Source organism: Pseudomonas sp. B21-035, assembly GCF_024748945.1.
GTDB lineage: Bacteria > Pseudomonadota > Gammaproteobacteria > Pseudomonadales > Pseudomonadaceae > Aquipseudomonas.
The window spans coordinates 1,422,134-1,477,697 of record NZ_CP087179.1; the positions used below are offsets into that span (position 1 = coordinate 1,422,134).

General features: G+C 62.9%; 54 protein-coding genes (2 of these 54 cut by a window edge). 28 read left to right on the forward strand and 26 right to left on the reverse strand.

Annotated features, from left to right (window positions below):
* Both LOY22_RS06535 and LOY22_RS06540 read left to right on the forward strand, forming a co-directional pair.
* On the forward strand, nt 1–2,624 hold the 3' portion of the coding sequence (locus LOY22_RS06535; RefSeq protein WP_258596897.1) for a hypothetical protein. 706 nt of this gene lie to the left of the window's left edge; the window shows 2,624 of its 3,330 coding nt (coding positions 707–3,330); its start codon lies off the left edge, out of view; it ends in the stop codon at nt 2,622–2,624.
* Nucleotides 2,625–2,720: 96 nt separating this feature from the next.
* Nucleotides 2,721–3,017 carry a hypothetical protein gene (locus LOY22_RS06540; protein ID WP_258596899.1) on the forward strand — a complete coding sequence of 99 codons (297 nt, stop codon included), beginning with the start codon at nt 2,721–2,723 and terminating at the stop codon, nt 3,015–3,017.
* A 274-nt stretch (nt 3,018–3,291) separates the two neighbouring features.
* Here the strand turns inward: LOY22_RS06540 and LOY22_RS06545 are convergent, their stop codons facing one another.
* The 7 genes from LOY22_RS06545 to LOY22_RS06575 form a co-directional block, all read right to left on the reverse strand.
* Nucleotides 3,292–5,856 carry a fimbria/pilus outer membrane usher protein gene (locus LOY22_RS06545; protein WP_408980940.1) on the reverse strand — a complete coding sequence of 855 codons (2,565 nt, stop codon included), beginning with the start codon at nt 5,854–5,856 and terminating at the stop codon, nt 3,292–3,294.
* A gap of 84 nt (nt 5,857–5,940) precedes the next feature.
* A complete protein-coding gene (locus LOY22_RS06550) occupies nt 5,941–6,684 on the reverse strand; it encodes a molecular chaperone (protein ID WP_195885873.1) in 744 nt (247 codons plus the stop codon).
* A gap of 87 nt (nt 6,685–6,771) precedes the next feature.
* Complete coding sequence (locus tag LOY22_RS06555) at nt 6,772–7,368, reverse strand: fimbrial protein (RefSeq protein ID WP_093387664.1); 597 nt, start codon at nt 7,366–7,368, stop codon at nt 6,772–6,774.
* Between the two features lie 170 nt (nt 7,369–7,538).
* The gene (locus LOY22_RS06560; RefSeq protein WP_123565844.1) at nt 7,539–8,186 is read right to left on the reverse strand and encodes a response regulator; all 648 of its coding nucleotides are present in this window, start codon (nt 8,184–8,186) and stop codon (nt 7,539–7,541) included.
* Between the two features lie 71 nt (nt 8,187–8,257).
* The gene (locus tag LOY22_RS06565; RefSeq protein ID WP_258596904.1) at nt 8,258–11,488 is read right to left on the reverse strand and encodes a hybrid sensor histidine kinase/response regulator; all 3,231 of its coding nucleotides are present in this window, start codon (nt 11,486–11,488) and stop codon (nt 8,258–8,260) included.
* A gap of 80 nt (nt 11,489–11,568) precedes the next feature.
* Nucleotides 11,569–12,762, reverse strand: coding sequence for an EAL domain-containing protein (locus LOY22_RS06570; RefSeq protein WP_045193498.1), 1,194 nt, complete (start codon nt 12,760–12,762; stop codon nt 11,569–11,571).
* On the reverse strand, nt 12,749–15,577 hold the full coding sequence (locus tag LOY22_RS06575) for an ATP-binding protein (protein ID WP_213602151.1): 2,829 nt from the start codon (nt 15,575–15,577) through the stop codon (nt 12,749–12,751). The genes LOY22_RS06570 and LOY22_RS06575 overlap by 14 nt, the downstream gene beginning before the upstream one ends.
* A gap of 210 nt (nt 15,578–15,787) precedes the next feature.
* Between LOY22_RS06575 and LOY22_RS06580 the strand changes: the two genes are divergently transcribed.
* The 6 genes from LOY22_RS06580 (at nt 15,788) to LOY22_RS06605 (ending at nt 22,020) form a co-directional block, all read left to right on the forward strand.
* Nucleotides 15,788–16,165 (forward strand): hypothetical protein, encoded by a 378-nt coding sequence (locus LOY22_RS06580; RefSeq protein WP_093386285.1) that lies wholly within the window; start codon nt 15,788–15,790, stop codon nt 16,163–16,165.
* A 198-nt stretch (nt 16,166–16,363) separates the two neighbouring features.
* The gene (locus tag LOY22_RS06585; protein ID WP_230090928.1) at nt 16,364–16,687 is read left to right on the forward strand and encodes a chemotaxis protein CheY; all 324 of its coding nucleotides are present in this window, start codon (nt 16,364–16,366) and stop codon (nt 16,685–16,687) included.
* A gap of 198 nt (nt 16,688–16,885) precedes the next feature.
* Complete coding sequence (locus LOY22_RS06590; protein WP_258596906.1) at nt 16,886–19,213, forward strand: hypothetical protein; 2,328 nt, start codon at nt 16,886–16,888, stop codon at nt 19,211–19,213.
* Nucleotides 19,204–20,418, forward strand: a complete 1,215-nt coding sequence (locus LOY22_RS06595) for a hypothetical protein (RefSeq protein WP_093386275.1) — start codon at nt 19,204–19,206, stop codon at nt 20,416–20,418. Before LOY22_RS06590 ends, LOY22_RS06595 begins: the two co-directional genes overlap by 10 nt.
* 10 nt (nt 20,419–20,428) lie before the next feature.
* Entirely contained in the window at nt 20,429–21,082 is a 654-nt protein-coding gene (locus LOY22_RS06600) for a DUF1266 domain-containing protein (RefSeq protein WP_258596908.1), read from the forward strand.
* 41 nt (nt 21,083–21,123) lie between these two features.
* Nucleotides 21,124–22,020, forward strand: coding sequence for a LysR substrate-binding domain-containing protein (locus tag LOY22_RS06605; protein ID WP_093386266.1), 897 nt, complete (start codon nt 21,124–21,126; stop codon nt 22,018–22,020).
* Here the strand turns inward: LOY22_RS06605 and LOY22_RS06610 are convergent, their stop codons facing one another.
* Nucleotides 22,021–23,418: an amino acid permease gene (locus tag LOY22_RS06610; RefSeq protein WP_213602143.1), complete on the reverse strand. Its 1,398-nt coding sequence runs from the start codon at nt 23,416–23,418 to the stop codon at nt 22,021–22,023.
* A gap of 203 nt (nt 23,419–23,621) precedes the next feature.
* Between LOY22_RS06610 and LOY22_RS06615 the strand changes: the two genes are divergently transcribed.
* Nucleotides 23,622–24,425, forward strand: a complete 804-nt coding sequence (locus LOY22_RS06615; protein ID WP_093386256.1) for a phytanoyl-CoA dioxygenase family protein — start codon at nt 23,622–23,624, stop codon at nt 24,423–24,425.
* Between the two features lie 92 nt (nt 24,426–24,517).
* Here the strand turns inward: LOY22_RS06615 and LOY22_RS06620 are convergent, their stop codons facing one another.
* Nucleotides 24,518–24,742, reverse strand: a complete 225-nt coding sequence (locus LOY22_RS06620; protein ID WP_093386251.1) for a YdcH family protein — start codon at nt 24,740–24,742, stop codon at nt 24,518–24,520.
* Nucleotides 24,743–24,862: 120 nt separating this feature from the next.
* Between LOY22_RS06620 and LOY22_RS06625 the strand changes: the two genes are divergently transcribed.
* From LOY22_RS06625 to LOY22_RS06645, 5 genes are all read left to right on the forward strand, one after another.
* Nucleotides 24,863–25,228, forward strand: coding sequence for a 5-carboxymethyl-2-hydroxymuconate Delta-isomerase (locus LOY22_RS06625; RefSeq protein ID WP_093386246.1), 366 nt, complete (start codon nt 24,863–24,865; stop codon nt 25,226–25,228).
* A 169-nt stretch (nt 25,229–25,397) separates the two neighbouring features.
* Nucleotides 25,398–27,032: a phosphoethanolamine transferase gene (locus LOY22_RS06630; RefSeq protein ID WP_258596913.1), complete on the forward strand. Its 1,635-nt coding sequence runs from the start codon at nt 25,398–25,400 to the stop codon at nt 27,030–27,032.
* Between the two features lie 99 nt (nt 27,033–27,131).
* A complete protein-coding gene (gene rnd, locus LOY22_RS06635; protein WP_258596915.1) occupies nt 27,132–28,265 on the forward strand; it encodes a ribonuclease D in 1,134 nt (377 codons plus the stop codon).
* On the forward strand, nt 28,262–28,555 hold the full coding sequence (locus LOY22_RS06640) for a YcgL domain-containing protein (RefSeq protein ID WP_045193483.1): 294 nt from the start codon (nt 28,262–28,264) through the stop codon (nt 28,553–28,555). The genes rnd and LOY22_RS06640 overlap by 4 nt, the downstream gene beginning before the upstream one ends.
* 64 nt (nt 28,556–28,619) lie before the next feature.
* Entirely contained in the window at nt 28,620–29,552 is a 933-nt protein-coding gene (locus LOY22_RS06645) for a D-2-hydroxyacid dehydrogenase (RefSeq protein ID WP_045193705.1), read from the forward strand.
* Between the two features lie 27 nt (nt 29,553–29,579).
* Here the strand turns inward: LOY22_RS06645 and LOY22_RS06650 are convergent, their stop codons facing one another.
* Nucleotides 29,580–30,173: a nitroreductase family protein gene (locus LOY22_RS06650; protein ID WP_258596918.1), complete on the reverse strand. Its 594-nt coding sequence runs from the start codon at nt 30,171–30,173 to the stop codon at nt 29,580–29,582.
* A gap of 147 nt (nt 30,174–30,320) precedes the next feature.
* Between LOY22_RS06650 and LOY22_RS06655 the strand changes: the two genes are divergently transcribed.
* Both LOY22_RS06655 and LOY22_RS06660 read left to right on the forward strand, forming a co-directional pair.
* Nucleotides 30,321–30,770, forward strand: coding sequence for a YcgN family cysteine cluster protein (locus LOY22_RS06655; RefSeq protein ID WP_045193480.1), 450 nt, complete (start codon nt 30,321–30,323; stop codon nt 30,768–30,770).
* A gap of 58 nt (nt 30,771–30,828) precedes the next feature.
* Entirely contained in the window at nt 30,829–32,043 is a 1,215-nt protein-coding gene (locus LOY22_RS06660) for a hypothetical protein (RefSeq protein ID WP_258597790.1), read from the forward strand.
* Here LOY22_RS06660 and LOY22_RS06665 read toward each other — a convergent pair.
* The 3 genes from LOY22_RS06665 to LOY22_RS06675 form a co-directional block, all read right to left on the reverse strand.
* Nucleotides 32,040–32,405, reverse strand: coding sequence for a DUF2892 domain-containing protein (locus LOY22_RS06665; protein ID WP_258596920.1), 366 nt, complete (start codon nt 32,403–32,405; stop codon nt 32,040–32,042). The genes LOY22_RS06660 and LOY22_RS06665 overlap by 4 nt on opposite strands.
* A 66-nt stretch (nt 32,406–32,471) precedes the next feature.
* Nucleotides 32,472–32,942 carry an RNA methyltransferase gene (locus LOY22_RS06670; RefSeq protein ID WP_093386219.1) on the reverse strand — a complete coding sequence of 157 codons (471 nt, stop codon included), beginning with the start codon at nt 32,940–32,942 and terminating at the stop codon, nt 32,472–32,474.
* 61 nt (nt 32,943–33,003) lie between these two features.
* The gene (locus LOY22_RS06675) at nt 33,004–33,375 is read right to left on the reverse strand and encodes a YajD family HNH nuclease (RefSeq protein WP_038996595.1); all 372 of its coding nucleotides are present in this window, start codon (nt 33,373–33,375) and stop codon (nt 33,004–33,006) included.
* Between the two features lie 126 nt (nt 33,376–33,501).
* On the opposite strand from LOY22_RS06675, the gene LOY22_RS06680 reads away from it, so the two are divergent.
* Entirely contained in the window at nt 33,502–33,774 is a 273-nt protein-coding gene (locus tag LOY22_RS06680; RefSeq protein WP_258596922.1) for a hypothetical protein, read from the forward strand.
* Here LOY22_RS06680 and LOY22_RS06685 read toward each other — a convergent pair.
* Together LOY22_RS06685 and LOY22_RS06690 are read right to left on the reverse strand one after the other, a co-directional pair.
* Nucleotides 33,771–34,244, reverse strand: a complete 474-nt coding sequence (locus tag LOY22_RS06685) for a cyclic nucleotide-binding domain-containing protein (RefSeq protein WP_045193477.1) — start codon at nt 34,242–34,244, stop codon at nt 33,771–33,773. The two genes, LOY22_RS06680 and LOY22_RS06685, sit on opposite strands and share 4 nt — an antisense overlap.
* A 95-nt stretch (nt 34,245–34,339) precedes the next feature.
* On the reverse strand, nt 34,340–36,391 hold the full coding sequence (locus LOY22_RS06690) for a S9 family peptidase (protein WP_093386205.1): 2,052 nt from the start codon (nt 36,389–36,391) through the stop codon (nt 34,340–34,342).
* An 84-nt stretch (nt 36,392–36,475) separates the two neighbouring features.
* On the opposite strand from LOY22_RS06690, the gene LOY22_RS06695 reads away from it, so the two are divergent.
* From LOY22_RS06695 to LOY22_RS06705, 3 genes are read left to right on the forward strand one after another with little or no spacing between them, the layout of a single operon-like run.
* On the forward strand, nt 36,476–36,967 hold the full coding sequence (locus LOY22_RS06695; protein ID WP_213602134.1) for an MFS transporter: 492 nt from the start codon (nt 36,476–36,478) through the stop codon (nt 36,965–36,967).
* Between the two features lie 22 nt (nt 36,968–36,989).
* The gene (locus LOY22_RS06700) at nt 36,990–37,766 is read left to right on the forward strand and encodes a class II glutamine amidotransferase (protein ID WP_045193474.1); all 777 of its coding nucleotides are present in this window, start codon (nt 36,990–36,992) and stop codon (nt 37,764–37,766) included.
* 11 nt (nt 37,767–37,777) lie between these two features.
* Nucleotides 37,778–38,299, forward strand: a complete 522-nt coding sequence (locus tag LOY22_RS06705; RefSeq protein ID WP_258596924.1) for a DUF2937 family protein — start codon at nt 37,778–37,780, stop codon at nt 38,297–38,299.
* Here LOY22_RS06705 and LOY22_RS06710 read toward each other — a convergent pair.
* Nucleotides 38,296–39,207: a LysR family transcriptional regulator gene (locus LOY22_RS06710; RefSeq protein WP_045193472.1), complete on the reverse strand. Its 912-nt coding sequence runs from the start codon at nt 39,205–39,207 to the stop codon at nt 38,296–38,298. The two genes, LOY22_RS06705 and LOY22_RS06710, sit on opposite strands and share 4 nt — an antisense overlap.
* 142 nt (nt 39,208–39,349) lie before the next feature.
* On the opposite strand from LOY22_RS06710, the gene LOY22_RS06715 reads away from it, so the two are divergent.
* The 4 genes from LOY22_RS06715 to LOY22_RS06730 are packed head-to-tail and all read left to right on the forward strand — an operon-like array spanning nt 39,350 to nt 43,032.
* Nucleotides 39,350–40,636: an MFS transporter gene (locus LOY22_RS06715; RefSeq protein ID WP_045193471.1), complete on the forward strand. Its 1,287-nt coding sequence runs from the start codon at nt 39,350–39,352 to the stop codon at nt 40,634–40,636.
* A 25-nt stretch (nt 40,637–40,661) separates the two neighbouring features.
* Nucleotides 40,662–41,414 (forward strand): 5-oxoprolinase subunit PxpA, encoded by a 753-nt coding sequence (locus LOY22_RS06720; RefSeq protein ID WP_082075365.1) that lies wholly within the window; start codon nt 40,662–40,664, stop codon nt 41,412–41,414.
* Nucleotides 41,411–42,115, forward strand: a complete 705-nt coding sequence (gene pxpB / locus LOY22_RS06725) for a 5-oxoprolinase subunit PxpB (RefSeq protein ID WP_258596927.1) — start codon at nt 41,411–41,413, stop codon at nt 42,113–42,115. Before LOY22_RS06720 ends, pxpB begins: the two co-directional genes overlap by 4 nt.
* The gene (locus LOY22_RS06730) at nt 42,112–43,032 is read left to right on the forward strand and encodes a biotin-dependent carboxyltransferase family protein (RefSeq protein WP_258596929.1); all 921 of its coding nucleotides are present in this window, start codon (nt 42,112–42,114) and stop codon (nt 43,030–43,032) included. Before pxpB ends, LOY22_RS06730 begins: the two co-directional genes overlap by 4 nt.
* Before the next feature lie 65 nt (nt 43,033–43,097).
* On the opposite strand, the gene LOY22_RS06735 is transcribed toward LOY22_RS06730, so the two are convergent.
* The 3 genes from LOY22_RS06735 to LOY22_RS06745 form a co-directional block, all read right to left on the reverse strand.
* Entirely contained in the window at nt 43,098–44,276 is a 1,179-nt protein-coding gene (locus tag LOY22_RS06735) for a VWA domain-containing protein (RefSeq protein WP_045193466.1), read from the reverse strand.
* 16 nt (nt 44,277–44,292) lie between these two features.
* Nucleotides 44,293–45,138: a MoxR family ATPase gene (locus LOY22_RS06740; RefSeq protein WP_038996581.1), complete on the reverse strand. Its 846-nt coding sequence runs from the start codon at nt 45,136–45,138 to the stop codon at nt 44,293–44,295.
* A gap of 138 nt (nt 45,139–45,276) precedes the next feature.
* Complete coding sequence (locus tag LOY22_RS06745; RefSeq protein WP_213602132.1) at nt 45,277–46,350, reverse strand: DUF748 domain-containing protein; 1,074 nt, start codon at nt 46,348–46,350, stop codon at nt 45,277–45,279.
* A gap of 131 nt (nt 46,351–46,481) precedes the next feature.
* Between LOY22_RS06745 and cysK the strand changes: the two genes are divergently transcribed.
* The 4 genes from cysK (at nt 46,482) to LOY22_RS06765 (ending at nt 49,849) form a co-directional block, all read left to right on the forward strand.
* Nucleotides 46,482–47,456: a cysteine synthase A gene (cysK, locus tag LOY22_RS06750; RefSeq protein WP_045193464.1), complete on the forward strand. Its 975-nt coding sequence runs from the start codon at nt 46,482–46,484 to the stop codon at nt 47,454–47,456.
* Nucleotides 47,457–47,617: 161 nt separating this feature from the next.
* Entirely contained in the window at nt 47,618–48,553 is a 936-nt protein-coding gene (locus tag LOY22_RS06755) for an aspartyl/asparaginyl beta-hydroxylase domain-containing protein (protein WP_045193463.1), read from the forward strand.
* A 136-nt stretch (nt 48,554–48,689) separates the two neighbouring features.
* Nucleotides 48,690–48,851, forward strand: coding sequence for a hypothetical protein (locus LOY22_RS06760; RefSeq protein WP_176794290.1), 162 nt, complete (start codon nt 48,690–48,692; stop codon nt 48,849–48,851).
* A 107-nt stretch (nt 48,852–48,958) separates the two neighbouring features.
* Nucleotides 48,959–49,849 (forward strand): DMT family transporter, encoded by an 891-nt coding sequence (locus LOY22_RS06765; protein ID WP_258596934.1) that lies wholly within the window; start codon nt 48,959–48,961, stop codon nt 49,847–49,849.
* A 39-nt stretch (nt 49,850–49,888) separates the two neighbouring features.
* Here the strand turns inward: LOY22_RS06765 and LOY22_RS06770 are convergent, their stop codons facing one another.
* The 7 genes from LOY22_RS06770 to LOY22_RS06800 all read right to left on the reverse strand — a co-directional run.
* Nucleotides 49,889–51,118 (reverse strand): hypothetical protein, encoded by a 1,230-nt coding sequence (locus tag LOY22_RS06770; RefSeq protein ID WP_213602130.1) that lies wholly within the window; start codon nt 51,116–51,118, stop codon nt 49,889–49,891.
* 445 nt (nt 51,119–51,563) lie between these two features.
* Nucleotides 51,564–52,523 (reverse strand): PDR/VanB family oxidoreductase, encoded by a 960-nt coding sequence (locus LOY22_RS06775; RefSeq protein WP_258596936.1) that lies wholly within the window; start codon nt 52,521–52,523, stop codon nt 51,564–51,566.
* A 3-nt stretch (nt 52,524–52,526) separates the two neighbouring features.
* Nucleotides 52,527–52,964 carry a Rid family hydrolase gene (locus LOY22_RS06780; RefSeq protein ID WP_045193459.1) on the reverse strand — a complete coding sequence of 146 codons (438 nt, stop codon included), beginning with the start codon at nt 52,962–52,964 and terminating at the stop codon, nt 52,527–52,529.
* Nucleotides 52,964–53,995 (reverse strand): aromatic ring-hydroxylating dioxygenase subunit alpha, encoded by a 1,032-nt coding sequence (locus tag LOY22_RS06785; RefSeq protein WP_093386150.1) that lies wholly within the window; start codon nt 53,993–53,995, stop codon nt 52,964–52,966. Before LOY22_RS06785 ends, LOY22_RS06780 begins: the two co-directional genes overlap by 1 nt.
* 20 nt (nt 53,996–54,015) lie before the next feature.
* Nucleotides 54,016–54,243 (reverse strand): recombinase-like helix-turn-helix domain-containing protein, encoded by a 228-nt coding sequence (locus LOY22_RS06790; protein ID WP_045193456.1) that lies wholly within the window; start codon nt 54,241–54,243, stop codon nt 54,016–54,018.
* 1 nt (nt 54,244) lies between these two features.
* A complete protein-coding gene (locus tag LOY22_RS06795) occupies nt 54,245–54,562 on the reverse strand; it encodes a hypothetical protein (RefSeq protein WP_045193455.1) in 318 nt (105 codons plus the stop codon).
* A 9-nt stretch (nt 54,563–54,571) separates the two neighbouring features.
* Nucleotides 54,572–55,564 carry the 3' portion of an FAD-dependent monooxygenase gene (locus tag LOY22_RS06800; protein WP_258596938.1) on the reverse strand. 150 nt of this gene lie beyond the right edge of the window, so only the last 993 of its 1,143 coding nucleotides appear in the window; the start codon falls outside the window, past its right edge; it ends in the stop codon at nt 54,572–54,574.

The window sequence follows — 55,564 nt, forward strand, 5'->3', positions numbered from 1 at the left end:
ATGGCGTCAGTGCCGATGCTGCCCGTGGTTACAAGCGGCAAGCTAGGCAGATGATTCGCGTGTTACTTGATCACGAAGTCGATCGAGGTCAGATTGCGACGATCTTCGAGTACGACATGCATTTCTTCAACTCACAGAAGCTCGACACCAATCTGACAGCTTTGAGAGCGGCCGGGGTGGTAGAGCTGAGTTCAGTGTTCGAGTCAGTAGGACAGTTGTTGTGGCGTGCGTCAACAGAGAGTTGGGCCTATGTTCTGCGTACTTTGGGAGCGAGTAGTTCGGCGGATATCGCGCGATTCAGCAGGGTGCTGGATTCCCATCAGAAACTTCCGGTCGATTTCGCATTGGCATTGAAGTCATTAGGGGCCGACCTGCTGGGACTGGCCCAGTGCCAATCATTGATCCTCTGCGTAGGTGAGGGCGATGAGGAAAAGCGGTCCATCAATGAACTCAAACTCCTTGCGTCGCCTCCATTTGGACTGAGTATTGAGCAGATCTCGCAGTGCACGGGTTACCTGTCAGAACCTGAAAAGGTTGAGCCATTCCTGTCTGTACTTGCAAAGCACGGCTACGTATCCGGCGCCGCTGTGCTCTCGTTTCAAGACTGCTACCAAAAGCTTAGCGTTGACGATGTCGATGCATGGCTGAGCATTGTTGACAGTGTCCGTGGTCAACCACTCCCAGATGTCGTCGCTGACTGGGTTCGGCAGGCTGGTTCAGGGGGGCACATAGATGCTTGTTGCTATCTTCAGGAAGCGACGGACTTAGACGACTTCAGGTCGCTGCAGCAGGCGCTTCCCATCGTTCACCTTGGACGTGAAATGCTCAGTTACCTCGTCGAGGTGCGCGATCTGAGGACTGTTCAGGCTCTCAAGAAGTGGTACTACAAAGCGCGAGGGATAGAGTCTCTGCGCATTGGCCATAGAAAAGATGAGATCTCGCGGTTACTGCTTGACGATGCGTACACGCGCAACAATTTCAGTGTCCTATCTGGGAACGAGGGCCAGATCTATTCTGCTGTGAGTCGACGGGTGGAGTCCATCATCGGAAGGCGGCCCTATGCTGCTGACGAGGTAGTCAGGGTTGCTTATCAGCAACGTTACTCTCAACAGGATGCTGTCGAGCGTCATGCACTACTCGGCAGTCTACCGATCGTTTTGGAGCAAACGGGGGGCGTCCTGCTCAGCAGCGTGCTCCGTCATGCCTGGGAGGGACACGAGGCACTTTACGCCACCCTCGACAGGCTCGAGCCATTGGTACATGGGCTTCTGACGGGAGGCGGGCCAGCTGGATCACAACTAGATGAGTTGGAGGCCGATGCAATCGCAATGCTGTATCGAACCTCATCTTCTACTCTGACATCCCTCTGGCCGAGGGTAGTCAATAACCAGGCGGATCTGTCGTGGCTTAAGCTGCAAGGCTCATATCCCATGATTTGGCAGCGCTCGTTTCGGCGCTTGAACGGCACCCTTGAACGCCAAAGCCTGCTCGCACTTGCGCAGGCAGCGGCCTTCGCCAAGCATTTTTCTTTGTCCAACAACCAAACTATCTCCGAAGCATGCAAACACTTGAGGGCCAAGCGTCTTTTCGACAACGCTCGTGACCCATGGTCACTCATTGCCCATGTTGGTGTGTTGCTGGCCGCCGCACGCGACGATTCCATGATCGCGGAGTGGATTTCAGGCGGGCTTGAATCTGCTTCGCAGATGGCAGATGAGGGCGCGCAGACATTCGAGCGAATCGAGCAGTTAGGCAGGTTGTTTGATAGCGATCTGCCAGACGCCTTGGATAAACATACTGCCAGATTCCTTGGCCGCTTCGATGATGGCGACGCCAGGTTTTTGGCCGAGCGGCTCGTGGGTTCTGAGAATACTCGTTCGGGCAGTAGCAAAGAACAACTTGATGATGCATTTGCTCTGGTGCGGTCGAATGTTCTGGAGGCATGCCTGCGATGGGTGGCTCGAGAGCGAGGCAAGTTCGTAAGGGACAAGACAGAACATACAGCAACGAATCTTGTCGGAGTGGTTTCCAAGCACCCGGCCGCTTTTTTTGCCAAGCATGCAGCTACCCTGTGTTCGCGTGACAACACGGCAATGTGGGAGGAGTCCAGGCAGGCTCATCTTGTTGTCTTTGATCAGGCTCGAAGAAGTCTGGCAGGGATGGCGCTGGTCTACTTTCAGATTCTCCCAGAGTTGCATGCGAGCAAGAAGTGCCTGGTCATACGGGCCATCAACCCAATGGACGAGATGCTTGCAACACATACAGAGTCGTCGATCGTCGATTCCTTCTTTGATGTGGTTGTAACGATCGCGCAAGAGAACTCGCTAGCCGCAGTTGTTTTTCCAGAAAGCAATGGCTCTCACCTCCTGTCAAACCGAGATGCAATCGAGAAGAACTTGCAGAAGCGATTCGTTGCTGAGTCAGCTGACACCTATGGTCGTTGGCCAGAACCTCGCCTTGTAGGGGAGAGGCAGGACTTGCGCAGAACCCCTCTCTCGTTTGTCTCAACGTTCTACGCCTATGAGCATGGAGCCGAGAAGGTGGGCAGGTTGTATACCATCTGGTTGGGGGCCGAGGATTCGCCCAATGAGTCTGAATGCCTTGGTTTGGAAGGTGTCGCGTAGGCGAAGCGATGCATGCCAGCTGGCGCATGCTTATGGCCATGCTGACAGAGTTTGCTTCGTGCTCTAATCCCAAGACGAGTTTTGAATGGAGGCATCATGACCGAGGAAGAAGGCCATTTGCTGGACCCAACTTTGACGGACGACCACAGATTTCCGTCCGCATTTTCCGGCCGGAGCTTGTTCGTCAAGGGGGAGGACTGGCAGAACAACGCCATGCTGGGTTGGACAGGTTTTCCTGCTGATCTCTATGCGACGGGGTACAAAGGCGCGGCTGATGCGTTGCTTTTTGCTCTGTCTCAACGTCGAGTGCAGTGGGCCGAGGCCCATGCCCCTCGCTTGCCGTTGCGCATGTACCTGAACAGCCACGACTTGACGCCTGCCTTGGTGACTTGAAGGTACAGCCCGCCGCCATTGCAGTAGAGTCCTGCTCTGTTCCGGCGTGACGCGGATAGTGCAGTCAGGCGATTGATGGAAGCCATAGTATCCAACTTGGGCATCCATGGCTTTTGATGGAGCTTCTGAGAAGGGACACTCTCTCCGCCATACAAGAGAAACCCCTGAATCGCAAGATTCAGGGGTTTTTTCGTTTCTGCCTATTAACAAGTTCCGGATCACACAGATAACAAAAAGCCCCGCATTGCGGGGCTTTTGGTCACATGAGGCCGCATCAGGGCCGGCACACCAAGCGCTGACGCTCATAGTTCAGCGCCTTGTCCCGCTCCGGCAGGCTATACGGCGCTGTGCACTGGCGCTCGCCCCAGTTGATGGTCAGGCTGCCCTGGTCTTCTTCAAGCAACACCAGCGCCTTGCCGTTGGGGTCGGAAATTGCCAGTTGCTTGCCGCTGGCGTCTTCCAGCGAGGCGCCGAACGGGATCATCGCGCCCTGTTCGTCGAACAGCTCGAACTGCACCCGCCGCCCGCTCTTGCCGGTGTAGCGGGCCACCACCACAGCGCCGCGGCGCGGTACCAGTTGCTGGGTGGCGTTGTCGATTTCGATGTCGCCGCCCAGTTCGCGGGTGTCCAGGCTGATCCAGTTGACCCGGTAAGGTTGCGCGTTGGGAATCACTGCGTAGCCGTTGCGCCCGGTTTCGACGCCGCTGTAGCTGCTGATCTTGGCGCCCTTGACGCCCGGCACCTGGGCCAGGGCGAAGGTTTCGCCGACGGTCTGGCCGAGGTTGATGCCGCCTTGGTGGGCAACCACCGAGCCCGATACGTTGAGGTTCTGCGAGTCGTAGCCGCGGCCCTGGCTGTAGCCCAGGGTGATGTCGGCCACCGAGGTGCGGGTGTTGAGGTTGGCCGAGGCGGAGTTGCCGCCGGAGCTGCTGTTGCCGCCCTGGACCGAATAGAAGGTGTCGCTGGTTTCGGACAGGTAGCCGTTGACGCCAACCTGGGTGCTGTCGCCGCCTTTTTGCGTGCTGGTGGTGATGAACGCACGCGGCGCCCGGGCGCGGCTGCCCAGCGGGAAGGACACCGACAGGTTGAACTGGGTATCGCTGCTTGAGCCGCCGTAGCCGTCGCCCAAATCCTTGGTGCGGGTGACGCCGAGGTTGTAGCTGGCTTCGCCCCAGTTGTTGCTGTAGCCGGCCGAAAAGCTCTGCGAACCGCCGCGGTTCCAGTAGCGCTGGTCGCTGGCGTTGACGTACAGGCTGCCCAGTTCGCGGTTGCGGCCCATGCTCTGGTTGATGGTCAGGTCGGTGCGGGTCTTGGAGTTGCCTGGGCGCCGCTCCAGGTCGCTGCTCAAGTCCTGGACGTGATCGGTCAGGGTACGGAAACCTTCGGTGGAGTAGCGGTACGCGGCCAGGGTGAAGTTGGTGTCGGTGCCGGTGAAGGTCTTGGCGTAGAGGGCACGCACACTGTTGCCCTGGGTGGTTTGCCCCAGTGCGCGGCTGCTCGAATGGGTGACGTCGAACGACACCGCGCCCAGCGAAGTGTTCTTGCCGGCGCCCAGCGACAGCGCCTTGTAGTTGTCGCTGGCCTGTACACCGATGATCCCGGTGAGGCTGCTGCTGATACCGTAGGCCAGGGTGCTGCTGAGGATGTTCGGGGTGGCCATGCCGTCGGTGTTGCTGTTGAACTGGCCGGCCGAGACGCTGTATTTGACCTGGCCTTCACGGACCATGATCGGCAGGCTGGAGAACGCCTGGGTGGTCACCCGACGGCGGCCGTCAGCCTCGACGATAGTGATTTGCAGGTCGCCGTTGGAGCCGGACGGGTAGATGTCGCTGATCTCGAACGGCCCTGGCGGCACGCTGGCGGTGTACAGGATGTAGTTGTTCTGGCGGATCTCGACGGTGGCGTTGGTTTGTGCCACGCCACGGATGATCGGCGCGTAGCCGCGTTCGCTGTCGGCGCGCATGCCTTCGTCGGAGGCAAGCTTCACACCGCGATAGCGCACGCTGTCGAACAGGTCGGTGTCACTGAAGATATCCCCGGCGCTGAACTGGCCCTTGATGGCCGTGACGTCATGCTGCAGGTAGCTGCGGTTGCTCTTGAAGGTGCTTGGGCGACCGGTGCTGCTGGTGAAGTTCGACTCGTTGCGCAAGCGCCAGGCACCGAGGTTGATGCCGTTGCGCAGGCCGAGGTTATTGGCGATGCGCGTGTCGGCATCGCCGGCGCTGCGGCTGCTGTTGTACTGGTAGTTGATGAACGCCGCCGGCACACCGTCATCCCACAGCGCCGGGTCGACGTAGCCACGGATACCGCGCTGCATTGCCACTTGCGGCACGCTGGCCGCCAGTTGCAGGCGCGCGGCGTCATAGCGCAGGCTGGCCTGGTCGATCAGGCTGGGAAGGTCGTAGCAGCTTTGCGGGGTGTCCGGGTCGAACTTGCCCTGGGCCTGCAGTTTGTTCAGGTCGATGCCCAGCTGTTGCAGCAACTCCAGGGTCAGGCACGGTTCGACGCGGCCGGTGGCCGGGTTGCGGTTGAAATCGATGTCACGCCGGCCCACCAGCACTTCGTTGCTGTACAGGTCGACCCGGTAGTTGCCCGGCAACACGCTGTTGGCCGACAGCAGCAGTTGCAGGTCGACCGACGAAGGTGCGCCTTGCAGGAAGGTGGTGTTGAAGGCTTCCAGTTGTTGCGCATCGCCGGTGTCCTGCGCGGCCAGCACCGGCATCGCGCCAAGCACGGCCAGCGACAGGGCACTCAACTTCCACAGACGGGCAGTTGCAGACGGAGCGCACGCACGTTGGCCGGCGCAATGAGTTGGCCTGTTACCGGAAGATAAAGACATGCGAAGGAACCTTGTATCCCGAATAACGACTGGGCGCGGCGAGGGGCGCAGTTACGCGCAGGCTTAACGCCTGGGCATTAACCGTTATTGTTTGCCCGGCGCTTGGGCAGCGGTACTTGCCTGGCCGCTGGACAGTGTCGTGGTGTATTGGTTTTGCGCACCGTAATCGTTGATGCTGGAAAAACTCAGGCGCACGTTGTTATCGCTACCCAGGGTTTTAACCGGAAATGTCTTTACTTCACCCGGCGCGACCATGGTTGAGTCCGCTGCCAGTTCGCTAAGTTTGCCCGCCTCAAGTTTTATATCCGCCATCGAGACGTGATAAAGGCTCGGGTTATTGACCTGCAGCAGGGTCTTGCCGCTGTGGCGCAGCAGTTGCCATTGCAGTTCGGTCGGCGCCATAAGGGCATTGCCAGGCAAGCCTGCGGGGCGGAAGAAAATCTTGATGCGCTGGCGCACGGCCAGTTGCAGGGTGTTGGCGGCGGCGGCGGCCTGAGGGATTTCCTGGACGTTGAGCCAGACCACCGACTCTTTGTCCGCAGGCATCCCGGCACCTTCGTACAGCACTCGCAGCAACTGCTGTTCACGGGCGAACACCCGTGCCAGTGGCGGGGTTACGGCAAAGGGCACGCTGCGCTGGGCATCGCTGTCGTCGACCCAGGATTGAATCAGCACGTCCTGGTTGCCATTGCGCACGGTGACGTTGGCTTCCTTGTGGTTGCCATCAAAGACAATCCGCGTGGCACTCAGCGAAATACTGGCCATGGCCTGGCCGGCCATGAGCATGCCGAGCAGCCCCAGGCATGCGGGAATAGAACGACGCAACATGGTCTGTACCGTTTGATTCAGGGGTTTTGCTTCAGGGCCAATGGCGAGGCCGGGCGGCCTCGCACAAAGCAGTTCAGGCGCTACGACTTATTCGTATTGCAGGATGAACGGCAGGGTGGCGTCACCGCGACCGGCGGTGGCAGTGCCCGCTGCGCCAGTGGTGACGTAGGCGGCGGAGAAGTTGAGGATCGCGTCGCCACCGGCAGCGCCGGTACCGTGCATGTCGCTCTGGATCATGGCGGTGGTTTTCGAGCTCAGGTCGATCAGCGCGCCGTTGCTGTCGAGCAGGGCGATACCGACGTTGGCTGCAGTGCCGGTGCCTTTGGTCAGGGCCAGGACTTTCTTGCCGGTGACCAGGCCCGAACCGCCGCTGGCGGCGTCAAAGATCATCGAGACTTTGGTGCCCAGGTTGCAGTTGACGTTGAGGTTGAAGTCTTTACCGGTGACACGGCCCGAGGACGGGCTTTCAGCGGTGCCCATGTCCTTGATCGATACAGTGCCCATGTCTACGGAGATCACGCGATCAGCGTTGGCGCCGTCAACCGAGCAGGCGTCGTTGTTGATCACGCCGGTGAAGGTGATCTTGCCGCTGCCACCTTGAACAGGCGTCGTTTCTGCTGCCAGGGCAGCGCCGGACGCTGCAAGTACGGACAGAGTGATAAGGGCCAGGGAGAACTTCTTCATGGTGATGTCCATTTGTATTGGTTGGAAAGTGCTGCATGAAAATGCCAATACACAATAGAACGGGGGGTGTTTGCCGAACATCAGACGATTCTTATAAGGTCTGAGCCCAGGTGGGGCGGGCGTTCTGGCAACAAAGTCTTTATCGGTTCCTGACCTTGTTGCCCGGAAACTTAGTTAAAGATACTGCGCTCCAGGCAATAAGCCAGTAAGTCCTGGTCGCTATTAACATCAAGTTTGCGCATGGCCGAAATCTTTTGCGCGCTGATGGTCTTGGCACTTCGGTTCTGGCTGCGGGCAATATCACTGACACTTTTACCGGCGACAAACAATCGCAGTATTTCAAACTCTTTGGGTGACAGTGTGGCAAACCGGTCCTCGATCGCCGCGGTGGTTTCGATGACCGAGGTTTTTGCAGGCTCCAGGCTGCGGTACTGGCTTTGCTGGGCCACGGCCTTGAGCGCCAACTGGATTTCGGTGTGCAACTGGCTCTTCTGGATCACCCCGACCACGCCCAGCTCATGCAGGCGGGTGAGAATCAGGTGGTTGGAGATCATCGTCAGGATCAACACCTGCAAATGCGGAAAGTGCCGCTTCAGGTAATCGACCAGTTTCAGGCCGTCGCCATAGGGCGAATCGGCCGGCATGTTGTAGTCGGTGATCACCAGGTCCACCGGTTGCTGTTCGAGCAGCTCGATCAGGCCTTTTGAGCACACGGCTTCGCCGACCACGCAAAAACGTTCGTCACGTTCTACCAGTTCGCGCACGCCGAGAAGCACGATCGGGTGATCGTCCGCGATGATGACTTTGAGTTTGTCCATAGTGGCTGTCCGTAGTACCGGTATAGAAGGTTAGGGGGTGTCCATACGGCCGCAGGTAAGCCTGATTGTTGTTACTCGAGCGCATCCACAACAGCGGCAAGCCGGCTCAGTATCTGCTGCACTTCAAGGCGCAGGGAAGCATCGATTGTCCCGCCTGCCAGGCGGCACTCAAGCGCCGTACAGTGCTCGGCCAGGTCGCTGGCCTGTACCGCGCCGAGGGCGCCGGCGATGCTGTGCAGCCTTTGGGCGACGATTCTAGCGTCACTTTGCTCCAGCGCGCAGCGGATCAGTTGCAGGTCATCGCGCATGGTGGTGATGAACAGCGGGCGCATCCGCTCTGAAAGCTGCAGTCTATCGGTGGCCGGGGCGGCGGCGGGGGCGGTGAGGGTGTCTGGCTCGACCCGCGTTGCTGCATTCTGCAAGGCCGGGCGGCAGAGCTTGAGCAGGTGGCCGCGCAGGGTCTGCAGGCTCAGCGGCTTGACGATCCAGGCGTTCATGCCGACGGCGATGCAGCGCATGCCCTCTTCGCGCATGGCGTTGGCAGTGACGCCGATGATCGGCAGTTGCGGGTCATGCTCGCGCAGGGTGCGGGCCAGCTCATAGCCGTTCATGACCGGCATGTTGACGTCGGTCAGCACCAGGTCAAAGACCTCGGGCTGCCACAGGTGCAGGGCCTGTTCGCCGTTGCTGGCGACCACCGCGGTGCAGCCCAGGGCCTCGAGCTGTTCCTTGATGATCGCCTGGTTGATCGGGTTGTCTTCGGCCACCAGGATGCGCAGTTGCAGGTTGTCGGCCTGCTGTTGCGCGGCCTGCTGCGATGCCTGCGGCGCGCCCAGGCGGGCCATGCCCACCGCGTCGGCGATGGCGCGCAGGTTGTGCAGGTCGACATTCCAGCTCTGCCCGGTGTATTCCGGCGGGTTGCGCCCACCGGCCGTGCACAGCACCCGTGGCCCCGGCCAGGCTGGGGCGTTGGTCGCCGGCAAGGCATCGACCAGTACCGCCGGCGCATGCTTGGCTTCCAGTGGCTGGGGGGCCAGGGCGGCGTGTACGCCGAGGCGGACAAGCCAGTCGACCAGCGATTGCGCCAGCTCCTGTACCGGGGCGCGCACGTAAACCGGAATCGACGCGGCTGCAACTGGCGCGCTGCTTAGGGTTTGGCCTGCCAGCACAGGCAAGCTCATGCGCAGGGCAAAACTGCTGCCCAGCCCCGGTTCGCTGACCACTTTCAGTTGCCCGCCCATCATTTCGCTAAGCCACCAGCAGATCGGCAGGCCCAGGCCTGCGCCACCTTCGCTGCAGGCGTCCTGCACCTGGTAGAACAGCTCGAACAGTTTGGCCTGCTGCGCCGTGGAGATGCCGATGCCGGTGTCGGTGACCTGCCACTCCAGGCTGACCTTGTCATCTTCTCGCGCCAGCACCCGGGTGCGCAGGACCACGCGCCCGGTGTCGGTGAATTTGATGGCATTGCTCAACAGGTTGTTGAGGATCTGCCGAATGCGCATCGGGTCGCCGAGCAGGCGCTCGGGCAGCGCGGCGTCGGTGCAGGCATAGAGCTGCAGGCCCTTGCGCTGGGCGAAGGCGGCATAGGTGTGCAGGGTGTCTTCGATCAGGTCCAGGGGGCAGAACTCGATGGACTCGATCGCCATCTGCCCGGACTCGATCTTCGACACGTCGAGCACGTCGCTGATCAGCTGGAACAAAGTAGCCGACGAGCGCTGGATGGTCTGCAGGTATTCCTGCTGGCGCGGCTCCAGGCGAGTCAGGCCGAGCAGTTCGAGGGTGCCGAGCACGCCGTACAGCGGGGTGCGGATTTCATGGCTCATGGTCGCCAGGAACAGGGTCTTGGCTTCGTTGGCGGCATCGGCGGCGCGCCGCGCTTCTTCCAGGGCCGTGGCATCTTCAATATGCCGGGTGACGTCGTTGAAGGCATACAGGCGCACATCCTGGCCCTGGTAGCGGGTCGAGACAAACCCCACCTGCAGGTGCCGGCCGTCGATTTCCAGGTAGGTCTCACCCGTCTCGCCCTGGTCGGTGCGCCGCTCCAGGGCGCTGATCAGCTTGGCGCTGCCCGGCGACTGCTGGGCCCGCTGGTTTTCCACCAGCACCTGGTTGTCGGCGCGGCGCACCACGCACAGGCCGGTGGGCGCGGTATCGATTACCACGCGGCTGAAGGCTTCGCTTTCGGCGATGCTGGCATGCGCCTGGCGCGCCGGCAGGATCACCTGGCGGCGGTACCAGCGGTTGGCACCCCAGCCCATGGTGACCAGCGCGAGCAGCGCGGCGCCAAGGCTGCTCAGCGGCCACAGGGCATAGCGAAAGAAGCTGCGGTAGTTGAGGGCATAGACTGCCGTCCACGCCGGGCCATTGTGGTTGACCAGCTTGAACACCAGGCCTTCGGGCTTGAAGTTGATCCCCTCATGCAGCGGCGATTCTGGCCACAACGCGCCAATCAGCACCTGGCCGGAAGGCGCCACCAGGGTGAAGTGGTCATAGATCGACCATTCCATGGTGCGTTCGTAGTCATTGGCCTGGGACAAATCGAGGATGCTGGCGATCATCACCCGGGTGTCGGCGCCCTTGATGTGGATTTCGTCCGCGGCCAGCTGGATGCCGATGTACGCCAGCATGCGCGCCGGGCCCGGGCTGGCGGCGCTTGGGCCATAGTGTTGCCAGCAGACTTCACCTTCGCGCAGCAACTGATGGTCGCGCGGCAGACGATCGATCACGCTGCGGATCATGTCGATGAAGCTTTCGTTGTGCGGTACGGTCTTGGCCCCTGCATGGCCTGCGGCCGGCACGGTGATGTCGAAGTTGCCGTGCTGGTTGAACAGGAACACATGCGGCGACTGGTAGTGCGAGGTCGACCAGAACGTGCTGTAAAAGGTCGCCAGGTGCACGCCAAGGGAGAAGATCTTGGCGTGTTCGCTGGCGGCGATTTTCTCTGGGTCGATTTTGGCGCTGAAGGGCATGGAGTAGGAAAACTCCTGGCCCTGGTAAATATTCGGGCCTTCTTCCGGCAAGGCTTTGAGCAAGCGCACCTGGGCATTCTCGTCCTTGAGCAACTCGCCCTGATGGCTGCGCTGGGCCAGGCTGCGCAAGAACACTTCCTGCTCGCGGATGTTTTCCATCAGCCGGGCAAAGTGAAAGCGCACGGTGTCGTGCTGCTCTTCGATCAGGCGCTGAAACGACCAGTAGCTGGTGCCGACCAACAGCAAAGCCAGGCCAAGCAACACCATCATCCCTTTGTTCAGACGCAACGAACTGCGGGTGAGTTTTTCCAGCAGGGCGTTGTCGTGCTTCATCAGGAGCTTCCGCAGTATCAGTAAGGGTGGTGGCTGGATGGAGTGTACCTCTGCTGGCAATTCAAGGGCGCTGCGGCCACTCAATAGAAGGTGGCCGGCCCGTCATTGGTGAGCAATTGCTGAAACTGCTCGGACGATACCGCGTGGGAAATCAGAAAACCCTGGGCCTGGTTGCAATCGATCTTGCGCAACAGGGCAAGCTCCTGGGGCGTCTCGACCCCTTCGGCGACCACCGTCAACCCTAGCTTGCGGCCCAGGGCGACGATGCTGGTCAGCGCCGAGGTCATGCTTTCGTTTTCGTGGCAGCCCTGGACCAGGGCGCGGTCGATCTTGAGCTCGGTGAACGGCGTCGAAACCAGGTTCATGTACGAGCTGTAGCCCTTGCCGAAGTCATCCTGGGACAGGCCGAAGCCTTTGATGCGCAAGCGGCAGGCGCCGGCGTAAAAGTTACTGATGTCCTGGGGCACCGAGCACTCCATCAGCTCGAAGCAGATCTTGCCGGGGATGCCCTGGTGGTGCAGGACGAACTCCAGCAAGCGGTCGGCCAGGTCATGGCTGTTGAGCAGGTGGGTCGGCAGGTTGATCGATACCGGAATGTCATACCCCTGCTGGCGCCAACGCGCCTGGGCATGGATCGCCTGCTTGAGCATCAGCCACAGCAGGCGCTCTTCCAATTCGAAGGTCTTGAACGCCGGCAGGAACGCGCCGGGTAGCAGCACGCCTTGCTCCGGGTGCATCCAGCGCACCAGGGCTTCAGCGGCAACGATGCGGCCATTGCTGAGGGATTTTTTCGGCTGGAACCAGGCCTGGAACTGGCCGTTGCTCAGCCCATGGATAAGCGCCTGGTAGTCGAACTGCGCCACCGCCGGCGGCACCGGCGGCGCGCTGCGGTTCTTGCCGTTGAGCTGATCGGTGAGGTTGCGCAGGGCATCGGGCTTGACCGGCTTGGAGAGCAGGCCGATCACTTCGACGCCAAGGTTTTTGGCCACCAGGCTTGCAGCCATGAGCATGCGCTTGGAGGCGGCGCTCATGATTGCCAGGTCCGGTTTGCTGCGCAGCCTGGCCAGGCCCTGGATGAACTGCACGCCGTCCATGCCGGGCATCAGCAGGTCGGTCAGCACCAGGTCGAAGTCACGCCGCTGCAGGTGTTCCAGCGCTTCCTTGCCGTCCTGGGCCGCTTCGAAATGGAAATCGCCCAGTTCGCTGAACAGGTGCTGCAAGTACATGTGCTGGAACGGGTGGTCCTCGACGATCAAGATGTTATAGGGCTTCATGAGAGGTCTCTTGATAAGGCGCCAGATAGTTGAACAAGGCCCGCAGCGCGAAAGGCTTGACCAGGCAATGATTCATTCCGGCTGCAAGGCATAGTTCGGCTTCGCCGCGCATGGCATTGGCCGTCGCTCCGATGATCGGGATCGAGCAGCCTTGGCGGCGCAGTTCTCTGGCCAGTTCGTAGCCATTGAGTTTGGGCATGTTCACATCGGTCAGGACCACGTCGAAGTGCCCGCTTTTCCACAATTGCAGGGCCTCGATACCGTCCCCCGCTAACTCGACGGTGCAGCCGAGCTCTTCGAGCTGATCACGCAGGATCAACTGGTTGATGATGTTGTCTTCGGCCACCAGGATGTGCAGCTCGAGTTTCTGCATTTCGCGTTTTTGCGGGTCATCGGTACGGGCGATCCACAGCCCCTGGGCCTGGCGGACGGCCTGGTAAAGAGCACTGAGGTGGTTGAGGTTGACCTGCCAGCGGCCGTCTTCAAGTTGCGGCTCGCAGCAGCCATGGGCGCTGGCCAGGATCAGCGGCCCGCTCCAGTCGGCCACCAGCGCTTGCTCGGCGCTGCCGGGGTGCAGCTCGAGCAGCAGGTGGCCGCTGGCGGCATCCGCCGGCGTTGGCCGCCCGACCTGGGCCCGGGCGCCCCAGCGGCGTAGCCAGCCGCTGATCGACTGCGCCAGCTCGCGAATCGGCGAGACTACGTAGATGGTCTCGGGCAACAGGTTGCCCTGGGCCGGCAGGTCGCTGCTGGCCGAGGCTTCTTCCAGTGGCAGGGTCAGGGTAAAACTGCTGCCCAGGCCCAGTTCGCTGACCATGCGCAACTGGCCGTTCATCAACTGGGTCAGGCGCTGGCAGATCGGCAGGCCCAGGCCGGTGCCGGCCACTACGTTGGTGTTGCCTTCAGTCTGGTAGAACGGCTCGAAAATGTACGGGTGGTCTTCCTCGGCGATGCCCTTGCCGGTGTCCGACACCTGCCACATCAGGCTTGAACGCTCGCCATCGCGGTTGATCAGCTTGACCCGCAACACCACCCGGCCGCTGTCGGTGAACTTGACCGCATTGCTCAGCAGGTTGTTGAGGATCTGGCGGATCCGCGTCACGTCGCCAATCAGCCGCTCCGGCAGTTGCGGATCGAAGCAGGCGTACAACTGCAGGTTCTTGCCCTGGGCCGCGGCGCTGTAGCCCTGGATGACCTCGTGGACCAGCTCCGCGGGCGAGAACTCGCTCAGCTCCAGGGCCAGTTGCCCGGCTTCGATCTTCGACACATCCAGCACGTCGCAGATCAACTGCAACAGGGTTGCTGACGAGCCTTCGATCGCGTGCAGGTAATCGCGCTGCTGGGCATCGAGCTGGGTGCGCGCCAGCAGTTCCAGGGTACCCAGCACACCGTACAGCGGGGTGCGGATCTCGTGGCTCATGGTCGCCAGAAACAGCGTCTTGGCCTCGTTGGCGGCATCGGCCGATTGCCGCGCTTCTTCCAGCGCCGCTTCAACCTGCTTGCGCGCACTGATGTCGCTGAAGGCGCAGAACAGCACGTCTTCGCCGTTGTAGCGGGTCGGCGCGCTGCTCAGGTACAGGTGGCGGCCATCGGCGGTGGCGAAGTAGTCGCTGCGCTCGGCTTGCTGGCTGGCGAAGGCCTGGTTGATCCAGCCGGCGCACAGCACATCGCGCTCCAGGCCGTCGCCCAGCCATTGTTGCGCCAGGGTGTTTTCCAGCACCACCTTGCCGTCGGTGCGGCGCAGTACGCACAAGGCCACCGGTGCGGTCTGGATCACATCGCGGCTGAACGCCTCGCTTTCGATCAGGGCCTGGATGCGGTTGATCGCCGGTGCTATGAAGCGATGCTCGATGCGGCGCATCAGCAGCAGGATCAGGGTCACGGTGAACAGGCAGAACAGCAGCGAGCCGACCAACTGCTTCCACAACCCGGCCAGCACCGCCAGCAGGTCGATCGAGTACACCAGTTGCCAGTCCGAAGACTTCAGGTGCTTGCGGATCACCAGGTGGTCGGGGATCCAGCCGTCGCCGACAAAACCGAAGAAGTTTTCCCCCTGGGAGTTGAGCAGCATCTGCCCAAGGTGCGCATCGTGGCTGTTGGTGAACACCAGCATGCCTTCGGAGTTGAGCATCATGAACTCGCCGGCGCTCTGGTCGTTGAGCGCCGCCGACACCTCGCGGCTGTCCATTTCCAGGCCCAGCCAGCCCGACTCGGCGTCGCGCTCATCCAGGCGAATGAAGATGTACAGGTACGAGCGCTGCTCGGTCTGGTCGGTCAGCCACAGTTCGGCGGCGGGGTAGGGGCTGTTGTCCTTGAGCGCCTGTAGCTGCTCAAGCATGCGCGGCGAAAACCCCGGCACCCCGGGGGCGGAGTTGTACAGGCGCCTGACCTGCGCGTTCGGCCCGGTGTCGACATACAGCAGGCTGACCTGCTTGTCCTTCATGTAATCGCGCATGCGCTGGGTCAGCCAGATGCTCCAGCGGTTGTCGCTGGTGCTGCCCAGTTGCAGGTGCACTTCTTCGCTCGATGGCAGGTAGACCAGGGACCTTGCCTGTTTCGACTTGCGCACCGCCGACAGGCTCAGGCTCTCGAGCAAGGCCTCGCGGTTGGTGAAGAAGGTGTGCGCCTCGGCGATCGCGCTGCTCATGTAGCCGCGACGCTGGGAGATGTCGTTGTTGAAGGTGAACAACAGGAAGTTGTACACGCCGCTGAAGATGCCGATCAGCAAAACCACGGCGAACAACCGCAGCAAGCGGCGGGCGGCTTCGGGGCTGGAAAGAAGCGGGCTGATTTGCAGCAGGTAGCTTTTTAATCTCATTCGCCGACTCTAGTGAGTCGCGAATGCTGCAGACATCAGACAATCCTTAAACATAGGCCCTGGCGCAGGCGTTGACCAGCCAGCGGGCGCTTATTTGTCCGGTTCTGCGACCTGCTTGGCAAAGCGCAACAATGCCTATCAGACAATCCTTAAACATTGCGCCGTCTGGCCGACACTCAAGGTATCAACCGTTTTCGCAGGAGTGTCGGCATGAAGAGTAAATATGTTGCTATCGCTGCAGGGTTGCTGTTGGGTCTGAACGGGGCCTGCATGGCCGCCACGCCGGTTGCCCAGGGCGTGATCAATTTCACCGGCAGCATCGTCGAGTCGCCGTGCACGCCTTCGGCCCGGGCCGGTGCCTTGAACCTCAGCGATTGCCCGGCCCAGGCCCGGGGTACCCGCATCGAGCTGCAGCAGGTCGTCCCGCAGGCTTCGGTCACTACGCCCGACCATGCGCCGGTCAACGTCAGGCTGGTGGCCGACAGCGGCACGGCCGGGCGTTACTACAACCAGCAGTACGCGCTGCTGGATGCTTCCGGCAAGGCCCTGAGTTCCGGCGCCTACCTGATTACCCTGACCACGCCTTAAGGCTTGGGCGTAAGGGCGTTTGAGAATTGTCTTAGAGTCTCCGCAGACGACCAACGGTAACCTTGCCAGTACTTCAGCGAGTCGCAGCGTTTATAAAGACTCGCGGAGCCCATCTGTCAGGTTTACCGAATGTCAAACATAGCATTGCGCATAGTGATCGCTGATCGGCAGCAGGATCAGCGAAGCAAGATAGAAAACATGCTCAACCGCCTGGGGTACAGCCGCGTTGCCCACTTGAGTAGCTTTCAAGCGTTGCAAGCCGCGACCCGGGCGCAGGGCACACCCTTCGACTTGTTGATCGTCAACACGGTGCTGGTGCCTTCCCGGCAGTTCAACCTGTTGAAGTTCTGCCACGACAACCCGCGCATCCGCCATGCGCTGATCTATGAAGGGCAACGCGCCGATTGTTCGCGGGTCTCGGTGCCGGTCAATGCCAGGATTCAACTGTGCCTGTCGCCGGCACCGGACCTCGACTCGATCAAGCGCTGCCTGCACAGTGTCGATCCGCTGTTTGCGCATTAATCAGCGCGCCCACCCCCTGCACCCGCTTGGATTTTCAAACGCCAACTGGTAGCGTGCAGCACCTCGCTGTATTGCCCGATCCCTTTCGTCATCGTTGCCTGTCCAGGGCCGACGTACACGAGTACCCGTTGGCCCGTTCAAGGGCGCCGGCGCAGGGCGCATCGGGCGATGCACAGTCATTCGCAAATGGAGTTCACAATGACGCAGAACAGCACCGTGCTGTCCGGAATCCAGCTGGATCAATTCATCGACCGTCTTGAGGTCGAACATCAGGAACACGGTGACGACCACGTGCTGGGCCTGCTGCGCGCCCAGCCGCTCAAGGCAGCCTCGCTGGAATCGATTGACCGTCTGCACGTGCTGTGGGTCAACGCCGGAGACGCCGACGCCTCCAGGGCGGTGCTGGCCGACGACGGCCAGGCGCTGATCGAGGCGACGCCAGAAGAGGCGCGCAACGAACTCAAGGTCAACCTGCTGATCTACCAGCTGCGCCTTTGCAACTACCTCAAAGACGAGCAAGGCCTGCTGCAGGCCCTCGACGCCCTGCAGCAACTGAGCAACGAGTCGCTGGCGTTCGATATCGAACAGTACCGGCGCTACCGCATTTTTGACGATCTGCAGCACACCACCCTCGACGTCGCCCTCAAGGCCATCGAGGTGCGTCACACCCTGGCGTTGATCAACCCCGGCCGCCATGCCTTGCGGGCCTGGGACGATGCCGACCAGCACCGGCGCCGGGCGCGGGTGCTGGCTGCCCACGAACGTGACGAAGAGGCTCGCGAAGCGGCGCTGGCGGCAATTACCGCGTTGCGCACCGCCGCTGCTGACCAGGACGTCGACGGCAACGACTGGCTGTGGCTGGGCGATGCACTGATCGAAATCGTGCCGCTGCGCCTGGCGATGTTCGAGCAACCTGTAGTGCAGTTGATCGCTGAGCTGTCGCTGCCCCAGCGCCGCGAGTGGGAAGTGCGCCTGGCGCGCCTGGCGGCGCGCTCATTGAAGGCCCAGGGCGACCTGCCCGGCGCCTTGAAAATCTGTGAAGTGGCGACCCTGGAACTGGACTCCAGCGGCAGCGACAACTTTGTCGAATTCCACTTGCCCTGGTTGCTTGAAAACGGTCAGATCGACGACGCCGGGCAGCGTGCATTCATGGAAATCTATGGCGTTCGCAGCCAGATGTGGCCGGGCACTGCCTACTGGGTACACGATCGTCTGCTCGATGCCGAGGATCAGTCGCCATGGTGGCCGCTGTGCGTGATGCGCGCCTGTGATGATCAAAAGGTCTTGGAGCGGTTTGTTTCCGGGCTGCCATGGCGCGACGAGTCGACGCCGTCCATGGGCCCGCTGCTCGATGCGCTGTATGCTGCCCGCGATGACCTTGAGCAGCTCGATAACGTTTTCGCCCAGGCCCTGGAAGAAGCCCGCCGCCGCGCGCCGAACCACCCCTGGATCAACCGCCTGCTGGCAGTGCGTGAACGCCAGGCCGGGCGCATTGACGCCAACACTGAACTTACGATGCTGCGCGAGGCCGTTTCGGCCGGCAATATGCAAGACCACCGCAGCGCCTACAGCCTGTTCAGCGCCCATGCCAGTGTGTTCGGCATTGTCGATGCCTTGCGCCAACCGCTGCTGACAATGGCTGGTGGCATGAACTATTACAGTTTCGCTTGCAACATCGACGACCTGGTCGAGGTGGAAGTCGAGAAGCTCTCGAGCGAGGAAGCAGATCAGGCCTGGTCGTTGTTGCGCGAAGTACAAAAGCTGGCCTACGAACGCGGCCAGGCTCGCATGGAGCAATGCTTCGCCACCGGTCGCGGGCATCGTTACGATGCCTGTGTGCACATGTACTCGATGCTCTGCAACAACCTGGCGATCAACTACCGCTGCTACAACGACCTGCGCATGTATGAGCAGGCCCTGGAGCTGCATGCCCGTGGCATTGCCGCCAGTCCGTTCGCAGAACACTATCATGGCACCCTGCAAAACCGCATTGAGCTGGGGGATGACGCGGGCATCGCCGAAGCCGCCGAACAGCTCTGGCACTTCGCTGCCGACTATGGCTACAGCCGCCACGACCCCGAAGAGTACCTGTTCGAAGTCAGCCGGGCCCTGTACCGCCTGGACCGCGAACGCGAAATCCTGATCTGGCTTGAGCGCGTGCTCAACTGGCAGCAAGAGCAAGGAGTCGCCGACAAGGACCTGGAAATCTCGCAACTGTTCGCGCGGATAAAAGTGGCCACGTACCTGTCGTACAACCTGCCGGAGGCCGCCACCAGCCTGTGGCTGCGCTACGCGCCCTATGTCAACGAAGGTGACATCGCCAGCCTGCTGGGCTGCTCCGGCGATGTGCTCAAGGGCCTGGGGCGCAAGGAAGAGGCCATCGCCTACTACCAGCGCTCGATCCTGCGCAGTGATCCAGACAACGCTATCGACCAGAGCAACAATGAAATCTTCAGCCAGAGCATCGCCGAGCTGCAGGCCGTTGAAAAACCGGCTGGCAAGGCCTGGTGGCAGATATGGAAGTGACACCGGAGCTGCGACAGTCCGGTTACGCCCCGCGCAACGCACTCAATGCCGATCAACTCAAGCGCGCAATTGCCGAGCGCAGCAAGGCCCGTGGTGATGCGCCAGAGGTGGGCAAATGGTTGCTCAACCATTTCTACCGGCACCTGGTCGGCAACTTCGAGCCGGCGCGGCCGATCCTGACCCTGGAGCAGGCGGTCGAGGCGCTGGGGGCCGAACCGCCGGCGTGGGTGGCCAGGCACTTGGGCGACGCCGGCAAACAGTCGCAGCAGGCGCCGCTGGTCTGGATCGATCCGCAGCAGGCGCCACTGCTGGCCGAGGAGGCCTTGCTGGTGGAGTTCCTGACCTCGCGCCAGGGCACCGCGCTGGCTGGCAAGCTCGATCGCATCAACTGCCCGCAGGCGCTGGCGCTGTGGCACAAGGAGCATGCGCAGATGGCCGCGCGGGTCGAGCAGGGCTGGCGCCAGAGCCAGCCCGAGGCCTTGCTCACGCGGGTGACCACTGCTGAGCACGTATTGCAGGAGCTGCGCCCCGAGAGCCCTTTGCTGCGCGCCGAGATGGCCTTTGAAAGCTACGTGATGCGCCACTGCCTGGGCCAGTTCGCCGATCGCCGCGCCCTCACCGGCGGCTACGGCGAGCGCTATGCCGAAGCGGTGGAGCAGCGGCGCATGCGCGTGTTGAGTTTTCGCGACGGCCAGGGCCAGCCACACATCACCATCAGCCTGATCGTTCAGGCCGACGGCACCTTGACCGTCGAGCAGGTCAAGGGCAAGCAGAACCGGCCGCCGGTCGAGCGCTATTACCAGGACTTGCTGCAGTGCCTGAATGCCCTGGGCACCGACCAGCAGACGCCCGCCGACTGCATCGCCATCGGCATCGTACGCACTGAAGCTGGGTGGCTGCGCATCGAAGAGGTCAGCGACCCGACCGCGCAGACCCGCCTGGTGGCGCGCTATCCGCAGCTGTACGAGCGCCTCGAAGCGCCTTCGGCCATGGTCGAGTGGCTGGTGGCCGGGCGTCAGCCGCAGCAGTTCTTGCAGGCTGGCCCGCAAGCGGTGTCGGTCAAGTACGCCACCCGGCATATCGTCAGCAAGCGCGCTGAGCGTCAGCTCAATGATCCGCTGTACCAGACCGAAGGCGTGCCATGGCCGGACATGACGCCCGCCGAGGGTGAGGAAATCCAGGCCTGGCAGGCCCGGGCAAGGTAAGGAGAAACGCATGTTTTTACTGATCGCGACGGTTGTATCAGCCTGGTTGTTATGGCGGGCATTGCGACCGCGCGCCGCGCCGTTGTTCAGCCAGCGCAAGCACTGGTCGCTGTTGCTGGCCAGGCCCATGGCCGATGCGATGGGCGTCGAGGGCTTCTACTCGCCGGCCTGCGATCACTTCAACGAGCAAGCGCAGAAGATCGTGCGGGCAGCGTTGCTGCACCAGGCCGGGGTTCGCAGCAACTGCGATGACGAGGCCGTGCGCGCGCACTTGCGCGCGAGCCTCGAACAGCAATGGTACAGCCTCGACCTGCAGGCGCTGACGGCCAGCGATGAGCCGCGTGCGGCCATGGCCTTTGCCTGTGCGCGGGTGGCGTTTGTGGCCCGTTGTGCGCTGCTGATGCGCTGGCTCGAGCCTGACCTTGCCTGGCGTGTGCTGCTGCTCAATGCGCAGCGGGCGCAGGACTGTTTCGACAGTTGGGAAGATTTCGGCAAAGCCTATAAGCTGGGGCGCGAGCAGTGGGTTGCGGCGTTTCGCGTCGACTCGCTGGGCGAAGCGTTCCACGAGCAGCATCTGCGCCAGTTGCTGGCCCCCGGCAGCGGTGCCTGGGCTGATATCCCCTGGCATACGCCCGCGGCGTTGAGCCCGGCGCTGGCGAGGTAACTGCGCGACTGTTGGTTCCAGCATCCCAGAGGGGCATTGCGATGATCGGCTTCACCTTTCGCCAGTTGGAGTATTTCGTCGCCGCCGCCGAGCAGGGCAGTGTCAGTGCTGCGGCGCGCACCAAGCATATTTCCCAGCCGTCGGTGTCGCTGGCGCTGTCGCAGCTGGAGGCGAGCCTGGGCGAGAAACTCTTTCATCGCCAGGTCAGCCGTGGCCTGGAGCTGACCCCGGCCGGGCGCAAGCTGCTCGAACAGGCGCGCGACATGCTCAACCTGGCCTCGGCCATCAGCGGCAAGGGCGAGCAGCAACAGGTGGTGCGCGGGAGCCTGAGCCTGATCTGCTTCCAGGACCTGGGGCCCTATTACGCGCCGCGCTTGCTGAGCGGCTTTCGCCGGCGCCATCCGGAAGTCACCATCACCTTGTTCGAGGCCGATCTTGCCGAGGTCAACCGGCGCCTTGCCGATGGCAAGGCGGAGCTGGCGCTGACCTATGACGTGGGGCTCGATGCGCCGATCGAAAAGCGCGTGCTGGCGCAGCTGACGCCTTATGCCCTGCTGCCGGCCGACCACCCGCTGGCGTTGCAGGAGCGGGTATCGCTGGTGGACCTGGCCACGGAGTGTTTGATTCTCGAAGACATCGCCCGGACCCGCGAATACTTTCTTTCGCTGTTCTGGGCCCATGACCTGCAACCGGCCAGCCTGCAACTGACCCAGACTTTCGAGATGCAGCGCGGGCTGGTCGCCCATGGCTATGGCGTGGCGCTGTCTTGCACCCGGCCGGTGGCCGATTGCAGCTACGACGGCCAGCCGCTGGCCTGCCGGCCCCTGCTGGAAACGGTCAGCCCGCAGCCGGTGGTGCTGGCCCAGTCCAGTGCCATGCGCCCGTCACCGGCGGCGCAGGCCTTCCTCGACTGGGCCAGCGAGCAGCTGGCGACCTGATCAGTTACCCGGCGAACCGGCCAACCTGACCTGCGGTTGGCGGGCGACGAACAGCCAGTAGCCCAGTGACAGCAGGGCCAGCCAGCCGATGCCCACGTACAGGGCCATGCGCGTGTCGGGGAACCAGGCCAGCACGCCGAAGATGAACAGCATGAACACCACCGCGCAGGCCGGGCCGACCGGCCAGAACGGCACCGGGAAGTGCAGCCTTGCCACCTCGTCGGCGCTCATGCCGCGGCGCATGACGATCTGCGACAGCAGGATCATCAGCCACACCCAGACGATCGAAAAGGTCACCACCGCCGCGAGGATCAGGAACAGGTTGTCCGGCGCCAGGTAGTTGAGCACCACCCCCAGCAGCAGGGCCACGGCCATCACCACCACGGTCATCCACGGCACACCGAAGCGCGACAGCTGGGCGAAGCTGGCCGGTGCCTGGCCGTTGTGGGCCATGCCGTACATCATCCGCCCGGCGCTGAAGATGTCGCTGTTGATCGCCGACACCGCCGCCGAAATCACCACGATGTTCAGCAGCGTCGCCGCCGAGCCAATGCCCAGGCCGCTGAAAATCTGCACGAAGGGGCTACCTTCGCTGCCGATCTTCGACCAGGGGTAGATCGACATCAGCACCAACAGGGTGAACACGTAGAACAGCAGGATGCGCAGCGGTACCGAGTTGATCGCCCGGGGAATCACCCGCTGCGGGTCCTTGGCTTCGCCGGCGGTGATGCCGATCATCTCGACGCCGCCGAAGGCGAACATCACCACGGTGAACGAGGCGATCATGCCGCCTACGCCGTTGGGGAAGAAGCCGCCATGGCTCCACAGGTTGCTCACCGCCGCCAGGGGCTCGCCGGCGCCGCCCAGCTGGATGCCGAACATCAGCACGGCGGCGCCGGCAAGGATCATCGAGACGATGGCGGTGACTTTCAGCAGCGACAGCCAGAACTCCAGTTCGCCAAACACCCGCACGCTGCACAGGTTCAGCGCGCCGATGAAGAAGACGATGCCCAGCACCCAGATCCAGCGCGGCGTGTCGGGGAACCAGAAGCTCATGTAAACGCCGAAGGCGGTGACATCCGCCAGGCACACCACCAGCATCGAGAAGGCGTAGCTCCAGCCGGTGAGAAAACCGGCAAAGCGCCCCAGGTACTGGCTGGCGTATTGCCCGAAGGAGCCGGACACCGGGTTGCGCACGGCCATCTCGCCGAGGGCGCGCATCATCATGTAGATCGCCGCGCCACCGATCAGGTAGGCGAGCAACACCGAAGGGCCGGCCAGTTTGATGGCCGCTGCAGAGCCATAGAAAAGCCCGGTGCCGATGGCAGAACCGAGCGCCATGAAGCGAATGTGGCGGGTACTCAGACCGCGCCGCAAGGCGGTGCTGTTTTCGTTCATCCCAGGTAACTCCTCGTTGTTCTTATTCTTGGATAGCAAGGCGCCGTAGGACACAGGCAGGGCCATTAACCGGCCAAAGGCGGCGGGCTGACAACCGTCGCGCCATACAGATTGCCTATAGTGGCGCATAGGTAATCTGTGGTTTACCGGCTGCGCGCGGGCGCCCAATACTTTTGTCATTACAACAAGAGAGGTGGTCTGCGATGAATGCCGATATCGAACAGTTCCAGCGTGACGGTGCAGTGGTCTTGCGTGGCGTGTTCCGCGACTGGATCGAACCGCTGCGCGAAGGTTTTGAACAGAACCTGGCCGCGCCCAGCGCCTTTGCCATCGAGAACGTCGGCAGTGGCGAAGGCGGGCGCTTCTTCGAGGATTACTGCAACTGGCAACGCATCCCGGCATTCAAGGACTTCGTGCTCAACTCGCCCGCTGCGGCGCTTGCCGGGGCGCTGATGCAGTCGCGGCAAGTGCAGGTGTTCCATGAACACATCCTGGTCAAGGAGCCGGGTACCTCCAAGCCCACGCCCTGGCACCAGGACCTGCCGTACTACTGCGTCGACGGCCTGCAAACCGCCAGCTACTGGATACCGCTGGACCCGGTCACCCGCCACAACACCCTGAGCGTGGTCCTCGGCTCCCATCGCTGGCCCAAGCCGGTTCGGCCCAAGAGCTGGGCCAGCAACAAGGATTTCTATGGCGCCACCGATGCCGGCTCCGGTGAAAGCCTGTTCATGGACATGCCGGACGTGGAGAACGGCGAGTATCAGATTCTTTCGCCGGAGCTTGAGCCAGGTGATGCGGTGGTGTTCGATTTTCGTACCGTGCATGGCGCCGCCGGCAACAACGGCAGCAACCGCCGCCGAGCCTTCTCGACGCGCTTCATGGGTGATGACGTGCGCTATATCCAGCGGCCCGGCCGGACCTCACCGCCGTTTCCGGGGATTGATCTGAAGAGCGGCGATCGCATGCGCGAGGACTGGTTTCCGGTGGTGTGGGCGCGGTCTTAAGGGGGGGCTGGCAGGAGCGAGCTTGCCTGGCGATGCGATGTGGCAGGTAGATCGCTATCGCGGGTCAAGCCCGCTCCCACAGGTATTGCGGGTTACTTAAGATGGGCGACGATCTCGTCCTTGATCTTCAGGCGTTCCTTGCGTAGCCGGGTGACGGTGTCATCGGCGGCGCTACTGTTCTCGGCAGCGACGACTTCGGCGTCTTTGCGGTTGTACGCTTCATGCAACTGACTCAGCCGTGGATTGCTCTGTTGCTTCTCGAGGAACTGCTCAGGGGTCAGACCCACGTCTGCGTACAAATCGTGCTTGACCGACATCTTTTCACCTCTCCGGGGTTTGTGGGGTGGAAGTCATGAACTTAGAGGATAGTCGGCTTTGCCGGGTTTCGCGGCTGGGGTAGTCTGTTGCAACATTTGCCCTGCCCAGGACTCCGTGCAATGCCTCATCTTCATGTGGAATACAGCGACAACCTGAAAAACCTCGAGGTCGACCGCCTGTTGCTGCGCCTTAACCACGCCCTGGTCGGTAGTGGCCAGTTTGCCGAAGAGCTAGACATCAAGAGCCGCGCCGTGGCCCTGGGCAGTTTTCGCGTGGGCGTGGCGCCGGTAGAGCGTGCGTTCGCCCACATCAAGCTGGCGATCCTCAGCGGCCGTTCGGCCGAGATCAAACGCCAGCTGTCGGCGAGCCTGCTGGAGGTGCTCAAGGAGGCCGTGCCAGGCACGCCGGAGCTGGACATCCAGCTGTGCGTCGAGGTAATTGATATTGATCGCGATTCCTATTCAAAAGTGCACCTGCCGGGGTAAACAGGCTGGTGCCTGAACACACGCTGAACGTAATACTTAAATAGACGCCAAGCGACTATTTGTTGGCGTCTTTTTCACAAAAAATTGATGACTGGCTACTTAAAGTTCGGGCTGTTTCCAGGTAGTGCCGCAACGGCACTGTTCCCGACGTTTAAATAAGCGAACCATCATGTTCAAGGTCAAACCCCTGCGGGCCGAATGGGTCACGTTGATTGCCAGCCTGTACCTGTTGATCGGCTTCAACTCGTTATTGTGGCAACACCTGGCCTCGGTGCTTGCCACCGATGCCCACGGCCTGCTGCTGCGCGCGGCCTTTGGGGTGATGATCCTCTGTGCGTTCAACCTGGTATTGACCCTGCTGGCCTTCAGGCCGCTGCTCAAACCGCTGCTGATTACCTTGTTCATGGTCAGTGCCGCAGTGGCGTACTTCATGAGCCAGTACGGGGTAATGATCGATGTCGGCATGCTGCGCAATGCCATGGAGACGAATGCCACGGAAGTGCGTGACCTGCTCTCGATTAAACTTTTTTTATATATAACGTTTTTAGGTGTCTTGCCTTCTTTGTTGTTGTACAAGACGCCGGTTTTATACCGTAACTGGGTCCGTGAATTGTTCGGCAAGTTACTCGCCAGTGTCGCCTGTGTTGTGGTGCTGGGCGCCGTCGCGCTGATCAACTACCAGGGCCTGGCTTCGCTGTTTCGCAATCACCATGAAATCCGCCTGCTGCTGGTGCCGAGCAATGTTGTCGGCGCCTCCCTGGGCTATGTCGGCGAGCGCGTTGGCAGCGCCGCCAAGCCGTTTCGCGCCATCGGCGAGGACGCCAGGCTCGACGTCGCCTGGCAGCAACGTACGCGCAAGTCGCTGACTGTGCTGGTGGTCGGCGAGAGCGCGCGGGCGCCGAACTTCGGGGTGCTCGGCTATGGCCGTGACACCACACCGCAACTGAGCCAGGAAAAGGGCCTGATCGCCTTCACCGACGTGCACTCCTGCGGCACCGAAACCGCCGTGTCGGTGCCGTGCATGTTCTCCGGCTTCACCCGCAAGGATTACGACGCCAGCACCGCAAAAAACCAGGAAGGCCTGCTCGATGTGCTCCAGCGGGCAGGGCTGGCGGTGCGCTGGCGTGATAACCAGTCTGGCTGCAAGGGCACTTGCGACCGGGTGGTGTTCGAGGATGTCAGCAACCTCAAGGACCCGGCGCTGTGCGCCGATGACGAGTGCCGCGACGAGATCCTGCTCAAGGGCCTGGACGGCTTCATCGATAACCTGCAACAGGACACCGTGCTGGTCCTGCACCAGATGGGCAGCCACGGGCCGGACTACTACAAGCGTTACCCCAAAGCGTACGAGCGCTTCACTCCGGTGTGCCGCAGCAACGCCCTCAACCAGTGCAGCCAGGAGAGCATCGTCAACGCCTATGACAACACTCTGGTGTACACCGACCATGTCCTCGCTTCGCTGATCGACCTCTTGCGCAGCAAGCAGGACAAGGTCGACACCGCCATGCTGTACCTCTCCGACCACGGCGAATCGCTCGGTGAGTACAACCTGTACCTGCATGGCACGCCGTACATGCTGGCGCCGGAGCAGCAAAAACACGTGCCGCTGCTGGCGTGGTTCTCCGACAGTTACAAGGCCAGCTTCGGCGTCGACAGCGACTGCCTGCAGAAGGCCCTTAATCAACCGCTGAGCCAGGACAATCTGTTCCATTCCATGCTCGGCCTGCTGCAGGTGCACACCGCCCTGTACAAGCCGCAGCTGGACCTGTTCGCCAGTTGCCGGCCGATGTTGGCCCGGCACTGATCACAGGCGCGGTAGCGGCGGCAGGGATAGCGGTCGAGTGGTTTCCCGACGATGGCCTGCGCCGTATATACTGCGCGCCATTGTTTGTGGGAGAGCCTTGTGGCCATTGATATTCACTGGATTTGCGATGACCGCAGCCTGGCAGAGCATTGCCAGCAGTGGCGCACGCTGCCCTTCGTGGCACTCGACACCGAGTTCATGCGGGTCGATACCTTTTATCCGAAAGCCGGTTTGATCCAGGTCGGCGACGGGGCACGGGCCTACCTGATCGATCCACTGCGCATCGGCGACTGGCAGCCGCTGGCCGGCCTGCTCGAAGATCCGCAGGTGATCAAGGTCCTGCATGCCTGCAGCGAAGACCTCGAAGTGCTGTCGCGCCTGACCGGCAGCCTGCCGGCGCCGTTGTTCGACACCCAGCTGGCCGCCGGTTACCTCAACCTGGGCTTCTCCATGGGCTATTCGCGCCTGGTCCAGGAAGTGCTGGGCATTGACCTGCCCAAGGGTGAAACCCGCTCCGACTGGCTGCAACGCCCGCTGTCGGACACCCAGGTCAGCTACGCCGCCGAAGACGCCGTGCACCTGGCCGAACTGTACGAGCGCCTGCGCCCGCAATTGTCGGATGACAAGAACGCCTGGGTGCTTGAAGACGGCGCCGAACTGGTTGCCCAGCTGCGTCGCGAAACCGATCCCCTTGAGCTATACCGCGAAGCCAAGCTGGCCTGGAAGCTGTCGCGTGCGCAACTGGCGGTACTGCGCGAGCTGTGCGCCTGGCGCGAGTGCGAGGCGCGTGCGCGCGACCTGCCGCGCAACCGCATCGTGCGTGAAAACGCCTTGTGGCCGATGGCCCGCACCCAGCCCGACTCGCTGTCGGCGCTGGCCAAGATCGAAGACATGCACCCGCGCACCATTCGTCAGGATGGCGAGTTTTTGCTCGGCCTGATCAAGCAGGCCGCCAGCCTGCCGCCGGAGCAATGGCCTCCGGCGGTGCCCGAGCCGCTGCCGATCGAAGCCTCGGCGCTGCTCAAGCAACTGCGCGCCATCGGCCAGGCCGAGGCCGAGCGCCTGAACATCGCCCCCGAGCTGATGCTGCGCAAGAAAACCCTGGAACTGCTGCTCAAGAGCGGCTACCCCAACGGACCCTATCAACTCCCCGAGTCGCTGCGCGGCTGGCGCCGTGAGCGCATGGGGCAGGCGCTGCTTGATTGCCTGGCGGGCGCCGGAGACCAACCATGAAACGTATCTGCTCGATCTACAAGAGCCCGCGCAAGAACGAAATGTACCTGTACGTGCTCAAGGCCGACGGCCTGGAGCGCGTGCCCGAAGGCCTGCTGCCGTTCTTTGGCAAGCCCGTGCATGCCTTCGACCTGGTCCTGAGCCCGGAGCGCCAGCTGGCCCGCGAAGATATTGCCAAGGTCCTGGAAAACCTCGAACAGCAGGGTTACCACCTGCAAATGCCACCGGCCGAGGACGAGTACATCGAGCACCTGCCAGAAGAGCTGCTGCGTCGCAACGACCCGGTCTGATCCCCCTCTTTGTCGCGCCGCCAGCCCCTGGCGGCTTGCGCCGTTACCCAAGGTTGCAATGAACATGCGTGTTTTGATCGCTGAACAGGATCATGCCCTCTACGCTCGGCTGTTGCGCGAGATGGCACCGGACCTGGAGGTCCTGAACAGTGGCGATTCGGCCGAGCTTGCGCGGATGGCCGCCGCCAGCCCGGTGTGGCTGGGCCAGCCGGACCTGCTGGCGACCTTGCTGCGCCAGGGTCATCAGCCGCAGTGGCTGCAGTCGACCTGGGCCGGCATCACCCCGCTGCTGGCAGACGGCCTGCAGCGCGACTACCGCCTGACCCGGGCGGTGGGCATCTTTGGCCAGGTCATGGCCGAGTATGTGCTCACCTACATGCTCGGTCACGAGCGCGAGGTACTGGCGCGCCTGGTCAGCCAGGTCGAGCGCAAGTGGGATGACCGCCCCGGACGCAGCCTGCAAGGGCGCCGGGCGCTGATCGTCGGCACCGGTGATATCGGCCAGCAGGTGGCGCAGTTTCTGGTTCCGTTTGGCGTGCAGTTGTACGGCATCGCCAGCCAGCCGCGTGAGCAGGCGCCGTTTATCGAAGTGGCCGGCCTTGACGACCTGGGCCGTCTGGTCGGCGAGGTCGATTATGTCATCAACCTGCTGCCCGATACCCCGGCAACCCATGACCTGTACGACGCCGCGTTGTTTCAGCGCTTCAACCCCGAGGCGCTGTTCATCAATGCCGGGCGCGGTGTGGCGGTGGTCGATGGCGACCTCGTCGAGGCTTTGAAGAAAGGCCATCTGGCCGGTGCGGTGATCGATGTCTGTCGGCAGGAGCCGCTGCCCCAGCGCCATCCGTTCTGGACCGCCTGGGGCTTGCTGCTGACCGGGCACAGCTCGGCACCGACATCGCCTTCGGCGATGGTGCGCTTGTTTGTCGAGAACTTGCGGGCGTATCAGGCGGGTCAAGGGCTGCGCGGGGAAGTGGACTTTCAGCGCGGCTATTAAACGTCTCGACTTGACCCGCGAAACCCATCAAAGGCTGAAATCACCCTCAGCCGCCAACTCGCTCAACGGCCGCCGCGGGCTCGGCACTTCCCGCGCCTGCAAGCCTTCGGCCAGGGTCGACTTGTCGCCCAGCTTGCCGATCGCCACTGCCGCGTGCAGGGCGTAGCCTTCGGGGATCTTCAGCTCCTTGCGGGTCAGTTCCTGGTCGAAACCGGCCATGCCATGGGTGTGCCAGCCGCTCAGGCTCGCCTGCAACGCCAGATGTCCCCAGGCCGAGCCGGTGTCGAAGGTGTGCCACAGGGCCGGGGTTTCTTCGCTGGCGCCCGGCGCGGTGAAGCTGGTTTTGGAAATGATGATCACCAGCGCCGAGGCGTGCTGGGCCCAGCTGCGGTTGAACTCGTTGAGCAGGCCAAGGAAGCGTTCCCAGTTCGGCGTATCGCGGCGGGCATAGAGGAAGCGCCAGGGCTGCGAGTTATAGGCCGAAGGTGCCCAGCGTGCGGCTTCAAGGAAGCTCAGCAGGGTGGTCTGGTCAATCGGCTCGGCGGTGAAGGCGCGCGGCGACCAGCGCTGGATGAACTGTTCGTTGATGGCATGATCGGCAACGCGAGGATTTGCACTCATCAATAGTTCCTGAAGTTGGGTAGGTGACCGCTGGTCAAACTACTGTGTCATATGAGCGCTGACAAGCGGTCTGGCAATGGCCGGTGACAGGCCCTAGACTGGCGCCGCCGCGCCGCCGCATACGAATTGAAACAGGACACCCGCGACATGACTGCCAACGCCAATCCATTCTGGATGCGTAAAACCCTCGAGCAACTCGACCCGCAAGAGTGGGAGTCGCTGTGTGACGGCTGTGGCCTGTGCTGCCTGCAAAAGCTTGAAGATGAAGACGACAACAGCGTCTATTACACGCGTATCGCCTGCAAGTTGCTGGACCTCAAGACCTGCCAGTGCAGCGATTACCCGCAGCGGATGCAGATCGTACCCGACTGCATCCAGCTCACGCCGGGCAAGGCCGACCAGTTCAAATGGCTGCCGACCACCTGCGGTTACCGCCTGGTCAGCGAGGGCAAGGATCTGCCCGACTGGCATCACCTGGTGTGTGGCGACCGCGAGCAGGTGCACAAGCAACGGATTTCACAATCCGGGCGCATGCTCAGCGAAGACAGCGTCGATGAAGACGACTGGGAAGACTATCTGATTTTCCGCGCCGGCTGAGCCTCGCAGAGGGTTGTCGGACAGCGCGTTTGGCGGAACAAGGAGTTTCTGTATGCGTGTGCGTTGCCATGGGTGGCTGGTGCTGGGCCTGCTGGCCAGTTCGCCGGCCTGGGCGAAAAAAGTCGATCTGGATTACCACGTGCGCTTGCTGCCACAAAGCGAGCAGGCCGAAGTGCGCCTGACCCTGGCCGATGGCGCCAGCGTGCGCAGCCTGGACTTCGACCTGGGCAAGGACGGCGCCTACAGCGAGTTCAAGGCCGACGGCCAGTGGCAGCTGCAGGGCGACGATCAGCGTGGCCACTGGCAACCGGCGCCGGGCAAAAGCCAGCTCACCTACAAGGTACGCCTGAGCCAGCGGCTCAAGGGCGGCGCTTATGAAACCCGCATGACCCCGGACTGGGCGCTGTTTCGCGGCGATGACCTGGTGCCGCCGGCACGCCTGGACCAGCACGACGGCACCGAACTGGTGGCACGCCTGAGCTTCGAGTTGCCCAAGGGCTGGAAAAGCGTCGAGACGCCGTGGCCGCGCATCGGCAAGCAGCGCTTTCGCATCGACAACGTTTCGCGCCTGTTCGACCGCCCGACCGGCTGGATGCTCGCCGGCACCGTCGGCACCCGCCGCGCGCGCCTGGGCGAAACCGAAGTCAGTGTCGCCGCACCCCAAGGCCAGGGCATGCGCCGGCTGGACAACCTGACCCTGCTGACCTTCGTCTGGCCACAGCTGCAGGCAGTGTTCCCGCGCAACCCGCCCAAGCTGTTGCTGGTGGGGGCCCGCGATGAACTGTGGCGCGGCGCTCGCGCCGGGCACAACTCCATCTACCTGCACAGCAGCCGTCCGTTGGTCGCTGAGAACGGCTCAAGCCCGGTGCTGCGCGAGCTGGTGCATGTGTTTGCGCAAATCAATGATCGCGAGGCCAGCGACTGGATCAGCGAAAGCCTGGCCGAGTACTACGCCAGCGAACTGCTGCGCCGCGCTGGCGGCATGACCGACGAGCGTTACCAGGCCCTGCAGGCGAGCCTTGAACGCAGTGGCAAGAAGGTCAGCAGCTTGCGCGGCGAGCAGGTCGACAGCGCGGTGATCGCCTGTGGCGTGCTGCTGTTGCGCGCACTTGACCAGGAAATCCGCCTGCACACCCACAACCAGCGCTCACTGGACGATGTCACCCGGGCGATGATGCGCCTGAACAGCGTCAGCACCGCCGAGTTCATCCAGCTCAGCGAAAGCGTGCTGGGCAAGTCGTCCGAGGTGCTGCAGAGCAAGCTGCTGCGTTAAGGCTTGGGGTCATTGAGCGCGTCGTTGCCGGTCACCGTGGTGCCACGGGTAGCGGCTTCGGCGTTGGCCTTGAGCGCTTGCAGCTCGGCGCCGCTGCGTTCGATCTTGCTGCGGATGTTGTCCAGGTCGCTGCGGCCGCGTTCGATCAGGCTTTTCACCGAGCTGTGGCCGGTGATGCCACGGGCCAGGGCAACCCCGCCGATGGCCACCTGAATCAAGCCGAACAGGCCGCCACGGCGCAGGCCCTTGCCGACCATGACCACCCCGGTGGCAACCGAACCTGCGCGCTCCCAGCCGTGGACATTCTGATCGCTGGCCATATGCGCTGAATTGGCCGGGATAAGCGTCTGTTTCTCGGTCATGGTCATTCTCCAGTAGGGACGATGGTCTACAGCAGACCGCCGGGCAGGGCGGGCTGTTCAGTCGGCTTACTTGAATTTCGGCCCGGAGCGGGTGTTCAGGCCCTTGGCCAGGCGGTCGTAGAGCACCACGTTGACGGTGGCGGCAAGGTTCATGCAACCGTTGGTCGGGATGTAGATGGTCTCTTCACACCAGGCCCGCACGCTCGGGTCGAGGGAGCCGTCTTCGGGGCCGAAGATATAGATCGCGCGGTCCGGGTGGGTGTACTCGGGCAGCGCCCGGGCGCCGTCGACCAGCTCTACCGCCACCGGCGTGCAGCCCAGGGGGATGATCTTCTGCAGGTCGTCGATACCGATCAGTGGAATGTCGTAGTGCACCCGCTTGGTGTCGGTGACGAAGTCGCGGGCACGCTCATAGCGCTTGCCGGTGTAGAACACCGAGTTGACGCCGTAGCAACCCGCGGCGCGCATCACCGAACCGACGTTCTCTGCTGACTTGGGGTTGAACAGACCAATGCAGCTGTACCGTTTGTTCGCCACGTGCCGGGGCCCTTCGCAAAAAAGACGCGATTATACGGGCTTGCCGGCGACTGTGGGCGCTTCAGTCCTTCTTCAGCATCCCGGCCAGGGCCGCAAACGGATTGTGGGTGGCCTTGGCGATGCTCGGGCTGCTGGTCGAGCCTTCGCTGAAGTACTGCTGGTCGGTATAGCGCGAGTGCTCGTTGTCGTGGCAGTACAGGCACAGCAGCTCCCAGTTGGAACCGTCCTGGGGGTTGTTGTCGTGGTTGTGGTCACGGTGGTGCACGGTCAGCTCGCTCAGGCGCTTGCCGGCGAACTCGCGGGCGCAGCGGCCACACACGTGCGGGTACATGCGCAGGGCCTTGTCACGGTAGCCCATTTCCTTGTCGCGCTTGGCGTCGGCGAGGATGCGGTCTAGCCGTGCGGTGGCGGCGGCAGAGGATGACGAACTCATGGGATTACCTTTTCTCGGGCTTGTTACGGTTATGCCTTGAAGTTTAGCCCGATGGCGGGCAATTCGGACAGGCAAACCGTGCGCGGTGGGAGTAGCCTGTAGCCAGGACCCTCAAGGAGCCTGCGCATGCGTTACGTGATCATTGCCGTACTGATCTGTGCCAGCCTGCAAAGCACCGTGGCCGCCGAGTTGCAACCGCGGCTGGCCACGCCGGTGCCGGGGGCGCCGGGCACCGCCACGCCAACACCCTATCCGCAGGTGACGCCAAGTACGCCGCCGCGGGCCGGTGATGCGCGACCGGGCTCGCCATTGCTGCCGCCGATGCCGCTGCCCGCTCCACCCAAGGACCAGCCGTTGCCCGGCCTGAATCCGGACAACAACAAGGGCAAGGGCGACTAGACCTGCTGCGCCAGACGCTGGCCGTCCTGCATGCGCAGGCGCCGCGACAAGGCCACGGCCAGGGCGCGGATGATCTTGGCGGCGATCTTCGGGGCGTCGTTGAGCATCTTTTCCAGCGAGTCCTTGCCCAGGTTGAGCAGTTGGCAGTCGCTGGCGGCAATGCAACTGGCCGAGCGCCGTTCACCGTCGAGCACGGCCATTTCGCCGAAGGCACGGCCCTTGCGCAGGGTGGCGATTTCGACCTGGCGCTGCTCGGCGTCGGTCTTGCGTACCGACACCACGCCGTGGTGGATGATGCACATGAAGGTGCCGGCATCGCCTTCGCGGAAAATTTCTTCACCTTCGCTCATGCTGCTGATGCTGAAATAGCCGGCGGCGGCCTGGAAGTCGACAGGCAGCAACTGGTCGAACAGGCCGCAGTCCATGAGCATGTCGCGGATTTCGTTGTTGAGGTGGGTGGGTTCAGGCATTGACGTCGTTCTTTTAGTTTTGTGGTGTCTGATAATCGCGGGTCAAGCCCGCTCCTACAGGGGCGGGCGGTGACTCAGACAACAAATTTTCCGATTTACACCACGCCCAGCACGTTAAATACGAACGCGTACTCCAGCGCCACATCGCGCAGCCCCTGGTAGCGTCCGCTCATGCCGCCGTGGCCGGCGCCCATTTCGGTCTTGAGCAGCAGCAGGTTGTCGTCGGTCTTGGTCACCCGCAGCCGCGCCACCCACTTGGCCGCTTCCCAGTACTGCACACGGCTGTCGTTGTAACCGGCGATCACCAGCAGGGCAGGGTAGGCCTGGGCGCGGACGTTTTCATAGGGTGCGTAGGCCTTGATCCGCTCGTACACCTCGGGTTCTTCGGGGTTGCCCCACTCGTCGTATTCGGTGACGGTCAGCGGCAGTTCCGGGTCGAGCATGGTGTTGAGCACGTCGACGAACGGCACTTCGGCAATCGCCGCCTTGAACAGCTCCGGGCGCTGGTTGAGTACTGCGCCGATCAGCAGGCCACCGGCGCTGCCGCCGCTGATCGCCAGTTGCCCGGCGCAGGTAACGCCCTGGGCGATCAGGTGTTCGGCGCAGGCAATGAAGTCGCCGAAGGTGTTGTGCTTGTGCTCCTGCTTGCCGGCGCGGTACCAGGCTTCACCCAGCTCGCCGCCGCCACGCACGTGGGCGATGGCAAAGGCCACGCCGCGTTCGAGCAGGCTCAGGCGAGCGTGGGAGAACCACGGGTCGAGGCTTTCGCCATAGGCGCCATAACCGTACAGGTACAGCGGCACCGGCTTGCCGACGTCGGCGCGGCGCTGCACCAGGCTGATCGGTACCTGGGTGCCGTCGGCGGCAGTGGCCCACAGGCGCTGGCTGACGTAGGCATCCGGGTCGAACGGGCCGAGCACCGGGGTTTGCTTGAGCACTTGCTGGGCGCCGCTGGCCAGCTCCAGTTGGCGTACCTGGGCCGGGCGGTTGAGCGACTGGTAACGCAGGCGGATGCGCGGGCTGACGAACTCCAGGCTGTCCTGCACGTACAAGCTGTAGGCAGCGTCTGGCAGCTCGACGCGGTAGGCCGGCAGGCCTTGTGGGCGCACCTCGATGATCGGCAGGCCGCCTTCGCGCAGGCTCAGGGTCAGGGCGCTGGCGTTGAGGGTCAGGCCTTCGAGCATCACCGTGTCGCGGTGGGCCACCAGCAGTTGCCATTGCTCGCGGCTCGGCACGCTATCGGCTTGGGCCTGGTACAGGGCGAAGTTGATGCCGTCCTGGTTGCTGCGGATGAACCAGCGCCACTGGCCTTCGAGCTGGCCGTGGTCAGGGTAGTACTCGTGGCCCTCGACCCGCGGCGCCAGGCAGGTGAAGGCCTGCTCGGGATGTTCGGCGTCGAGCACCCAGGCTTCGCTGGTGGTCTTGCTGTTGAGCAGCAGGATCAGCTGGCGCTCGGAGCTGGCGCGGTAGCAGTGCAGAAAGAAACGACCGTCGGTTTCTTCATATACTGGTGCAACGCTGCCGCTGCCCAGGCGATGGCGCAACAGCTTGTGCGGGCGATGGGTGTCGTCCAGCTCGGCGAAGAACAGCGTCTGGTTGTCGTTGGCCCAGGTCATGCTGCCGTCGCAGTCCTCGAACGGCAGTTGCTCGATGGCGCCGCTGGCCAGTTCCTTGACGTACAGGGTGTAGATTTCGTCGCCCGTGGTGTCCAGGCTGTAGGCCAGGCGCTGGTGGTCGGGGCTGATGCTGAAGGCACCGAGGGACAGAAAGCCGCCCTGGGCCAGTTCATTGGGGTCGAGCAGCAGCTCTTCGCGGCTTTCATCGACCGTGTTGGAATCGTCGGCCGGGCGCGGGCAGCGGTAGTGGCGGGCGTATTCGTCACCGGCGGTGGTGCGCGTGTAGTACAGGTACGGGCCCCAGGGCGAAGGCAGCGACAGGTCGGTTTCGAGGATGCGCGCCTTGATCTCTTCGAACAGTTGCTCGCGCAGCGGCGCCTGAGCGGCCAGCTGCGCCTCTTGATAGGCGTTCTCGGCGTTCAGGTACGCCAGTACCTCGGGGGTGTCGCGCTGCTGCAGCCAGGCATAGGGATCGGCACCTTCGGCCTTGCGGGCAATCGGGGCACGGGGAGCGGTGGCGTCTGCGGACATGCGGGGTTCTCTTGGCTGGGGGGCGCCTGCGCGCGGAAAAGTGTTTATCATAAGCGTCTATTTGCCTAGCTTGCCACGGACACCATGACCGAGAACGACTATCTGCTCGCCTGGGGCCTCTACGCCCTTGCCGCCTTGGGATGCCTGCTGGTGGGCTTTCGCCTGACCTCATGGATGTGGCGCTGGTTGCGCGAACCGCTGCGGGTGCTGATGGCGGTGCTGCTGCTGACCCCGACCATTGTCGACCCGGTGAAAGAAAAGTTCGCCCCGGCCATCGCCATTGCCGCTCTCGACACCCTGTTCAAGGTCGGCAACAACGCCCTGCGCGCCGCAGCCGACCTGGCCATGTACGGCATGATTGCCTTTGCCCTGTATGCGCTGTTCGTGCTCATCCGCTGGCCGCTCGAGCGCCGTGCCAGGGCCCGCCGCGAGCAGGCGCAAGCCGCCGCGCAACGTGAAGCGGACGAGCCTGTGAGCGATGAGCCGTTCGCCGCCGAGCGCAGCGACCGCTACCGTAACCCGCCACCTGCAGCGCCGCTGGGCGGCAGTGGCGCGCGGGTCGAGCCGCGCCTGTAGCCTTTGCCCGGAGCAGCCAAGCATGTGTGAATTACTGGGCATGAGCGCCAATGTGCCGACCGACATCGTTTTCAGCTTCACCGGGCTGATGCAGCGCGGCGGGCGCACCGGCCCGCACCGTGACGGCTGGGGCATCGCCTTCTACGAAGGCCGTGGCCTGCGCCTGTTCCAGGACCCGGCGGCGAGCTGCGAGTCGGAAGTCGCCAACCTGGTGCAGCGCTACCCGATCAAGAGCGAGGTGGTGATCGGCCACATTCGCCAGGCCAACGTCGGCAAGGTCTGCCTGTCCAACACCCATCCGTTCGTGCGCGAGCTGTGGGGGCGCAACTGGTGCTTTGCGCACAACGGCCAGCTCGGCGAGTTCAAGGGCCAGGCGACCTTCTATCGGCCGGTTGGCGACACCGACAGCGAAGCGGCGTTTTGCGACCTGCTCAACCGCGTGCGCGAAGCCTTCCCCGAACCGGTCGAGGTCGAGCAATTGCTGCCGGTGCTGGTCGAGGCCTGCGCCGAATACCGTGGCAAGGGCGTGTTCAACTGCCTGTTCAGCGATGGCGACTGGCTGTTCTGCTTCTGTTCGACCAAGCTGGTGCACATCACCCGCCGAGCGCCGTTTGGCCCGGCACGGCTGAAGGACGTCGACATGATCGTCGACTTCCAGGCCGAAACCACCCCTAACGATGTGGTCACGGTGATCGCCACCGAGGCCCTCACCGAGAACGAAACCTGGCACCGCTACGCACCTGGCCAGTGGGCCCTGTGGCGCCGTGGCGAATGCATCGCCGAAGGCCAGGCCAGCTAAGGATCAGCCCCATGTTCAGAAGTTACCTGCGCTTGCTGTTGTTTACCTGCGGTTTGCTGGTCGGGCTGCAGGTGCCGGGCTATATCGTCGATTACAGCCAGCGGGTCGAGGCGCACCTGCTTGAATCGCGCGAAGGCCTCAAGGGTTTTGAAGACACCGCCAAGCGCTTCTTCAACGGCGACCTGCAGGCCTTGGTGCGCCATTACCGCAGCAGCGACGACCCGGTGTTCACCAGCGATGCCAACAGCATCGAGAGCCTGGTGATCCGCAATCGCCAGTTCGAGCAGGAATGGCAGATCGTGCAGGGCCCGTGGCTGGCGAAAACCTGGCATGTGCTGGTTACCGCCAACCCGCAACTGCGCGAAGAAACCCTCAACGCTTACCGCTACCAGATTCTGCTTAACCCCGAGGCCCTGGCCTGGGGCCTGAGCTGCGCGCTGCTGCTGGCGCTGGTGGTCGAAAGCCTGCTGCTGTTGCTCGGCTGGGTGGCCCTCGGCGGGCGGCGCAAGGCGGTGCAGGAGAGCTGGCGCTAAACCAGCACGATGCGCTGCGGCCCGGCATCGCGGGCGTAGCGCTCCAGCACGTTGCGGCACAGTTGCACCACCTCGTCGACCAGCTCGACGCCGGTCTGCCAGGCCACCACCAGCTCCAGGCTCGGTGGCTGCCGGGCCAGCGGCAGCAGGATCAGCTCGCCACGGGCCAGTTCCTCGCTGACCAGCGCCGGTGGCAGGGCGCCAATACCAAAACCATCACGCAACAGCCGGGTGATCGCCGCCACCGAGTTCACGCAGTTCAGCCGTGGCGCGCCGACCCCTTCGGCCTGCAGCAGGCTGAGCACTTCCTGGTGCGGCCGGGAATTTTTCGAAAAGGTCACGATGCGCTCGCGGGCCAGGTCCGCCAGCGAGGCGTAGTCGCGGTTGTAGATTGACTGGCTGGCGACGATCCAGCCCATGGGGTAGCGCGCCAGGTCCAGGCTGCGGATGCTTTCCTGGCGCAACAGGTCGGTTTGCAGGATTACATCGAGAAAGCCTTTTTGCAGTTGTTCGCGCAAGTTAAGCGCCGTATCGGCGATCAACTCGATTTCCACCTGCGGGTAGCGCTCCATCAACTCCGCCACCAGCGGGCTCATCCAGGTGTGGATTACCGTGTCCATCACGCCGATGCGAATGCGCCCGACCTTGGCCCGGTCGCTGTCCAGCGATTGCTTGAGGGCCTTGGCGGTGTCGAGCATCTGTTCGGCGTACTCGAGCACCTTGCTGCCTTCCGGGGTCAGGCTCACGCCGCGTGAGTCGCGCAGCAGCAACCTGACCCCGAGATCGGCCTCAAGCGCGGCGATGCGGCTGGAGATCGAGGCCTGGGTGGTGAAGAGTTTTTCGGCGGTCAGGCGAAAACTCTTGAGGCGGGCGACCCAGACGAAGGTTTCGAGGAATTTGAGGTTCATGGCGCGCTCACTGATCAAGTTTTTCTTATGCCAGACAGCTGGTTTTTCTCGTTGGACGACAACCTGCGGGCGTCGAAAAATGATCCTCAAGCCGCGACACATGTTGTCGTCGTTAAAACAATACCAACAAGCTGAGGCAACCATGAACCCATCGGGCGTGCAGCAACAGGTCAAAGCCAGGTCAGTGGCGGGGCCATTCGACTGGTACCGCAACATCAACAAGCAGGAACGCCGGACCTTCTGGAGCTGCAAGATCGGCTACGGCCTCGATGGCATGGACACGCAGATGCTCAGCTTCGTCATCCCCACCCTGATCGCCCTGTGGGGCATCAGCACCGCCGAAGCCGGGTTGATTCACACCAGCACCCTGATCGCCTCGGCCTTGGGCGGCTGGATCGCCGGTATCCTTTCCGACCGCATCGGCCGCGTGCGCACCCTGCAATTGACGGTGCTGTGGTTCGCCTTCTTCACCTTTCTTTGCGGCTTTGCCCAGAACTACGAACAGTTGTTGATCGCCCGCACCCTGATGGGCTTCGGCTTTGGTGGCGAATGGACCGCCGGCGCCGTGCTGATCGGCGAAGTGATCCGCGCCCAGGACCGTGGCAAGGCAGTGGGCATGGTGCAGTCTGGCTGGGCCATCGGCTGGGGCCTGACGGCGATCCTGTATGCCGTGCTGTTTTCGCTGTTGCCGCCGGAAGATGCCTGGCGCGCACTGTTTTTGCTGGGCATTGTGCCAGCGGTGTTCGTGATTTTCGTTCGCCGCCTGGTCAAGGACCCGGAGATCTACCAGCAGGCCAAGGCCGCGGAAAAGACCGCAGCGCCGTCGCATTTTTATGAAATCTTCGCCCCGGGCATGCTCTTCACCACGATCCGCGCCTCGCTGCTGACCACCGGCGCCCTGGGCGGCTACTACGCCATCACCTCGTGGCTGCCGACCTTCCTCAAGAACGAGCGCGGCTTGAGCGTACTGGGTACCGGCGGCTACCTGGCGATGGTGATCTTCGGCTCCTACATCGGCTATGTGATCAGCGCCTACCTCACCGACCTGCTGGGCCGGAAAAAGAACTTCATCCTCTTCGCCGTCGGTTCGTTCATCATTGTCCTGCTCTACACCCAGATGCCGGTCAGCGACGGCGTCATGCTCTGGCTGGGCTTCCCCCTGGGCTTCTTCGCCTCGGGGATCTTCAGCGGCATGGGCGCGTTTCTCACCGAACTCTTCCCCACCCGCATCCGCGGCTCGGGCCAGGGCTTTTGCTACAACATCGGCCGCGCGCTGGCGGCGTTCTTCCCGCTGCTGATCGGCTTGCTGAGCCAGAAGATTCCCCTGGGCCTGGGCATCGGCGGATTTGCCGCAGTGTCCTACGGAGTGGTAATTCTGGCAGCCTTGAGCCTGCCGGAAACCCGCGGCAAACAATTAGAAGCCCATTAAGGCCGAGCCTGAAGGAGTGTCACACGTGAGCCGCCTGTTATTGAATTGCGATATGGGTGAAAGTTTTGGCAGCTGGACCATGGGCCTGGATGCCCAGGTCATGCCTTATGTTGATTGCGCCAACATTGCCTGCGGTTTTCATGCCGGCGACCCCGGGATCATGCGCAAGACCGTGGCCCTGGCCGTGGCCAGCCAGGTGCGCATCGGCGCCCATCCGGCCTACCCGGACCTGGCCGGCTTCGGCCGCCGCTCCATGGCCTGCAGCGCCGAAGAGATTCGCGACCTGCTGCATTACCAGATCGGCGCCCTGGACGGCATTTGCCGTACCCAGGGTACCCGGGTTGCCTACGTCAAACCCCACGGCGCGCTGTACAACGACATGATGGCCGAGCCGCTCAAGCTGCGTGCCGTGCTCGAAGCCGTGGCCGCCTATGACCGGCAACTGCCGCTGATGCTGATGGCCACCGCCGACAACAGCGCGGCCCAGGCCTTGGGCGATGAGTACGGTGTAACCCTGTGGTTCGAAGCCTTTGCCGACCGCGCCTACGACGCCAGCGGCCACTTGCTGTCGCGGCGCTTGCCGGGGGCGGTGCACCATGATCCGGCGATGATTGTCGAGCAGGCCCTGCGCCTGGCCCGCGGCGAGGCGCTGAGCGCCAGCGATGGCAGCGCGTTGCTGCTGCAGGCCGATACCCTGTGCGTGCATGGCGACAACGACAGCTCGATCGCCGCCGTGCGGCAGATTCGCCAGGCCCTCGATGCCCAGGCGGTGCCATGAACTACCGTATTGAAGTGGTGGCCATCGACTGCCTGATGGTGCGCCTGTTCGACCAGATCGATGAAGGCAACATGCCCTGGCTGCTTGCCGCCAGCCAGCGCCTGCGCAGCGCCTTTGCCGGGCGCCTGGTCGACCTGGTGCCGTCCTATACCACGCTGATGGTGCAGTTCGACCTGCTCCAGTTGTCGCCGGCCGAGGCCCAGGCCTGTATTCGGCAAGCGCTCACCGACTTGCAGCCGGACCCTGGCAGCGCAGGCCGCCAGCACGAGATTCCGGTGTGGTATGACCCAAGTGTCGGCCCGGAGCTGCAACTGCTGGCCGAGCGTTGCAACACATCGGTGGCCGACATCATTCGCCGCCACAGCGAGCGTGAGTACCAGGTGTTCGCCCTGGGCTTTGCCCCCGGCTTCGCCTTCATGGGCCTGGTCGAACAAGCCCTGGCCGCGCCGCGCCTGGCCACCCCGCGCAAACGCGTGGCGGCCGGCAGCGTGGGCATTGCCGAGCGCCAGACCGCCGCTTATCCAGCGGTTTCTCCCGGCGGCTGGAACCTGATCGGGCGCACCCCGAGCAAGCTTTTTGACCGTCAACGCGAGGGCTACAGCCTGTTGCAGCCGGGTGACCGGGTGCGCTTCGTGGCGGTTGAGCGCGCCACCTTCATCAACCTGGGCGGCGACGATACCCCGCTGGAGGCACAGGCATGAGCCGCTTGTCGATCGAGGCCAGCACGCCGCTGTGCCTGCTGCAGGATGCCGGGCGCTTTGGTGTGCGCCACCTGGGCGTGACCCAGGGCGGGGCGCTGGACTGGGTGTCGATGCGCTGGGCCAACTGGCTGCTGGGCAACGCGCCCGAGGCCGCGGTGGTCGAGGTCACCCTCGGTGGTTTCAGCCTGATTGCCGAGCAGGACTGTTGCCTGGCCCTGGCCGGCGCCGACCTCGACGCACGCCTCGATGGCCAGCCGCTCAAGCCCTGGCGCAGCTTCAGCATGGGCAAGGGCCAGCGCTTGCGCCTGAATGCGCCGCTGCATGGCGCCCGTGCCTACATCGCTGCGCCGGGTGGCTTCAAGGCGCCGCAGGTACTGGGCAGTTGTGCCAGCGTGGTACGTGAAGCGCTCGGCGGGCTGGATGGTTTGGGCTCGCCGCTGGCCAAGAGGCAAGCGCTGGAATACGCCGGTGTGGCAGCGGCGCTCAAAGAAGTGCCGGAGGCGTTGTGGCCGGACTTTACCGACAGGTCGCCGCTTGATCTGTTGCTCGGCGCGCAGATCGGCGATTTTAGCGGCACAAGCCTGTTTGAAGCGTTCAACCGCGACTGGACCCTCGACAGCCGCGCTGATCGCATGGGCATGCGCTTGCTCGGGCCGGTGTTGCACTACCAGGGGCCGGCGATGATTTCCGAGGGGATTGCGTTGGGCGCGGTGCAGGTGCCGCCGGATGGCCAGCCGATCGTGCTGCTCAATGATCGTCAGACCATTGGTGGCTATCCGCGATTGGGGGCGTTGACGCCGTTGGCGTTGGCGCGGCTGGCGCAATTGCTGCCGGGGAGTGTAGTGCGCTTCAGGCCGGTGGTGCAGGAGATGGCGTGGCTTGAGCAGCGGGCGTTTCTTGAAAGGTTTGTTGGCTGAGCGGGCCTCATCGCGGGTCAAGCCCGCTCCTACAGGGGGTAGGAGCGGGCTTGACCCGCGATGCTCTACTTGGACAAAAACCGCATGCCTTCTTCCAGCCCGCGCAAAGTCAGCGGGAACATCCGGTCTTCGACCAGCTCGCGCACGATGTTGGTCGAGGCGGTGTAGCCCCAGGTGTCCTTCGGGTAGGGGTTGATCCAGATGAGCTTCTTGTACTTCTCCATGAAGCGCTGCATCCACACGTAGCCGGCTTCCTCGTTCCAGTGCTCGACGCTGCCACCGGGCTGGGTGATCTCGTAGGGCGCCATGGCCGCGTCACCGACGAACACCACCTTGTAGTCGGCGCCGTACTTGTGCAGCAAATCCAGGGTCGAGGTGCGCTCGGAGGTACGGCGCAGGTTGTTCTTCCACACCGACTCGTAGACGAAGTTGTGGAAGTAGTAGTACTCCAGGTGCTTGAACTCGGTCTTGCAGGCCGAGAACAGTTCTTCGCAGATCTTCACGTGGGCGTCCATTGAGCCGCCGATGTCGAACAGCAGCAGCAACTTGACGCTGTTGCGCCGCTCCGGGCGCATCTGGATGTTGAGCAGGCCGGCATCGCGGGCGGTGTGGTCGATGGTGCCGTCGATGTCCAGCTCTTCGGCCGCGCCCTGGCGGGCGAACTTGCGCAGCCGGCGCAGGGCCAGCTTGATGTTGCGCGTGCCCAGTTCGACCTGGTCGTCGAGGTTCTTGTACTCGCGCTGGTCCCAGACCTTGACCGCCTTGCCCTGGCGCTTGCCGGCATCGCCGACGCGGATGCCCTCGGGGTTGAAACCGCCCGAGCCGAACGGGCTGGTGCCGCCGGTGCCGATCCACTTGTTGCCGCCGGCATGGCGTTCCTTTTGCTCTTCGAGGCGCTTCTTGAACTCTTCGATGAGCTTGTCGAGGCCGCCCAGGGACTGGATCTGCGCGCGTTCCTCGTCGCTCAGCGAGCGTTCGAACTCCTTGCGCAGCCAGTCTTCGGGAATCAAGGCTTCCAGGTGCTGGTTGAGGTTCTCAAGGCCCTTGAAATAGGCCGAGAACGCCCGGTCGAACTTGTCGAAATGACGCTCGTCCTTGACCAGGATGGCCCGCGACAAGTAGTAGAACTCGTCCATGTCGGCAAAGGTCACGCGCTGCTTGAGGGCATTGAGCAAATCAAGCAGCTCGCGCACCGACACCGGCACCTTGGCCGCGCGCATTTCATTGAACAGATTGAGCAGCATGGCTATTGCTCCCGGCTCAGCGGTTACCGCGACGGCTCATGAAGGCCAGGCGTTCGAGCAACTGCACGTCCTGTTCGTTCTTGACCAGGGCCCCGGCCAGCGGCGGGATGGCCTTGGTCGGATCACGTTCGCGCAGCACCGCTTCGCCGATGTTGTCGGCCATCAGCAGCTTGAGCCAGTCGACCAGCTCGGAGGTCGACGGTTTTTTCTTCAGGCCCGGCACTTTGCGCACGTCGAAGAACACGTCCAGCGCTTCGCTGACCAGGTCCTTCTTGATGTTCGGGTAGTGCACATCGACGATCTGCTGCAGGGTGGTGCGGTCAGGGAAGGCAATGTAGTGGAAGAAGCAGCGGCGCAAGAAGGCGTCGGGCAGTTCCTTTTCGTTGTTCGAGGTAATGATGATGATCGGGCGCTGCTTGGCCTTGATCGTCTCGTCGGTCTCGTAAACGTAGAACTCCATTTTGTCGAGTTCCTGCAACAGGTCGTTGGGGAACTCGATGTCGGCCTTGTCGATTTCGTCGATCAGCAGAATGACCCGCTCTTCGGACTCGAAGGCCTCCCAGAGCTTGCCTTTCTTCAGGTAGTTGCGCACGTCGTGGACCTTGTCGACGCCCAGTTGCGAGTCACGCAGGCGGCTGACCGCGTCGTACTCGTAGAGGCCCTGGTGGGCCTTGGTGGTCGACTTGATGTGCCAGGTGATCAGCTTGGCGCCAAAGGATTCGGCCAGCTGTTCGGCGAGCATGGTCTTGCCGGTGCCCGGCTCGCCCTTGACCAGCAGCGGTCGCTCCAGGGTGATTGCCGCGTTGACCGCCAGTTTCAGGTCGTCTGTAGCGACATAAGCGCTGGTGCCTTCGAACTTCATGAACCGATCCTCTAACGTAGCGCCGGGGGTACTTGGCCCCTGGCGGAAAAATTGTCATGCACGACTATAACGCGGGCTCCGGGCGAGTGGGAACGCAGACGGCCCATTCAGTCTCTGAATGGACCGTCACTCGGTGACTCAGTCAGCCTTGGGCGGCGTTTGCTCATAACGGGCGTTGAAGGCCTGGACAAAGCCGTTGCGCAATATCTGCAAAAACGCCTCGAAGGCACTGATATCGCTTTTATGCACGCTGCCGCTGAGTTCCACGCGGGTGGCGAACTGGTTCTTGCCCTGGTTCTTCAGCACGGTTTCGCTGCCGCCGACCAGCGCTTCCCAGATCGAGCGGAAAAAGCCCTTGTCCTGGTTCTGAACGTCCTGCTGCCAGTTGAACACATCGACATCACGCAGCAGCGGTTTGATGTAGCCGGTGAGCCGGCCGTTTTGCGCTTGCGCCTCGATCACCAGGTCGCCGTGGCCGGCATTGAAGTCGAACTTGCCATAGGCGCTGGCGAAGTCATTGAGCCGGCGCAGCTCGATGCCGGTGGCGCGCAGGCGGAACTTGAAGTCGTCGAAGTCGCTGAACGGGTCGAAGGTGGCGCTGCTTTCGACACTGGCATCGCCCAGCAGCCGGGCCTTGGCGTCGAACGTGGCATCGCGGCGGCCCTTGCGGTCCTCGACGTTGGTCAGGTTGCGGATGCTGGCATCGAGTTGGGTGGCCTTGAGGTTGACCGGCGGCCTGGAGTTGAAGTTGCGAAAACTCAAGGTGCCGTCTTCGATGCGCACTTCGTTGAGGGTGATCGGCAGCAGTTTTTCCAGCTGCTGGCGCCAGTCGGTGCCCTGGCCGGTCTGTGAACTCTGCTTGCTGGCGCCGTCGACGAAGTTCAACTGTGGCTTGAGGAAGGTTACCTCGGCGACCACCGCCTGGTCGTGCCACAGCGAATGCCAGCTGACCGAGAGGTCGATCAATGGCGCTTCAAGCAGGGGCACCGGCACCTTGCCACTGGTCTTGACGATGTTCAGGCCGTTGATCTTATAGGCGCCGCGCCACAACGCCAGGTCGACATCGGTGACCTGGCCGCGGTAGTCGCCCATGTCGGCCAGCTTGTCGTTGAGGTAGTTGCGCACCAGCAGCGGCAGGGTCAAGTGCAAGGCCAATAGTAACAATGTGATACCCAGCAGCCCCCACAAGGGCCAGCGATAGCGGCGTTTCATCGGCGGCGGTTCCCGGCAAGGTAGTGATCGGTTGACCCCTGTCAGCCTCAGGGGTTCGCCGGTTGTGGACGCACTGGCGCTGCAGGCTTACCCTTGAAGTTTTCCGCCCGGTGCATAAAAGGACCCCCGCCATGAGCCGTATCTTTGCTGACAACGCGCATTCCATCGGCAATACGCCGCTGGTGCAGATCAACCGCATCGCCCCCCGTGGCGTCACCGTGCTGGCCAAGATCGAGGGGCGCAACCCCGGTTATTCGGTCAAGTGCCGGATCGGCGCGAACATGATCTGGGACGCCGAAAGCAGCGGCAAACTCAAGCCGGGCATGACCATCGTCGAGCCGACCTCGGGCAACACCGGCATCGGCCTGGCCTTTGTCGCTGCCGCCCGTGGCTACAAGTTGCTGCTGACCATGCCGGCGTCGATGAGCATCGAACGGCGCAAGGTGCTCAAGGCCCTGGGCGCCGAGCTTGTGCTCACCGAGCCTGCCAAGGGCATGAAAGGCGCGATCGAAAAGGCCAGCGAAATTGTCGCCAGCGACCCGTCGGCGTACTTTTTGCCCGGCCAGTTCGAGAACCCGGCCAACCCGGCGATCCATGAAAAGACCACCGGCCCGGAGATCTGGAACGACACCGATGGCGCGGTCGATGTGCTGGTGGCGGGCGTCGGCACCGGCGGCACCATTACCGGGGTGTCGCGCTACATCAAGCAGACCCAGGGCAAGGCCATTCTGTCGGTGGCGGTCGAGCCGCTCGGCTCGCCGGTGATCACCCAGGCCCGTGCCGGTGAAGAGATCAAGCCCAGCCCGCACAAGATCCAGGGCATTGGCGCCGGTTTCGTGCCGAAGAACCTTGACCTGTCGATGGTCGACCAGGTCGAGCTGGTCAGCGACGAGGAGTCCAAGGCCATGGCCCTGCGCCTGATGCAGGAGGAGGGCATCCTCTGCGGGATTTCCTCCGGGGCGGCCATGGCCGCAGCGGTGCGCCTGGCGGAAAAACCGGAAATGCAGGGCAAGACCATCGTCGTGATCCTGCCGGACTCGGGCGAGCGCTACCTGTCGAGCATGCTGTTTGCCGACCTGTTCACCGAGCAGGAAAACCAGCAGTAAGTCGCCGCGGCGCTGATCCCGGGCAATAACCGGCGCCGCTGTTTGTTGCACAATCCTTAACACTGAATCCCGGCCCTGCAGGTTTTCAGCAGGGCTGGATCGGTTAATATGTTCGATTAATCCGGCAGCGATGGCCTGATCGAAATTCCAAGGAGTGTTGCATGACCTTTTCCTTTGTCGCCAAGGCAGGTGTACTGCTGCTGTTCTTCGGCAGCACACTGTATGTGCACCTGCGCGGCAAGGCGCGTTTGCCAATGTTGCGCCAGTTCGTCAACCATTCGGCGCTGTTCGCCCCTTATAACGCCCTGATGTACCTGTTTTCCGGTGTGCCGTCCAAGCCGTACCTGGACCGCAGCCGTTTCCCCGAGCTCGACGTGCTCAAGGACAACTGGGAAGTGATCCGCGAAGAGGCCATGCACCTGTTCGACGAGGGTTACATCCGCGCCGCCGAGAAAGACAATGACGCCGGCTTCGGTTCGTTCTTCAAGAAGGGCTGGAAGCGTTTTTACCTGAAGTGGTACGACAAGCCGCTGCCTTCGGCCGAGACGTTGTGCCCGAAGACCGTCGCGCTGGTCAACAGCATCCCCAACGTCAAAGGTGCGATGTTCGCCCTGCTGCCTGGTGGCAGCCACCTGAACCCGCACCGCGACCCGTTCGCCGGTTCCCTGCGCTATCACCTGGGCCTGTCGACGCCCAACTCCGACGACTGCCGGATCTACGTCGATGGCCAGGTGTACGCCTGGCGCGACGGTGAAGACGTGATGTTCGACGAGACCTACGTGCACTGGGTCAAGAACGAAACCGAGACCACCCGGGTGATCCTCTTCTGCGACGTCGAGCGCCCGCTCAACAGCCCGCTGATGACCCGCATCAACCGCAAGGTCAGTGCCTTCCTCGGCCGCGCCACCGCGCCGCAGAACACCGACGACGAGCGCGTGGGCGGGATCAACCAGGCCTATGCCTGGAGCAAGCGCTTCAGCAATGTCATCAGCAGCCGCGTGAAGCAGTTCAAGCGTGCCAATCCCAAGGCCTACCGGGTGTTGCGTCCGGTGCTGGCGGTGCTGGTGGCCTACCTGTTGTATCGCTGGTTGTTCTGAAACAGCATCGCGGGGCAAGTCGGGTCGCCGCACCGCCGCTCCCACCGGTGGGAGCGGCGGTGCGGCGACCCGACTTGCCCCGCGATAAACTCACCGCTATAGTCAGACCCACTTCACCCTCACCGAAGACCTGCTCATGCCAGCTTCCTGCCCAGCCACCGTATTCGCTACCGCGCCTGACGCGGTTGTCGTTGTGCGCGCGAGCCAGCAGCCGGCCATGATCAGTCACTACCCACCACCTGTCAGTAGCGTGGTCGTGTGCATCGTTGCACCGCCAGCGGTGGTAGTGCTGGGCTAAGCGGCCAATCGCTGCGTTCCCACACACCTGCACCCTACTGAATACGGTTGGCTGCCCCTCGCGGGTAGCGCCGTTCGGCTTATCTGCCCGAATTACAGGTGGCATTCATGTCTGTTCTATCGAAACAATCTATGGTCTCGGCGGCCACTACCAGCCTGTTCGTCCTGCTCTGGAGTAGCGGGGCGATCGTCTCCAAGCTCGGCCTGGCCCACGCCAGCCCGTTTGCCTTCCTGCTACTGCGTTCGGCCCTGGCCCTGGCCGGCCTGCTGTTGCTCAGCCCGTTGCTCAAACTGCACTGGCCGCGCAGCCGCCCGGCGCTGCTGCAAGCCCTGGCCACCGGTTGCGTGCTGCTCGGCGCCTACCAGATCTTCTACCTGCTGGCGCTCAACACCCACGTTACCCCCGGGGTCATGGCCACGGTCATGGGCGTGCAACCGATCCTCACCGTGGTGCTGATGGAGCGCCAGCGCTCCTGGAGCCGGTTGTTCGGCCTGGGCCTGGGCCTGAGCGGGTTGATCATGGTGGTTTACCAGGGCATCAACCTCGGTGGCGTGTCGCTGGCCGGGATGCTGTTTGCCTTGCTGGCGCTGATGAGCATGACCTGCGGTTCGATCATGCAAAAGCGCATCACCAGCAACCCCATGGGCACCCTGCCGTTGCAGTACATTGCCGGGCTGATGATGTGCGCGGTGTTTGCGCCGTTCCAGCCGCTGCACGTGGAACTGACCGACAGTTTCATCGGCGCGTTATTGTGGATGGGCCTGGTGGTGTCGCTGCTGGCGACCTTGCTGCTGTACCGGCTGATCGCCAAGGGCAACCTGGTCAATGTCACCAGCCTGTTCTACCTGGTGCCCGCAGTGACGGCGGTAATGGACTACCTGATCTTCGGCAACCGCCTGGCGGCGCTTAGCCTGTTGGGCATGGGGTTGATCGTCATCGGCCTGCTGTTCGTGTTCCGCAAGCCCGCAGCCACGCAGGCGCAACTGCAGGCTGACTGACCGTACGGACCGCCCGGCAGCGCGCCGGGCGGTTTGCTGTCAGAAGTAGTAGCCGATGTTGATGTTGGTGCGGTAGTACCAGTCGTTGCTGCCGACCGAGTTGGTGCTGGTCCAGCCCGTGCCGTTCTCGGCGCCGCCAAAGGGGTTGGCGTTCTTCGCCCAGGTGAAGTCGACCCAGGCCATGATCGGCATGGCCAAAAACTGCGCGCCGACGGTAAACATCTGCGAGTCATCCCAGCCGCTTTTGTCTTTCATCATGCGGCTGTAGTCGTTGTAGACCTTGATCTTCTTCAACTGGCCAAGGCCCGGGGTGAAGATGTCGTAGCCGACGTTGATCGAGCCGATGGTGGCCTTGGAGGCGATCAGGTAGGCCGGGGTCAGGCCGTTGCCGCCCATCAGCACCGAGTCGTTGCTGACGCCGTCGGGGTTCTTCGGATCGTATTCGTAGCGAATCGCCTGGCTGGTAACCGTCCAGTTGCCGGCGTTGACGATCGCATGCACGCCGCCGGCCCAGTAGTCGCCATCGTCACGGGTGGTGGCGTTGTACAGCTCGGCTGCGGCCAGCGAGGCGCCGATTTCGGTTTTCCAGCCGTCACCGCTGAAGGTCCGGGCCACCCGGGCGTTGACCTGGTTGCGCTTCTCGTTGTCCTGGCGTGACTGGGTGAAGGCCACGGCGTTGTCGTCAAGATCGCTGTAACGGCCGACTTCTGGCGAGTAGCGGATGCCGCTGGGCAGCATGCGCGGGAAGTAGCCCAGTTGCAGGTCCCAGTCCTTGTCCTTGTAGCTGTACTTCAGGCCGCTGCCGGCGCTGACGCCATAGCCCATGAAAAACGGGATGTGGTAACTCCAGCCGAACTGCGGGTAGGGCTCAAGGCCAAAGGGTTTGAACGGTGCGCCCAGTTGCACGTTGGAATTGGCATTGAAGCGATAACCGACGTAGCCGCGGTCGATCGAGCGCTTGCCGTCGTCCTGGAACCAGTAGCCGATGTCGCTGAACAGTTGCTTGTGGGTGGCCTGGACATCCAGGCGAAAGGTGTCGAAGAGAAAGCGCCCGTTGTTTTCGGTGGTGTCCCAGTGCTCATCGCGGTAGTTGACCCGCAGCGCGCCGCCGATATCCAGCGAACTCTGGCCGTCGTCACTGCGCCAGGCAATGTGCGGGAAGGGTTTTTTCAGCGCTGGCGGCTGGTCCGGCGCCGCCGGGCCGGGCTCGGAAGCGAAACTGGTGGCGCTGCCAAGGATCAGGCCCAGGCTTATCACGTACTTGTTCATATCAATGCCCCGCAAGGTTGAGCAGTTTCTCTGGGCAACAGCTGTCCGCCGCCTGGAATCAGGCGTTAAGCGAAAGTCAGCGGTGGCGCATCGGTAGGTTTGTTATTGTTTTATAGGTGGCACGTTGTTTTTATTTGAACTCGAGAGGTAAAGAGCAGGAACTGTGCCAGTGCTGATGAGTGACTGTTGTTTTAATAAATATGATGTAAAACAATTATTTATATCTGAAACGCCTTAATTCGTGCCGTGGGTGAAACAGCGTGGTGTTTAAGTAACAGGGGTGGGCAATGGCAGTGCGGTTTAACTGCACAGCGCGCGTTGACAGTGCGTTGGTTGTTTTATCAATGAATAAGTAATTGACTGTTTTGGGGCCGCCGGACCTGCGAAAGCCGCGCAAAAAAAAGCCGGCACACCCGGTGCCGGCCAATTGCGCGTGTTGCAACAGTTACAGATCAAGCACCATGCGCCGGCTCTTGCAGCCCGAGACACAGACCATCATCGATGTGTTCGCCGCCCGTTCGGCCTTGGTCAGCACGCCATCGCGGTGGTCGATGTCACCTTCCAGCACCCGGGTTTCGCACGAGCCGCACACCCCTTCGCGGCAGCTGTACTCGATATCGCAGCCGGCTTCGAGCAGCACGTCGAGCAGGTTCAGCCCAGGCTCGACGCTCAGGGTCTTGCCGGACTTTTTCAGTTCGACGCTGTAGCTGTCCTGGGCATCTTCCGAGGGCGGCAGTTCGGCGGCGGTGAAGCGTTCGATATGCGCATGAGGGTAACCGAGGCTTTCGCAGGTGCTCTCGAAGGCATCGAGCATCGGCGTCGGGCCGCAGCAGTAGAAGTGCGTATCGCCGGGCTGCCCGGCCAGGTAATGGGTCAGGTCGGGTGCCGCGTTCTTCTCGTCGTTGAAATGGTAGAGCACCTTGGCATCGACCCCGCTGAGCTCTTCCAGCAGCGCCGCTTCCTTGCGCGAGCGGGCGCAGTAGATCAGCTCGGCGGATTTGCCCAGCGCCAGCAACTGGCGAAACATGCAGTAGATCGGCGTGATGCCGATGCCGCCGGCCACCAGCACGTTGTGGCTGGCGTGCGGGTCGAGGGCGAAGTTGTTGCGCGGTTGCGAGATGTGCAGTTGCGTGCCAACCCGCAGTTGCTCATGGACGAACGCCGAGCCGCCGCGGCTGTTGCGATCGCGCAGAATGCCGACCACGTAACGGCCCTGGTCGCTCGGCGAGTTGAGCAGTGAGTAGCTGCGCACCAGGCCATTGGGCAGGTGCAGGTCGATGTGCGAGCCGGCTTCGAACGGCGCGAACACGGTGTCGCCCCAGGGGCGCAGTTCGACACTGATGATGCCTTCGGCTTCGTGGCGCAGGGTGTGCACCAGCGCGGTGATGGTAGAGGAGTTGGACATCGGTCACCTCAAGGGCGCAGTGCGCAAGTCAATGTCGAGCCGGGCGCTGGCTTCGATTTCCACCACCAGTTCGGGGAACACCAGGGCGCTCACCTGAACCAGGGTGGAGGTGGGGTAGCAGGCAAAGCCTTGGAAGAAGTCGCGGCGGGCGCGAGCGACTTCGTCCTTGTCGGCAATGTCGGTGAGGTACAGCGTCAAACGGTAGAGATTGCCGATGTGCCCGCCTGCCGCTTCCACCAGGGCGCGGATCTTGTTCAGTACCACCAGGGTCTGCGCGTAGGCATCCAGCGGCGCGCCGCCCTCGGTGGCCTGGCGGGTGGCGGGATGGCCGGTCATGCCGGACATCACCAGCTCGTTGCCCAGCAGCAGGGCGTTGGACCAGCTGGCAGTGGCCAGCTCGGTCACCGCCTGTGCCTGGATACGGTGCACGGGCAGGTTCATCACAGTTGCTTCGCTTCGATCAGCGCCAGTTGCTCTTTGGCCTTGCCCTTGAGGTAGCGGCGCAGGCGCACCACACCGAGGTCATGCTGATAGAGGTTCTCGCGCTGGTTGGCGTCGAACTCCATGAACTCCAGCAGCACCCGGTCCTGCTCCAGCACTGCCCAGTGGCGGGCTTCCAGGCGGTTCTTGTAGAGGAAGCGCCAGGTGTCGCGCTGCCAGCCGGTCAGTGGCCGCGCGCGCCAGTGGAACACTGCCGAGAGGCTGCGGCTGCTCGGGGTGTAGCTGCCGATGATGGTGAAGTTGCCGCCCGGGCCGCCGGTCTTCGGGTAAGGGATTTCCAGGCGCAGCCAGTGGCAGCCGTTGTCGAGGAATTCGGTCCAGTCGAAGTTGACCCCGCGCTGGCCTTCCTTCTCGAAGAAGAAACCCTGCTCGGTATCGCGGGTGACGAACTTGGCGGTGGCTTCGCCTTCGCTCATCGAGTGCGACATCTTGTGCAGGTAGGTGCCGTGCATCGGGTCCATGACGTTGTCGAGCACGTAGCGGTAGTCACCTTGCCACTCGGTGTAGCAGAGGAAGCTGCTCCACTCGGGCGAGGTCAGTTGCTCGGGCAGCACCAGCTCTGGCGGGGTGTCCAGGTGCGGGTCGGTGGCGTTGAACAAAAAGATCGCCCCGGCCGCCTCGCGGGTGTGGAACATGCGCGTCGGGCGGCTGCCTTCGAGCTTGCAGCCAGGGCTGCCGGGGACCTTGGTCACGGTGCCGTCGCAGCGCACTTCGACGCCGTGGTACGGGCACTGCAGGCGGTCGCCCAGCACCGGGCCCTGGGACAGCGGCGCGCCGCGATGCGGGCAGTGGTCTTCGAGGGCATGCACGCTGCCATCGTTGTCGCGCCACAGGGCGATCTTGTAGCCCAGGCGGCGCACCGACAGCGGCTTGTCGCCAAGCAGCCCGGAGGGCAATACGGGAAACCAGAGGTCTTTGAGGCCGTTGGCCAGGTGGTTCTCAACAGGATCGACGGTGAATTGCATATTCATCTTGTTTTACCTCCGGCGGGTCATGCGCCCAGCCGCGCCATCAGGGTTTTATAGGAGTCTTCGGTCCACTCGCCGCGGGTCAAGGGGCAGGGCGGCCCGGCCAGGTTCAGGTGCGCCAGCAGCTCGGGCAGCTGGGTGATGCCGTTGCCGTAGGCGCGCTCGATGGAATCGCCGAGCAGTTCTTCGAACGGGGTGTTGGGCCGTTTGCGCGCCTGATGGGGCTCCAGGTAGCGTGGGGTGTTGCTCATGTCATTGACCTCCATTGCGAACCCGTTCGCGGATCATTTCGCGGACCGGGACAAAGTCGTACGTCGGGTAGCATTCGGTGCGGAACACGCCCCAGGCGGCGCGCTCCAGTTCCACATTGACCTTGCCGAGCAGGCTCGGCGGCAGGCGCAGGGTGACGATCTGGCCAAGGCCCATGGCCACGGTCCAGGACACCAGCTCGACGCCGGCCGGCGGGAAGCTGTCCCACCAGCCCATCTGCTTCATGTGCGCCTGGATCTGTTCCAGGTTCTTCGACTGGTCGTGCCTGAGCACCACCGTCAGTTGCATCGTCTCGCTCATGCTTGGGCCTCAGGCAGCGCTGGCGGTAGGCACGGTCCAGGCGTCGTAGCCGTAGACCCAGTCGGCGTTGCCGCCGGCCTTGAGCCACTGGTTGCCGCGTGAACCGATCTGGATCTGGCTGGTGCGCTCCAGGCGCGACCGTTGGTAACCCTGCAGGGCGCTGGCGATCTGCGCCGGGCTGGTGACACCGTGCAGATGACGGGCCAGCACCACCGCGTCTTCGATGGCCTGGCCGGCGCCCTGGGCCATGAACGGCATCATCGGGTGGCAGGCGTCACCGAGCAGGGTGATGGCGCCCTCGGACCAGTACGGCAGCGGGTCACGCTCGTACAGCGCGGTCTTGAGGACTTCGTCGCAGGCGTCGAGCAGCGCCCGGGCGTCGGCGTGGAAGTCCTGGTAGTGACTGCGCAGCTCGGCGGCGTCGCCAGCAGTGGTCCAGGACTCCAGGTGCCAGCTGTCCTGGGCGGTGGTGGCGAAGATGAAGATGTCGCGGCCCTGGTTCAGCGGGAAGGTGACGATCTGGCTCTGCGGGTTGGGGCCCCACCATTTGGTGAAGGCCTGGATGTTCGGTACATGCGCTACACGCTCGGCCGGGACCACGGCGCGGTAGGCGACCACGCCGGTAAAGCGCGGCTGCTCTTCACCAAACAGGGCATTGCGCACCACCGAGTGAATGCCGTCGGCGCCGATCAGCAGGTCGGCGCGATGGCGGCTGCCATCCTTGAAGCGCAGCTCGACGCCGTCGGCATCCTGCAGCACCTGCTCGGCGCGCTTGGCGAACTGCACGTTGTGCAGCGGGAACACATCGGCCAGGGCCGCCAGCAGGTCGGCGCGGTGAATGGTCAATTGCGGTGCGCCGTACTGGCTTTGCGCGGCGTCGGCCATTTCCAGGCGCGAGGTTTCTTCGCCTGTGTCCCACATACGGCTGATGCGGTGGGTCGGGCGCGCGGCCGGAATGCGTACGGCGGGGCCGACGCCGAGGCCATCGAGGGCGCGCACGGC

Excerpts from the sequence above, each read along its gene's own strand:
- LOY22_RS06540 (WP_258596899.1), top strand. The coding sequence starts at position 2,721 with ATGACCGAGGAAGAAGGCCATTTGCTGGACCCAACTTTGACGGACGAC.
- LOY22_RS06545 (WP_408980940.1), bottom strand. The coding sequence starts at position 5,856 with ATGTCTTTATCTTCCGGTAACAGGCCAACTCATTGCGCCGGCCAACGT.
- LOY22_RS06550 (WP_195885873.1), bottom strand. The coding sequence starts at position 6,684 with ATGTTGCGTCGTTCTATTCCCGCATGCCTGGGGCTGCTCGGCATGCTC.
- LOY22_RS06555 (WP_093387664.1), bottom strand. The coding sequence starts at position 7,368 with ATGAAGAAGTTCTCCCTGGCCCTTATCACTCTGTCCGTACTTGCAGCG.
- LOY22_RS06560 (WP_123565844.1), bottom strand. The coding sequence starts at position 8,186 with ATGGACAAACTCAAAGTCATCATCGCGGACGATCACCCGATCGTGCTT.
- LOY22_RS06565 (WP_258596904.1), bottom strand. The coding sequence starts at position 11,488 with ATGAAGCACGACAACGCCCTGCTGGAAAAACTCACCCGCAGTTCGTTG.
- LOY22_RS06570 (WP_045193498.1), bottom strand. The coding sequence starts at position 12,762 with ATGAAGCCCTATAACATCTTGATCGTCGAGGACCACCCGTTCCAGCAC.
- LOY22_RS06575 (WP_213602151.1), bottom strand. The coding sequence starts at position 15,577 with ATGAGATTAAAAAGCTACCTGCTGCAAATCAGCCCGCTTCTTTCCAGC.
- LOY22_RS06580 (WP_093386285.1), top strand. The coding sequence starts at position 15,788 with ATGAAGAGTAAATATGTTGCTATCGCTGCAGGGTTGCTGTTGGGTCTG.
- LOY22_RS06585 (WP_230090928.1), top strand. The coding sequence starts at position 16,364 with ATGCTCAACCGCCTGGGGTACAGCCGCGTTGCCCACTTGAGTAGCTTT.
- LOY22_RS06590 (WP_258596906.1), top strand. The coding sequence starts at position 16,886 with ATGACGCAGAACAGCACCGTGCTGTCCGGAATCCAGCTGGATCAATTC.
- LOY22_RS06595 (WP_093386275.1), top strand. The coding sequence starts at position 19,204 with ATGGAAGTGACACCGGAGCTGCGACAGTCCGGTTACGCCCCGCGCAAC.
- LOY22_RS06600 (WP_258596908.1), top strand. The coding sequence starts at position 20,429 with ATGTTTTTACTGATCGCGACGGTTGTATCAGCCTGGTTGTTATGGCGG.
- LOY22_RS06605 (WP_093386266.1), top strand. The coding sequence starts at position 21,124 with ATGATCGGCTTCACCTTTCGCCAGTTGGAGTATTTCGTCGCCGCCGCC.
- LOY22_RS06610 (WP_213602143.1), bottom strand. The coding sequence starts at position 23,418 with ATGAACGAAAACAGCACCGCCTTGCGGCGCGGTCTGAGTACCCGCCAC.
- LOY22_RS06615 (WP_093386256.1), top strand. The coding sequence starts at position 23,622 with ATGAATGCCGATATCGAACAGTTCCAGCGTGACGGTGCAGTGGTCTTG.
- LOY22_RS06620 (WP_093386251.1), bottom strand. The coding sequence starts at position 24,742 with ATGTCGGTCAAGCACGATTTGTACGCAGACGTGGGTCTGACCCCTGAG.
- LOY22_RS06625 (WP_093386246.1), top strand. The coding sequence starts at position 24,863 with ATGCCTCATCTTCATGTGGAATACAGCGACAACCTGAAAAACCTCGAG.
- LOY22_RS06630 (WP_258596913.1), top strand. The coding sequence starts at position 25,398 with ATGTTCAAGGTCAAACCCCTGCGGGCCGAATGGGTCACGTTGATTGCC.
- LOY22_RS06640 (WP_045193483.1), top strand. The coding sequence starts at position 28,262 with ATGAAACGTATCTGCTCGATCTACAAGAGCCCGCGCAAGAACGAAATG.
- LOY22_RS06645 (WP_045193705.1), top strand. The coding sequence starts at position 28,620 with ATGCGTGTTTTGATCGCTGAACAGGATCATGCCCTCTACGCTCGGCTG.
- LOY22_RS06650 (WP_258596918.1), bottom strand. The coding sequence starts at position 30,173 with ATGAGTGCAAATCCTCGCGTTGCCGATCATGCCATCAACGAACAGTTC.
- LOY22_RS06655 (WP_045193480.1), top strand. The coding sequence starts at position 30,321 with ATGACTGCCAACGCCAATCCATTCTGGATGCGTAAAACCCTCGAGCAA.
- LOY22_RS06665 (WP_258596920.1), bottom strand. The coding sequence starts at position 32,405 with ATGACCGAGAAACAGACGCTTATCCCGGCCAATTCAGCGCATATGGCC.
- LOY22_RS06675 (WP_038996595.1), bottom strand. The coding sequence starts at position 33,375 with ATGAGTTCGTCATCCTCTGCCGCCGCCACCGCACGGCTAGACCGCATC.
- LOY22_RS06680 (WP_258596922.1), top strand. The coding sequence starts at position 33,502 with ATGCGTTACGTGATCATTGCCGTACTGATCTGTGCCAGCCTGCAAAGC.
- LOY22_RS06685 (WP_045193477.1), bottom strand. The coding sequence starts at position 34,244 with ATGCCTGAACCCACCCACCTCAACAACGAAATCCGCGACATGCTCATG.
- LOY22_RS06690 (WP_093386205.1), bottom strand. The coding sequence starts at position 36,391 with ATGTCCGCAGACGCCACCGCTCCCCGTGCCCCGATTGCCCGCAAGGCC.
- LOY22_RS06695 (WP_213602134.1), top strand. The coding sequence starts at position 36,476 with ATGACCGAGAACGACTATCTGCTCGCCTGGGGCCTCTACGCCCTTGCC.
- LOY22_RS06700 (WP_045193474.1), top strand. The coding sequence starts at position 36,990 with ATGTGTGAATTACTGGGCATGAGCGCCAATGTGCCGACCGACATCGTT.
- LOY22_RS06705 (WP_258596924.1), top strand. The coding sequence starts at position 37,778 with ATGTTCAGAAGTTACCTGCGCTTGCTGTTGTTTACCTGCGGTTTGCTG.
- LOY22_RS06710 (WP_045193472.1), bottom strand. The coding sequence starts at position 39,207 with ATGAACCTCAAATTCCTCGAAACCTTCGTCTGGGTCGCCCGCCTCAAG.
- LOY22_RS06715 (WP_045193471.1), top strand. The coding sequence starts at position 39,350 with ATGAACCCATCGGGCGTGCAGCAACAGGTCAAAGCCAGGTCAGTGGCG.
- pxpB (WP_258596927.1), top strand. The coding sequence starts at position 41,411 with ATGAACTACCGTATTGAAGTGGTGGCCATCGACTGCCTGATGGTGCGC.
- LOY22_RS06730 (WP_258596929.1), top strand. The coding sequence starts at position 42,112 with ATGAGCCGCTTGTCGATCGAGGCCAGCACGCCGCTGTGCCTGCTGCAG.
- LOY22_RS06735 (WP_045193466.1), bottom strand. The coding sequence starts at position 44,276 with ATGCTGCTCAATCTGTTCAATGAAATGCGCGCGGCCAAGGTGCCGGTG.
- LOY22_RS06740 (WP_038996581.1), bottom strand. The coding sequence starts at position 45,138 with ATGAAGTTCGAAGGCACCAGCGCTTATGTCGCTACAGACGACCTGAAA.
- LOY22_RS06745 (WP_213602132.1), bottom strand. The coding sequence starts at position 46,350 with ATGAAACGCCGCTATCGCTGGCCCTTGTGGGGGCTGCTGGGTATCACA.
- cysK (WP_045193464.1), top strand. The coding sequence starts at position 46,482 with ATGAGCCGTATCTTTGCTGACAACGCGCATTCCATCGGCAATACGCCG.
- LOY22_RS06755 (WP_045193463.1), top strand. The coding sequence starts at position 47,618 with ATGACCTTTTCCTTTGTCGCCAAGGCAGGTGTACTGCTGCTGTTCTTC.
- LOY22_RS06760 (WP_176794290.1), top strand. The coding sequence starts at position 48,690 with ATGCCAGCTTCCTGCCCAGCCACCGTATTCGCTACCGCGCCTGACGCG.
- LOY22_RS06765 (WP_258596934.1), top strand. The coding sequence starts at position 48,959 with ATGTCTGTTCTATCGAAACAATCTATGGTCTCGGCGGCCACTACCAGC.
- LOY22_RS06770 (WP_213602130.1), bottom strand. The coding sequence starts at position 51,118 with ATGAACAAGTACGTGATAAGCCTGGGCCTGATCCTTGGCAGCGCCACC.
- LOY22_RS06775 (WP_258596936.1), bottom strand. The coding sequence starts at position 52,523 with ATGTCCAACTCCTCTACCATCACCGCGCTGGTGCACACCCTGCGCCAC.
- LOY22_RS06780 (WP_045193459.1), bottom strand. The coding sequence starts at position 52,964 with ATGAACCTGCCCGTGCACCGTATCCAGGCACAGGCGGTGACCGAGCTG.
- LOY22_RS06785 (WP_093386150.1), bottom strand. The coding sequence starts at position 53,995 with ATGAATATGCAATTCACCGTCGATCCTGTTGAGAACCACCTGGCCAAC.
- LOY22_RS06790 (WP_045193456.1), bottom strand. The coding sequence starts at position 54,243 with ATGAGCAACACCCCACGCTACCTGGAGCCCCATCAGGCGCGCAAACGG.
- LOY22_RS06795 (WP_045193455.1), bottom strand. The coding sequence starts at position 54,562 with ATGAGCGAGACGATGCAACTGACGGTGGTGCTCAGGCACGACCAGTCG.